Annotated in this window: 52 protein-coding genes, 2 tRNA genes and 1 riboswitch; of the genes, 34 read left to right on the top strand and 20 right to left on the bottom strand. The window is 32.7% G+C overall.

The window, feature by feature from the left end; genetic code table 11:
• The first annotated feature begins 323 nt into the window (after positions 1 to 323).
• The 27 genes from ACFRAE_RS15595 to ACFRAE_RS15465 all read left to right on the top strand — a co-directional run bounded on the left by ACFRAE_RS15595 (position 324) and on the right by ACFRAE_RS15465 (position 30,917).
• Entirely contained in the window at positions 324 to 1,484 is a 1,161-nt protein-coding gene (locus tag ACFRAE_RS15595; RefSeq protein ID WP_422798099.1) for an MraY family glycosyltransferase, read from the top strand.
• 4 nt (positions 1,485 to 1,488) lie between these two features.
• Positions 1,489 to 2,451, top strand: coding sequence for an NAD-dependent epimerase/dehydratase family protein (locus tag ACFRAE_RS15590; RefSeq protein ID WP_422798098.1), 963 nt, complete (start codon positions 1,489 to 1,491; stop codon positions 2,449 to 2,451).
• A gap of 7 nt (positions 2,452 to 2,458) precedes the next feature.
• Positions 2,459 to 4,246, top strand: a complete 1,788-nt coding sequence (locus tag ACFRAE_RS15585) for an ABC transporter ATP-binding protein (protein WP_422798097.1) — start codon at positions 2,459 to 2,461, stop codon at positions 4,244 to 4,246.
• A 70-nt stretch (positions 4,247 to 4,316) separates the two neighbouring features.
• A complete protein-coding gene (locus tag ACFRAE_RS15580) occupies positions 4,317 to 5,144 on the top strand; it encodes a glycosyltransferase family 2 protein (RefSeq protein WP_422798096.1) in 828 nt (275 codons plus the stop codon).
• Positions 5,145 to 5,151: 7 nt separating this feature from the next.
• The gene (locus ACFRAE_RS15575; protein WP_422798095.1) at positions 5,152 to 6,249 is read left to right on the top strand and encodes a glycoside hydrolase family 99-like domain-containing protein; all 1,098 of its coding nucleotides are present in this window, start codon (positions 5,152 to 5,154) and stop codon (positions 6,247 to 6,249) included.
• 15 nt (positions 6,250 to 6,264) lie between these two features.
• Positions 6,265 to 7,347, top strand: a complete 1,083-nt coding sequence (locus ACFRAE_RS15570) for a DegT/DnrJ/EryC1/StrS family aminotransferase (RefSeq protein WP_422798094.1) — start codon at positions 6,265 to 6,267, stop codon at positions 7,345 to 7,347.
• Between the two features lie 579 nt (positions 7,348 to 7,926).
• On the top strand, positions 7,927 to 8,856 hold the full coding sequence (locus ACFRAE_RS15565) for a glycosyltransferase family 2 protein (RefSeq protein WP_422798093.1): 930 nt from the start codon (positions 7,927 to 7,929) through the stop codon (positions 8,854 to 8,856).
• 17 nt (positions 8,857 to 8,873) lie between these two features.
• Positions 8,874 to 9,410 (top strand): serine O-acetyltransferase, encoded by a 537-nt coding sequence (locus ACFRAE_RS15560; RefSeq protein WP_422798092.1) that lies wholly within the window; start codon positions 8,874 to 8,876, stop codon positions 9,408 to 9,410.
• Positions 9,411 to 9,500: 90 nt separating this feature from the next.
• Entirely contained in the window at positions 9,501 to 10,424 is a 924-nt protein-coding gene (locus ACFRAE_RS15555) for a glycosyltransferase family 8 protein (RefSeq protein ID WP_422798091.1), read from the top strand.
• A gap of 42 nt (positions 10,425 to 10,466) precedes the next feature.
• Complete coding sequence (locus ACFRAE_RS15550) at positions 10,467 to 11,393, top strand: capsular polysaccharide synthesis protein (protein WP_422798090.1); 927 nt, start codon at positions 10,467 to 10,469, stop codon at positions 11,391 to 11,393.
• Positions 11,394 to 11,406: 13 nt separating this feature from the next.
• Positions 11,407 to 12,243 (top strand): beta-1,6-N-acetylglucosaminyltransferase, encoded by an 837-nt coding sequence (locus ACFRAE_RS15545; protein WP_422798089.1) that lies wholly within the window; start codon positions 11,407 to 11,409, stop codon positions 12,241 to 12,243.
• A complete protein-coding gene (locus tag ACFRAE_RS15540; RefSeq protein WP_422798088.1) occupies positions 12,240 to 13,115 on the top strand; it encodes a beta-1,6-N-acetylglucosaminyltransferase in 876 nt (291 codons plus the stop codon). Before ACFRAE_RS15545 ends, ACFRAE_RS15540 begins: the two co-directional genes overlap by 4 nt.
• A 22-nt stretch (positions 13,116 to 13,137) precedes the next feature.
• Entirely contained in the window at positions 13,138 to 14,139 is a 1,002-nt protein-coding gene (locus tag ACFRAE_RS15535) for a glycosyltransferase family 2 protein (protein ID WP_422798087.1), read from the top strand.
• Between the two features lie 5 nt (positions 14,140 to 14,144).
• Positions 14,145 to 15,437, top strand: coding sequence for a hypothetical protein (locus tag ACFRAE_RS15530; protein WP_422798086.1), 1,293 nt, complete (start codon positions 14,145 to 14,147; stop codon positions 15,435 to 15,437).
• The gene (locus ACFRAE_RS15525; RefSeq protein WP_422798085.1) at positions 15,403 to 16,539 is read left to right on the top strand and encodes a glycosyltransferase family 4 protein; all 1,137 of its coding nucleotides are present in this window, start codon (positions 15,403 to 15,405) and stop codon (positions 16,537 to 16,539) included. The genes ACFRAE_RS15530 and ACFRAE_RS15525 overlap by 35 nt, the downstream gene beginning before the upstream one ends.
• The gene (locus ACFRAE_RS15520) at positions 16,536 to 17,645 is read left to right on the top strand and encodes a glycosyltransferase (RefSeq protein ID WP_422798084.1); all 1,110 of its coding nucleotides are present in this window, start codon (positions 16,536 to 16,538) and stop codon (positions 17,643 to 17,645) included. The genes ACFRAE_RS15525 and ACFRAE_RS15520 overlap by 4 nt, the downstream gene beginning before the upstream one ends.
• Positions 17,646 to 17,702: 57 nt before the next feature.
• Positions 17,703 to 18,818, top strand: coding sequence for a glycosyltransferase (locus ACFRAE_RS15515; protein ID WP_422798083.1), 1,116 nt, complete (start codon positions 17,703 to 17,705; stop codon positions 18,816 to 18,818).
• A gap of 107 nt (positions 18,819 to 18,925) precedes the next feature.
• On the top strand, positions 18,926 to 19,399 hold the full coding sequence (locus tag ACFRAE_RS15510) for a S24/S26 family peptidase (RefSeq protein ID WP_422798082.1): 474 nt from the start codon (positions 18,926 to 18,928) through the stop codon (positions 19,397 to 19,399).
• A 5-nt stretch (positions 19,400 to 19,404) separates the two neighbouring features.
• Positions 19,405 to 19,686, top strand: coding sequence for a PqqD family protein (locus tag ACFRAE_RS15505; protein WP_422798081.1), 282 nt, complete (start codon positions 19,405 to 19,407; stop codon positions 19,684 to 19,686).
• 2 nt (positions 19,687 to 19,688) lie between these two features.
• The gene (locus ACFRAE_RS15500; protein ID WP_422798080.1) at positions 19,689 to 20,789 is read left to right on the top strand and encodes a nucleotidyltransferase family protein; all 1,101 of its coding nucleotides are present in this window, start codon (positions 19,689 to 19,691) and stop codon (positions 20,787 to 20,789) included.
• An 8-nt stretch (positions 20,790 to 20,797) separates the two neighbouring features.
• On the top strand, positions 20,798 to 22,423 hold the full coding sequence (locus tag ACFRAE_RS15495) for an ATP-binding cassette domain-containing protein (protein WP_422798079.1): 1,626 nt from the start codon (positions 20,798 to 20,800) through the stop codon (positions 22,421 to 22,423).
• Between the two features lie 9 nt (positions 22,424 to 22,432).
• On the top strand, positions 22,433 to 23,356 hold the full coding sequence (locus tag ACFRAE_RS15490) for a hypothetical protein (protein ID WP_422798078.1): 924 nt from the start codon (positions 22,433 to 22,435) through the stop codon (positions 23,354 to 23,356).
• Position 23,357: 1 nt separating this feature from the next.
• On the top strand, positions 23,358 to 24,158 hold the full coding sequence (locus tag ACFRAE_RS15485) for a polysaccharide biosynthesis/export family protein (protein ID WP_422798077.1): 801 nt from the start codon (positions 23,358 to 23,360) through the stop codon (positions 24,156 to 24,158).
• Between the two features lie 12 nt (positions 24,159 to 24,170).
• Positions 24,171 to 26,573: a GumC family protein gene (locus ACFRAE_RS15480; protein ID WP_422798076.1), complete on the top strand. Its 2,403-nt coding sequence runs from the start codon at positions 24,171 to 24,173 to the stop codon at positions 26,571 to 26,573.
• A 614-nt stretch (positions 26,574 to 27,187) separates the two neighbouring features.
• Entirely contained in the window at positions 27,188 to 28,339 is a 1,152-nt protein-coding gene (locus ACFRAE_RS15475) for an OmpA family protein (protein ID WP_422798075.1), read from the top strand.
• Positions 28,340 to 28,566: 227 nt separating this feature from the next.
• Complete coding sequence (locus tag ACFRAE_RS15470) at positions 28,567 to 29,493, top strand: DUF5106 domain-containing protein (protein ID WP_422798074.1); 927 nt, start codon at positions 28,567 to 28,569, stop codon at positions 29,491 to 29,493.
• 215 nt (positions 29,494 to 29,708) lie between these two features.
• Positions 29,709 to 30,917: an MFS transporter gene (locus tag ACFRAE_RS15465; RefSeq protein WP_422798073.1), complete on the top strand. Its 1,209-nt coding sequence runs from the start codon at positions 29,709 to 29,711 to the stop codon at positions 30,915 to 30,917.
• Here the strand turns inward: ACFRAE_RS15465 and ACFRAE_RS15460 are convergent.
• From ACFRAE_RS15460 to ACFRAE_RS15445, 4 genes are all read right to left on the bottom strand, one after another.
• Positions 30,914 to 31,519 (bottom strand): methyltransferase domain-containing protein, encoded by a 606-nt coding sequence (locus tag ACFRAE_RS15460; protein ID WP_422798072.1) that lies wholly within the window; start codon positions 31,517 to 31,519, stop codon positions 30,914 to 30,916. The genes ACFRAE_RS15465 and ACFRAE_RS15460 overlap by 4 nt on opposite strands.
• Positions 31,520 to 31,536: 17 nt before the next feature.
• Positions 31,537 to 32,097 carry a DUF4230 domain-containing protein gene (locus ACFRAE_RS15455; RefSeq protein ID WP_422798071.1) on the bottom strand — a complete coding sequence of 187 codons (561 nt, stop codon included), beginning with the start codon at positions 32,095 to 32,097 and terminating at the stop codon, positions 31,537 to 31,539.
• A 472-nt stretch (positions 32,098 to 32,569) separates the two neighbouring features.
• Positions 32,570 to 34,072 carry an acyl-CoA dehydrogenase family protein gene (locus ACFRAE_RS15450; protein WP_422798070.1) on the bottom strand — a complete coding sequence of 501 codons (1,503 nt, stop codon included), beginning with the start codon at positions 34,070 to 34,072 and terminating at the stop codon, positions 32,570 to 32,572.
• A gap of 200 nt (positions 34,073 to 34,272) precedes the next feature.
• The gene (locus ACFRAE_RS15445) at positions 34,273 to 35,148 is read right to left on the bottom strand and encodes a helix-turn-helix domain-containing protein (protein WP_422798069.1); all 876 of its coding nucleotides are present in this window, start codon (positions 35,146 to 35,148) and stop codon (positions 34,273 to 34,275) included.
• A gap of 331 nt (positions 35,149 to 35,479) precedes the next feature.
• Here ACFRAE_RS15445 and ACFRAE_RS15440 point away from each other — a divergent pair, with 331 nt between their 5' ends.
• On the top strand, positions 35,480 to 35,791 hold the full coding sequence (locus tag ACFRAE_RS15440; protein WP_422798068.1) for a helix-turn-helix domain-containing protein: 312 nt from the start codon (positions 35,480 to 35,482) through the stop codon (positions 35,789 to 35,791).
• 510 nt (positions 35,792 to 36,301) lie between these two features.
• On the opposite strand, the gene ACFRAE_RS15435 is transcribed toward ACFRAE_RS15440, so the two are convergent.
• The 5 genes from ACFRAE_RS15435 to xerD all read right to left on the bottom strand — a co-directional run bounded on the left by ACFRAE_RS15435 (position 36,302) and on the right by xerD (position 40,792).
• A tRNA-Arg gene (locus ACFRAE_RS15435) sits at positions 36,302 to 36,373 on the bottom strand.
• A gap of 96 nt (positions 36,374 to 36,469) precedes the next feature.
• Positions 36,470 to 37,093, bottom strand: coding sequence for a hypothetical protein (locus tag ACFRAE_RS15430; protein ID WP_422798067.1), 624 nt, complete (start codon positions 37,091 to 37,093; stop codon positions 36,470 to 36,472).
• 13 nt (positions 37,094 to 37,106) lie between these two features.
• Positions 37,107 to 39,416: a TonB-dependent receptor gene (locus ACFRAE_RS15425; protein WP_422798066.1), complete on the bottom strand. Its 2,310-nt coding sequence runs from the start codon at positions 39,414 to 39,416 to the stop codon at positions 37,107 to 37,109.
• Positions 39,417 to 39,455: 39 nt separating this feature from the next.
• On the bottom strand, positions 39,456 to 39,842 hold the full coding sequence (locus ACFRAE_RS15420) for a hypothetical protein (RefSeq protein ID WP_422798065.1): 387 nt from the start codon (positions 39,840 to 39,842) through the stop codon (positions 39,456 to 39,458).
• A 56-nt stretch (positions 39,843 to 39,898) separates the two neighbouring features.
• Positions 39,899 to 40,792, bottom strand: a complete 894-nt coding sequence (gene xerD, locus ACFRAE_RS15415) for a site-specific tyrosine recombinase XerD (protein ID WP_422798064.1) — start codon at positions 40,790 to 40,792, stop codon at positions 39,899 to 39,901.
• A 118-nt stretch (positions 40,793 to 40,910) separates the two neighbouring features.
• On the opposite strand from xerD, the gene ACFRAE_RS15410 reads away from it, so the two are divergent.
• Entirely contained in the window at positions 40,911 to 43,772 is a 2,862-nt protein-coding gene (locus tag ACFRAE_RS15410; protein ID WP_422798063.1) for a M16 family metallopeptidase, read from the top strand.
• A gap of 121 nt (positions 43,773 to 43,893) precedes the next feature.
• On the opposite strand, the gene ACFRAE_RS15405 is transcribed toward ACFRAE_RS15410, so the two are convergent.
• Positions 43,894 to 45,804: an ABC-F family ATP-binding cassette domain-containing protein gene (locus tag ACFRAE_RS15405; RefSeq protein WP_422798133.1), complete on the bottom strand. Its 1,911-nt coding sequence runs from the start codon at positions 45,802 to 45,804 to the stop codon at positions 43,894 to 43,896.
• A gap of 52 nt (positions 45,805 to 45,856) precedes the next feature.
• On the opposite strand from ACFRAE_RS15405, the gene ACFRAE_RS15400 reads away from it, so the two are divergent.
• Positions 45,857 to 46,894, top strand: a complete 1,038-nt coding sequence (locus ACFRAE_RS15400) for a quinone-dependent dihydroorotate dehydrogenase (protein ID WP_422798062.1) — start codon at positions 45,857 to 45,859, stop codon at positions 46,892 to 46,894.
• Positions 46,895 to 46,963: 69 nt separating this feature from the next.
• Here the strand turns inward: ACFRAE_RS15400 and ACFRAE_RS15395 are convergent, their stop codons facing one another.
• The 5 genes from ACFRAE_RS15395 to ACFRAE_RS15375 all read right to left on the bottom strand — a co-directional run bounded on the left by ACFRAE_RS15395 (position 46,964) and on the right by ACFRAE_RS15375 (position 51,004).
• The gene (locus tag ACFRAE_RS15395) at positions 46,964 to 47,422 is read right to left on the bottom strand and encodes a copper resistance protein NlpE (protein WP_422798061.1); all 459 of its coding nucleotides are present in this window, start codon (positions 47,420 to 47,422) and stop codon (positions 46,964 to 46,966) included.
• Between the two features lie 117 nt (positions 47,423 to 47,539).
• Positions 47,540 to 48,370, bottom strand: a complete 831-nt coding sequence (gene thiD / locus ACFRAE_RS15390) for a bifunctional hydroxymethylpyrimidine kinase/phosphomethylpyrimidine kinase (protein WP_422798060.1) — start codon at positions 48,368 to 48,370, stop codon at positions 47,540 to 47,542.
• A gap of 62 nt (positions 48,371 to 48,432) precedes the next feature.
• Positions 48,433 to 48,526, bottom strand: a riboswitch (TPP riboswitch).
• A 421-nt stretch (positions 48,527 to 48,947) separates the two neighbouring features.
• Complete coding sequence (locus ACFRAE_RS15385) at positions 48,948 to 49,595, bottom strand: hypothetical protein (RefSeq protein ID WP_422798059.1); 648 nt, start codon at positions 49,593 to 49,595, stop codon at positions 48,948 to 48,950.
• Between the two features lie 134 nt (positions 49,596 to 49,729).
• Positions 49,730 to 50,257 carry a hypothetical protein gene (locus ACFRAE_RS15380; RefSeq protein WP_422798058.1) on the bottom strand — a complete coding sequence of 176 codons (528 nt, stop codon included), beginning with the start codon at positions 50,255 to 50,257 and terminating at the stop codon, positions 49,730 to 49,732.
• Between the two features lie 222 nt (positions 50,258 to 50,479).
• Positions 50,480 to 51,004 carry a YceI family protein gene (locus ACFRAE_RS15375; RefSeq protein ID WP_422798057.1) on the bottom strand — a complete coding sequence of 175 codons (525 nt, stop codon included), beginning with the start codon at positions 51,002 to 51,004 and terminating at the stop codon, positions 50,480 to 50,482.
• Between the two features lie 359 nt (positions 51,005 to 51,363).
• Between ACFRAE_RS15375 and ACFRAE_RS15370 the strand changes: the two genes are divergently transcribed.
• Together ACFRAE_RS15370 and ACFRAE_RS15365 are read left to right on the top strand one after the other, a co-directional pair.
• Complete coding sequence (locus ACFRAE_RS15370; RefSeq protein ID WP_422798056.1) at positions 51,364 to 52,044, top strand: nucleoside-diphosphate sugar epimerase; 681 nt, start codon at positions 51,364 to 51,366, stop codon at positions 52,042 to 52,044.
• An 84-nt stretch (positions 52,045 to 52,128) separates the two neighbouring features.
• On the top strand, positions 52,129 to 53,115 hold the full coding sequence (locus tag ACFRAE_RS15365) for a glycoside hydrolase family 43 protein (RefSeq protein WP_422798055.1): 987 nt from the start codon (positions 52,129 to 52,131) through the stop codon (positions 53,113 to 53,115).
• 342 nt (positions 53,116 to 53,457) lie between these two features.
• On the opposite strand, the gene ACFRAE_RS15360 is transcribed toward ACFRAE_RS15365, so the two are convergent.
• The 4 genes from ACFRAE_RS15360 to ACFRAE_RS15345 all read right to left on the bottom strand — a co-directional run bounded on the left by ACFRAE_RS15360 (position 53,458) and on the right by ACFRAE_RS15345 (position 55,953).
• A complete protein-coding gene (locus ACFRAE_RS15360) occupies positions 53,458 to 54,012 on the bottom strand; it encodes an RNA polymerase sigma factor (protein WP_422798054.1) in 555 nt (184 codons plus the stop codon).
• The gene (locus ACFRAE_RS15355; protein ID WP_422798053.1) at positions 54,005 to 54,358 is read right to left on the bottom strand and encodes a hypothetical protein; all 354 of its coding nucleotides are present in this window, start codon (positions 54,356 to 54,358) and stop codon (positions 54,005 to 54,007) included. The genes ACFRAE_RS15360 and ACFRAE_RS15355 overlap by 8 nt, the downstream gene beginning before the upstream one ends.
• Positions 54,359 to 54,490: 132 nt before the next feature.
• The gene (locus ACFRAE_RS15350; RefSeq protein ID WP_422798052.1) at positions 54,491 to 54,709 is read right to left on the bottom strand and encodes a hypothetical protein; all 219 of its coding nucleotides are present in this window, start codon (positions 54,707 to 54,709) and stop codon (positions 54,491 to 54,493) included.
• Between the two features lie 116 nt (positions 54,710 to 54,825).
• Positions 54,826 to 55,953, bottom strand: coding sequence for a lipid II:glycine glycyltransferase FemX (locus ACFRAE_RS15345; RefSeq protein WP_422798051.1), 1,128 nt, complete (start codon positions 55,951 to 55,953; stop codon positions 54,826 to 54,828).
• Between the two features lie 448 nt (positions 55,954 to 56,401).
• Here ACFRAE_RS15345 and ACFRAE_RS15340 point away from each other — a divergent pair, with 448 nt between their 5' ends.
• On the top strand, positions 56,402 to 56,890 hold the full coding sequence (locus ACFRAE_RS15340) for an SRPBCC family protein (protein WP_422798050.1): 489 nt from the start codon (positions 56,402 to 56,404) through the stop codon (positions 56,888 to 56,890).
• Between the two features lie 59 nt (positions 56,891 to 56,949).
• Here the strand turns inward: ACFRAE_RS15340 and ACFRAE_RS15335 are convergent, their stop codons facing one another.
• Positions 56,950 to 57,249: a barstar family protein gene (locus ACFRAE_RS15335; RefSeq protein WP_422798049.1), complete on the bottom strand. Its 300-nt coding sequence runs from the start codon at positions 57,247 to 57,249 to the stop codon at positions 56,950 to 56,952.
• A 345-nt stretch (positions 57,250 to 57,594) separates the two neighbouring features.
• On the opposite strand from ACFRAE_RS15335, the gene ACFRAE_RS15330 reads away from it, so the two are divergent.
• A tRNA-Lys gene (locus tag ACFRAE_RS15330) sits at positions 57,595 to 57,667 on the top strand.
• Positions 57,668 to 57,671: the final 4 nt, after the last annotated feature.

The raw sequence follows: 57,671 nt of genomic DNA, 5'->3' as shown, positions 1-57,671 counted from the left end.
TAGTTTATAAATTTTTACAATATTTAATTATTGTCATTGATAGTTAGATTACTTGACACTAGGAATCTGATTATGTTTAAAATTAATTAAAAATTATAATTTATGGTTTTTAATAATTTTTAGGTAAAATATTATATTAGTGTAATCTATATTCTACAAATAAATTTAATGAAGGCCTATCTGTATGGTCTTCAGCCTCATTTAATTGATAATGTTTTAACTTTGTTCTCAATAAATCAATAAGGTTTTGATTTAGGTTGTAAGTATTTTTTAACTGTACAACAATTCACACTACTAATTTTTAATAAAGACTATAAATATCAATGGAAATAATAATATTAATAATACCTTTTTTATTAGCGATGATGTTAGGGAAATTTATTATTCCTTATATCATGTTAATTACCTATAAGAAAAGGTTATTCGATCCAATAGATGCTAGAAAAATTCACCAACATATTATTCCTCGTTTAGGGGGTGTTGCATTCGTTCCTATTCAATGCTGTTTACTAGCAATAACCATTATCATGGTTTATAAGTTAAATTTTGTAGACCTAAAAATAGCGACCTGGGAAGTATTTCCAATGTTTATTATGTTGATCTGCGGGATGGTTATATTGTACATTACTGGAATTGCAGATGATTTAATCGGAGTGAGCTATCGTTGGAAATTCATGGTTCAAATTATTGTAGCCCTACTTTTACCTTTATCAGGTCTTTGGATTAATAACTTATATGGTTTAGGCTTTGTTACGGAAATTCCGATATGGATTGGGGTTCCTTTAACCGTATTCTTAGTGGTATTAATTATTAATGCTATTAATTTGATGGATGGATTGGATGGATTATGTTCTGGATTAGTTGGAATTGGCTGTTTGGTATTAGGAATGTTATTCGTATATTACCAAGCATGGATTCATGCCTTATTAGCCTTTATAACAACTGGAATCTTAATATCGTTTTTCTACTATAATGTATTTGGAACTTCTAAGCGTAGAAGAAGAATATTTATGGGAGATACTGGTAGTATGACTTTAGGATATACTATGGCTTTTTTAACCATTAGTTTTTCAATGAATAACAACAATATTAAACCTTTTACTGAAGGTGCTGTAGTAATAGCATTTTCTACCCTTATCGTACCTGTTTTTGATGTGATCAGAGTGATTTATTTAAGATGGAAGAATAAGCAAGCCTTGTTTAAACCAGATCGTAATCATTTACATCATAAATTATTAAATTTGGGTTTGTCACATAAATCTGCAATGCTTGTAATTATCTCTATATCATTAGTGTTTTGTATAGTAAATGTATTACTTGTACAAGTAATGAGTAATAATCTAGTTTTAGTTATGGATGTATTTCTTTGGATATGTTTCAACTACGGTATAGAAGTTCTGTTTGCTTATAAAAGACAACCAAAATTTGATAAGCAAACAAGCCTAGAAAAATCTATGCCTTTAGTAAAAAAATACAACTTCTAAATTTATGATTAACATTTCACTCATTGGAGGATCTGGGTTTGTAGGCTCTCGTTTTATTCGAGCGTTTAAAGATAAGGGTACATATAATCTTAAAAACATTGATAAAGTTCCTAGCTTAGATTTTAATGAATTAACAGTTATTGCTAATGTACTGGATAAAAATGCGTTAAAAGAAAAATTAGCAGGAACTGATCTCGTAATCATGTTAGCCGCAGAACATAGGGATGATGTTACTCCTACAAGCTTATATTATGATGTAAATGTAACGGGAATGAAGAATGTGCTGGAGGTAATGAACGAGTTAGGCATAAAGAGAATCGTATTTACAAGTTCTGTTGCCATTTATGGAATGGATAAAGGAAATCCTACAGAAGAATTTGAAGCCTCTCCCTTTAATCATTATGGTATCAGTAAATGGAAAGCTGAACAAGTTTTGGCAGATTGGTATAAGGAGCATCCAGATTGGAACATCAATATTATTAGACCGACGGTTATCTTTGGTGAAGGTAATCGTGGGAATGTATATAATTTGTTAAAACAAATCTCCTCAGGTAGGTTTATGATGATCGGGAAGGGAACGAATGAAAAGTCAATGTCTTATGTTGGAAACATCGTAGCATTTATGAATTTCCTAATTGAGAAAAATTCAGAAGGTTATCATATCTATAATTATAGTGATACGCCAGATTTATCTACAAATGATCTTGTATTTTACACTGGGAAGATTTTAAATAAAGAAATTCCCAAAATTCATATTCCTTATTGGTTAGGGATGTTTGGTGGTTATGGATTTGATCTTTTAGCATTTGTTACAGGTAAAAAATTACCAATTAGTTCAATACGGGTAAGAAAATTTTGTGCAAACACCAAATATGATTCTCGAAAATCAAAAACAGCAGGCTTTAATCCTCCTTATACTTTGGAAGAAGGATTGAAAAATATGTTAGAAAATGAATTTAGTAAATAACATATAAATGAAAGAGTTTATTAAAAAAAGATTTCATAGCCTATATTTCTTTTATCAGTTCCTTGGCGTTAGAATGTTTATATTATTGGTATTCAGCCTTTTGATGGTTGTTTTAGATAGTATAGGTATTGCCATGTTTGTGCCTTTATTACAAATTGCAGATCATTCTCAGACGATAGATGCAAGTGATGATAAAGTTATCCAATACACATCAGCCATTTTTGATTTCCTGCATTTAGATTTGACAATGATTAATATGCTTTTATTATTAGTCGTTCTTTTTGGGTTGAAAGCGGTATTCTATTATTATGCTAATACCTATTTAGCTATAAATCAGCAATATTTTTCTAAAGAAATGAGAACCCGAATGATCTTAGGGCTTAAAAACATTTCGTATAAAAATTTCATCAAATTAGATATAGGTCGTTTACAAAACTCCTTGTTAGGTGAATCTTGGCAAGTCGTATTTGCTTGTAATCAATACCTGGAAACGATTAAAAACAGCATGTTTGTGATTATTTATCTCGGATTTGCATTTTTTCTAGATTGGAAATTTTCCATATTAGTTTGTTTTGGAGGACTGATATCAAACTTCATATATAGATATTATTACAAAAGAACGGAAAGGCTATCACGAGAAATAACAAAAAATAATCACAGGTATGGAGGGGTAGTGGTTGAAATCATTAACCATTATAAATATTTAAAAGCTACCGGAAGGAATGAAAATTTTTTCAAAAGATTACAGGATGAATTAAAAGATTTGATTTCGAGTGGTATTGAGGTTGCAAAATTGAGTTCAAAACTATCAGCGATCAGAGAGCCTATTACAATGGCTATTATCTGTGCTGTAATTGCAATTCACGTCTTATTTTTTAAATCTCCGCTTGCTGCGATTATCATAATCTTAATGTTTTTTTATAGAGCGCTTCAAAAAATTGTGGACTTACAATCCAATTGGAACAACTATTTGTCGCATGTAGGTTCTATTGAGAATATGAAAGAGTTTCAATTGATCATTGATCAAAACCAAGAATATTTTGTAGGAAATAAATCAATTGATAGAATTGATTCCATTCAATTGAAGGATGTTGATCTATTTATGGATTCACATCAAGTCTTACGAAAAGTAAATATTGAAATATTAAAGAACACGTCCATTGCCATTGTTGGAGAATCTGGATCCGGTAAAACAAGTTTAGTGAATTTATTGACCACACTTTTACCAATTAGTCAAGGTGAAGTCTTATTAAATGGAGTGAATATTCAAGAATACAATAATGGAGAGTTTAAAAGTAAAATTGGATATATCACCCAGGAACCTTCAATTTTCAATGCCGATATTTTTGATAATGTTACTTTTTGGGCGGAGAGAAATGATGAAAATTACAAGAAATTTGAAAATATTTCCAAATTAAGTGGTTTATCGGATTATTTAGAAAATCTGCCTGAGAAGGAAAATACACTTTTAGGTAATAATGGCGTAAATATTTCTGGCGGTCAGAAACAACGAATTTCTATTGCACGCGAATTATTTAGAGATATTGAAATTTTAATTATGGATGAAGCCACATCAGCCTTAGATTCTGATACGGAACAAACCATAAAAAATAGTATAGAAATGCTTCATGGTAAATTGACTATAATTTCGATTGCACATCGTTTATCTACTATTAAAAATGTAGACACCGTTTACATCATGGAAAACGGTAGAATTGTAGAAAATGGAGGATTTGTAGAACTTAAATCGAAATCAAATTATTTCAAAAGGTTAACTGAATTACAAGGCGTTTAAAAAATCAATTTTAAATTATTTGATAATTCAGATCTACCTTTTTTATTAGCCATAAACCAATATATAAATTATGATTTCTGTTGCATTGTGCACATTCAATGGTATTAAGTTTTTAGACCAACAACTAGAAAGTATTTTGTCACAAACGGTTTCAGTAGATGAAATAGTGATCTGTGATGATGGTTCTACAGATGGAAGTAAAGATTTACTTTCCGTATACAGGTCAAAATATCCAAATATCATTAAGTTATTTTTCAATGAAACTTCTTTAGGAACTTCGAAAAACTTTGAACTTGCAATTTCAAAAACCAATGGAGATTATATATTCTTATCAGATCAAGACGACCTATGGGTAGAAGATAAGGTCAAGAAAACGCTTGCCTATTTTGAAGAGAATATTTCCAAAAAAATGGTTTTTACAAATGGTTTATTGATCGATGATTATGGTAATGATTTAAACAATTCCTTATTTGAAAAGTTCAATTTTTCTGCGGATGTTCAAAAACAATGGCTTGATCATCAATTTGTGATTATTAATTTAATCAATAGAACGAATAAAATAACGGGAGCTACAGTTTGTTTCAAGAAGGAATTGAAAGAATCCTTTCTGCCAATTAATACCCCATGTAATTTTTGGCATGATGCATGGATTGGACTTCACGCTGCAAAATATAATGAACTTGGATTCTTAACTGATTGCTTAATCAAATATAGAATTCATGAGAATCAGCAGGTTGGTGTTAATATTAATAATAAAGACGATCATAAATCTACCGGTTGTAAATCAAAAGAAAGTGAATTTTTAGCCTATCTAAAAAGAGATTTTAAAGACTATATACCCTACTACGATAATGGTAGTAAACATTTAATTCGTAGAATATATAATAAAATATTTTAATTCATTCATGAATAAAATTAAAACAATTGCATTTTATCTTCCCCAATTTCATCCGATACCTGAAAATGATTCATGGTGGGGCAAAGGATTTACCGAATGGACTAACGTTGCTAAGGCTAAGCCTATGTTCAAAGGACATTATCAGCCACATGTGCCGGCAGATTTAGGCTTCTATGATCTACGATTACCAGAAGCTAGGGAAGCTCAAGCAGAATTAGCAAAAAAATATGATATCTCCGCTTTTTGTTATTGGCACTATTGGTTTGGTGATGGTAAAAGAATTTTAGAAAAACCCTTTAATGATGTGTTGAATTCTGGAAAGCCAGATTTACCATTTTGTTTAGCCTGGGCCAATGAATCTTGGAGTGGAATCTGGCATGGTAATCCAAAGACAGTATTGATGGAGCAAGTCTATCCTGGTGAACAGGATTACATTGATCATTTTAACTTTCTTATACCTGCTTTTAAAGATAAAAGATATTTTAAAGTTAACGAGAAGCCATTATTTATGGTTTATAAACCACAGGAAATTCCTGATTTAGCTTTGTTTGTAAATACATTTAGGAATTTAGCGAAAATGCATGGTCTTGCGGGTATACATTTAGTTGCAACAAATGTGGAGTTGGATTGGAAAGCCGAAGAATTCGGATTTGATGCGATAACCCCCGCAGTACATACGAAAGATAGTTATCTTAAATCAAAAAATAAGTGGGTAGATTTTACACGGAGAATCAAAACTAGTAGACTTTCTAAGTATTATGTGAAATTTTTCAAACGGCCTACAAGAATTTATGAATATGCAGATGCTATTCAAACATTTGATGAAGATTCCCATGGGAATTTGTATTATCCAACTGTCATTCCTAATTGGGATAATTCACCAAGAAGTGGATTAAACGGATTTGTACTTCACAATTCAACGCCAGCGCATTTCAAGAAAGCTTTATTGAACGCAAAAAAATGCGTTGAAAATTATGATGATGAAAATAAAATCATATTCATCAAATCTTGGAATGAATGGGCTGAAGGTAATCATTTGGAACCCGATTTGAAATTTGGACATCAATATCTTCAAGTGGTAAAAGACGTCGTAAACGAATCATAATAAACTTTTAATAATATGATACCTGTAACCAAACCATTTTTACCGCCTCGAGAAGAATACAATCAATTTTTAGATGGAATCTGGAATAGAGAGTGGTTAACCAATATGGGGCCTTTAGCGAGCAAATTGGAGATGCTTCTTAAGGATTACCTAGATGTAAACCATTTACTTTATGTAACCAATGGAACTGTAGCTCTTCAATTAGCTATAAAAGCTTTAGAATTAAAAGGAGAAATTATTACGACTTCTTTTTCTTTCGTGGCCACAACGTCTAGTATTGTATGGGAAGGGTGCACACCTGTTTTCGTAGATATTGATCAAAAAACACTAAATATCGATGCAGGAAAAATTGAAGCAGCAATTACAGAAAACACATCTGCTATTTTGGCAACGCATGTCTATGGAAATCCTTGCGATGTTTATCATATTCAGCAAATAGCTGATAAATATAATTTAAAAGTGATATATGATGCAGCACATGCATTTGCTGTAACTATCAATGGAAAATCTATTTTGGAATTTGGTGATATTTCTACATGTAGTTTACATGCGACGAAATTATACCATTCCATCGAAGGAGGACTTGTTGTTACTAAAAATCCTAATTTATTGAAAAAAATAGCTTATATGCGGAATTTCGGTATATCTGGATTCGATAGTTTTAGCGAATTAGGGATAAATGCTAAAAATTCAGAATTTCATGCTGCAATGGGTTTGGCTAATTTAAATTGGGTGGATAGGTTAATAGCAAGAAGGTTAGAAATAATAAATAGGTATTTAAGTAACTTGCAAGGATTTAAAGGTCAAATGCCGAAATGGAATTCCCTCGCAAATAATAATGGCGCGTATTTGCCTTTTGTCTTAGAATCTGAAGAATTATTATTAAGAATAAAAGCTTCATTAGATTCATTTGAAATCTTTACGAGAAGATATTTTTATCCTAGTTTAGCATCCAGTTTACCATACTTAGAACCTAATTTTTTACCGATCACAGAAGATATATCGAGAAGAATGCTTTGTTTGCCACTCTACTACGAGTTAACTGATGAAGAAATTGATTGGATTTGCAGACTAATATTAAGAACTCAAAACAACTAAACTAGTTAAGAGTAAAAGCGTGAAATTTTTCTAGATTATTTTTGATTTATAACTAAGGAGACAGCTTTTTAAGTAATTAGGACTGATTTTTAAATATATTATTTAGAAAATTTCATCGAATTTTACCATCCTTTACATCATTAAGAACATAGCTTATAAGCAGGTATTTCAGAGTTTAATGGACCTGTTATTTGAGATCCCAGTTTGTTGAATATATTGCCTATTTCATCAAATTGTTTAGCAGATTGTGTCTACTTTTGATCTTTAGCCACTCATTATCAGATTTATGCCTCAAATTATGTAGATATGTAGCTATTTTATAGTTTATTAATCTATAATAGTTAGCTTATTAGAGAAAAGCTTTCTAAATTTGATAAACTAACTATTAATTGATTTTTAGAGATTCATAAGTTTGGGAATGCATAATTTTTAAATCTAGCACTTTACAATTGGTAAAAAGGATTATTAACGAAGCAGTTAACCAAGTGAGATTTTAACAAATCTTAATTTCAAATTCTTGAAATTTATTAATTTTTACCCTGTTATTATTTATCCTATCCTTTTTAAAGGAGGAATTTAATGGAATTACTCAACGCTAAATCAAAAAAGATATTGAAAATGGATATTAAAGTTTCCGTAGTGATGTTAACGTATGGTCATGAAAATTTTATTATTGATGCCATAAAAGGTGTGTTACTACAAGAATTTGAAGGTACAATCGAATTACTTATTTCAAACGATCATTCACCAGACCAAACTGATCTTGTTATTAATAATTATTTAAAAAGTATTGAGATCCCTAAACATATAAAAATAAATTATGTATATCATCAAGTGAATCTTGGTATTTTACCGAATTTATTTTGGGCTTTAGATAATAGTAATGGTGATTTTATTGCTATATGTGAAGGTGATGATTACTGGACTGATCCATTAAAAATACAAAAACAAGTCAATTTTTTAAAGAACAACTTAGATTGTAATTTGGTTTATCACCGAGTAAAAGAGTTGCTTCCTGATGGGAGCTTAGTGATGGAGGACTTAAATAAATCTGAGGTTAGTAATAAAAAGAACCTAAAAGATCTTGCATTAAATGGGAATTGCATGCATACTCCTTCTGTGCTATTTAGAAATAATTTAGCTTTTCCAAAGCATGCTTTTAAAGATGTAGTTGGGGATTATCCACTTTGGTTTTTAAATGCAGAAAAGGGTGATATTGGTTACCTTCCTGATGTTATGGCGGTTTATAGAAAATGGGAAGGATCAATATGGTCACTTAAACAATCTCATTTTAATAAAATTGTATTGTGGATAGATGTTTTGGATGGTTTAAAGAATTATACAAATGATCTTGAAATCAAAAATTTACTTGAAACACAAGCAATGAATTGCATTAAAATCATTGGGTTTTCTGGGTTAAATTTTAAAAATAAAATTAGATTCTTTCGATTAATTATGAAAGTGGATAGAATGTACATTCTAGATGTGTTAAAAAGAAAATTAGCTTAATTCGCTTTATTATAGATATGAATATAAGAAATCGATACTTCTTCCAAGATCAGCGAATGGATTACTTTAAATCCTTCAGTAAAGCTTGGTGTTTAGATTATTTACTTTTATCTGAACAATATTTTCTTCGTCGATATTTGAGTGCGCTTAGGGCAGAAGAATACTATACTTTTGAAAGTCCAAATAAGCTTATGCGTTTGTTTTATTTAAGAAGAAAAAATTTACTAGGTAGGAAGTTAGGTTTTTTTATTTCAGCGGGTTGTTTTGAGGAAGATTTAAAAGTTTATCATTATGGATCCATCATAGTTCATCCTAAAGCTAAAATTGGTAAACACTGTACCATACATGGTAATTGCTGTATAGGGACTAAAGGTGGCAACAGTGAGGGTTATCCTGTGATTGGAGACCATGTTGATATTGGTCAAGGAGCACAAATACTCGGAGGAATAACTATTGCGAATAACGTAAGAATTGGTGCAGGTGCTATCGTGACAAAATCAATTTTAGAAGAAGGAGTAACTGTAGTAGGAATTCCAGCTAGGATTTTACAGTAAAGAGCTAAATGCAATTTTATAATTGTAGATCATGAAAATTCCTGTTGAAATGTTAATGAAAAAAAGTATGGTTAATTTTAAATAATAAGAATGAATAAGGTACCAGTAGTTCTATCATTCACACGCAATTATCTAGTTCCAGCGTCTACAACGATTTTATCTATTTTAAAACATAATACGTCATTAAATTCCTATGAATTTATTTGTTTAATTAATGAAGAACTTCCCGATGAGGATAAAAATAAAATTAAAACATTAATTAGTCCAGATCATACTGTCGTATTTATAAATCTCCAAAATCAGCTAAAAGATATTTTTGTAAATGCGCGATTTACTATCGCTGCCTCTTATCGATTGATTTTACCAGAAATATTGCCATCGTATAAAAAAGTAATATATATAGATTCTGATATTATAGTGAAAAATGATATAGGTGAATTATTTTTCAATACACAATTAGACAATTACTATTTAGCTGCTGTAGATGAGCCTGCATTAGATTTTCAAATAGATTATCTTAAGCAAATAAACTGTAGTCCAGGGGAGTATTTTAATTCCGGATTTTTGATTCTGAATTTAGAATTATTAAGAAATGATAATTTGGTTCCGAAGTTTATAGAAGGATTAAACAATGAATCATGGCAATTTCCAGATCAAGATATTTTAAATATTGAATGTAAAAATAAAGTGCTGAAAATCCATCCGAAGTACAATAGCATACGTACATTTTTTCTGCCGCAATATAAAGATGAATTTTTAAAGAGATATTCAATTAAAGACTGGGAAGAAGTTCAACAATTTGGTAATATACATTATACTGGCGCAAAACCTTGGAATAATATTACTGTTAAATTTGATGAATGGTGGAAATATTATCAGTTACTGCCTAATGACCTTAAAAAAGATTGGGATTTGAACTTTAATATGTATATCAAAAGTATAATTTGGCGAATTTATCCTCTTAAATTTCTAATAAATTTAGGTTTAAAGTTTTACAGAAAAATAAAGTATTAAGGTCCCTTATAAAAGTATCAAATAGAAAACTAATTGTGTTTTATGTTTAAAATAAAAGAGATATATCCAGTAAAATATCTTTGGAATGAATATCGAAAGTTTAAAATTTTTAAAAAGCATGCGCTAGTCGTAAAATATTGGGAGCCACGTATTGAACAGTATTTTTCAAACAATATTACTTCCTATAAAAATATGGCAGTGCAACAACTGCCAACAAAAAATGTGATTTGGCAATATTGGGCTCAAGGTTTTGACGAAGATAAACTTCCCGAAATTGTCAATATCTGCATAAAATCTGTTGACACATTTAAAGGAGATTACACCGTAATTCGATTGTGCGATGAAAATATTAATCAATATTTAGATTTACCTGATTTTATTGTAAAAAAGAAGCAACTTGGAATAATTAACCATACCTTCTTTTCCGATATTTTAAGAGTTGCATTATTATCCTCTTATGGAGGAGTTTGGTTAGATGCAACAATATTATTATCGGATAAACTATCTATCAATACCTTCAAAAATCCATATTTCGTATATCAAAGAGATCCTTCGGAGCAAAATAAATCATTTTGGGAAGGAAGTTATGCTTTCTATTGGGGCTGGAACCCTAAATTTAAAGTAAATATGCTAAACAGTATATTTTTTAGTATTCCTGGACATGTAGTAGTTCAAACCATTACGGATCTATTATTCGCTTATTGGAAAGAAGAAAACAAAGCTATCGATTACTTTATGTTTCAAATATTATATGATGTGCTCATGGAGAAAGATTTAAAAGATCATCGTTGTGCTATAGACAGTGATGTCAACCCACATTTACTGCAAACGAAATTTAATGGTTCCGCAGATTTTCTTTCTTACGAAACAATAGAATCAGCTACAAAAATTCATAAATTATCCTATTTTAATGAACAAGCTATGCACTTAGTCCGTAGTTTCGTAAGTCGAAGAAATGTTATACACTAACCAAAAGAGATTAATGAAACACGCATACCTTATTATTGCTCATAACGAATATGCAATTTTAGAGCATTTAGTAAGATTATTAGATGATTCAAGAAATGATATTTATATACATTTTGATAAAAAATCTAAACATTTACCTCTTTTAAAAACTGAAAAATCAAATTTGTATATAGTTGATAAAAGGTATGATGTGCGTTGGGGAGATTTTTCCCAAATTAAAACAGAAATGTTATTAATGGAGGAATCAAATAAACGTGGTCCATATAGTTATTATCATGTTATTTCTGGGCAACATTTTCCGCTGCAATCACAAGATCAGATTCATGAATTTTTCACACATAACAAAGGAACCGAGTTTTTTGTGTCTATGAATTTTTCTCCTTTAGAATTACAAAATAAAGGAAATAGATTTAATCTCTTCATGCGATATTTTACCTTGAATGTGTTTTTTCAATACTGTTGGAGAATTTGTCTTGAAATTCAAGTTAAGTGGAAAATATTCAGAAATAAAGATAGAAAATTTATAAAAGCTTCAAATTGGGTGAGTATCACTCAGCCTGCAGTAACTTATCTATTATCAAAAAAGAAAAATATTTTACAAAGATATCGATTCAGCATGTGTGCTGATGAACTATTTATACCTACAGAACTTCATTATTCTAAAAAACAATGGAATATTGTATTTTCAGATCAATTATTATATCATAAAATAGGAAATGCTAATTCGGAAATTCTAACTATTGATGATTTTGAAGACCTAAAGTTTTCGAAATGTTTGTTTGCTAGAAAATTTTCTGAAAAAAACATGGATTTAATTAATGAAGTGGAAAATAACTTAATATTGTCGTGAAAAAACATGCTTTTCTTATAATAGTTCATCATGAATTAGATGTTTTAGATCGCTTAATAAAATCACTTGATGATGAACGTAACGATTTATACATTCATTTTGATAAAAAAATATTAGCAGTTCCTACCATAAAAACAAATTATTCCAAGCTGATTGTATTGACAGATGAGCATCGTGTGGATGTTAGCTGGGGAGATGTCTCTATGATTCAAGCTGAACTTAATTTGTTTAAATTTTCTTCGCAACAAGATTCTTATGCATACTATCACCTTATTTCTGGTGTAGATATGCCTTTAAAAAAGATGGACCTTTTTCATAACTTTTTCCTTGAAAATCAGGGGAAGGAGTTTGTGGGATTTTATCAAGGAAATTTAGAAGAGCAATTTGATTTAAAAGTTAGGAAATATCACTTGTTTCCCACTTCTTTTAGACATTCATCAAATTTACTTTCTTTCACAAAAAGATTAATTCGATATTTATTCATTAAATTACAATACTTAGTCAAATTTAAGAGAAATAAGGCAATTGATTTTAAAAAAGGAACCCAATGGGTTAGTATTTCTGATGATTTGATTAAATTTATTATAAAACAAGAAAAACAACTATTATCAACTTATAAATACACGTTTTGTAGTGATGAAATATTTATCCAAACGATCGTTTGGAATTCTTCATTTCGTGAACGTATTTATAATCAATACGATGAAGGTAGGGGATCTTTAAGGGCTATACAATGGATAGATAATGTTATTCACGATTGGCAGTCCAAAGATATTCCTATGTTAATGAATTCAGAATATGTATTTGCTAGAAAATTTAATTCTAGGGATTTGGATATCGTAGATAATATATTAAACCAACTAAAAAATTAATCAACAGCAATTGATTCACACTATGAAATCTTCGGAATCATACGTCTCCATAATTATTCCTGTATACAATGCTGAGGATACATTGGAAATATGTTTTGATTCTTTAAAAAGTCAAACTTATCCTTTTTTACAACTAATATTTATCAACGACGCAAGTACTGATAATTCCGAACGTAAAATAAATGATTTTAAGTCTTCATTTGAATTAGACTCAAATGTGGAAATAATTATTTTGAATCATACTCAAAATAAAGGTGTAGCAAGTGCTAGAAACACAGGCTTAAAGGCATCAACTGGAAAATACATGTATTTTGTTGATGCGGATGATCAGATTGAAAGTAATACCATTCATTACCTAGTTCAGTTAGCCGAATCCAATCAAGCTGATATTATTGGTTTCGATTGGTTCTTAGCGTTTAAACAGAATGCTAGGCGAATGTACCAACCAACTTATGAAAATAGCTTACAAGCCTTAGAATTGATGCTAAGAGGAAGTATGAGGTGGAATTTGTGGATATTTTTTGTTCGTCGTGATTTATTCCTAAAACATGATATAGGATTTATTGATGGAAAGAATTTGGGTGAAGATTTATTAATTATGTTTAAGTTATTTCTAAATGCTCAAAAGGTAATTTCCATTGATCAAGCTTTTTACCATTATGGACAATCAAATAGCAATTCAGTCTCCAAAATATATTCTCAAAAACAACTTGATGAAATAAAATTTCATGTTGAAGAAGTTGATCATTTGATAATGAATAGTCCTTATGCCAGTAAATTAGCCCATTCTATAAATTTTTTGAAATTGAATGCTAAATTACCATTATTAATTTCTGACAAATTGGAGAATTATGAAAAATGGCAAAACATGTTTCCACATGCCAATAAGTATATTTGGGAGGATAACGGTTTTGATTTCAAATCTAAATTTTTGCAATGGATGGCTGCGAAAAAACAATATTGGTTTCTTAGGATGTATTATTATTTAGTAATAAAATTCGTGTATGGTGTTATTTTTAAATAAATACAATGGGTAAAGTTATATCATATATATTTTTAGGATGTGTGGTTAGTTCATATTTGTTTTCAGCCAATATTTCCTATTTGCCAGATAGTTTAAGCACTAAAGTTTTTACGGCAGTTTTAGGATTCGCATTCCTAATATTTGATTTCATAAACAAAAAATCCATTGTTATTTCGAAAGGATTTCTAATTTCCAATATTATAGCGATTATATTTTCAATCATCTGTTATATATCGACCGATTTAAATAATACCATCGATTATTCCTACGCATCTTATATTGTAAGTTTTATCATTTGGTATTTTGGTGCATATGCAGTATGTAAATTGTTGAATATCATTCATGGTGAGGCTAATTTGAGAATTCTAACCTATTATTGTGCTGCAGTATGTTTTTCTCAATGTATCATTGCCTTATTGATCGACAATATCCCTATCGTTAAGTTTGTCGTAGATATGGTGTTTTATAAAGGAAATGCCTATTATGATAGCATAGATAGACTTTATGGTATTGGTGCTGCATTAGATCCTGCAGGAGTAAGATTTGCCATTACTTTAGTACTTATTGCAGCTGTACTCAGTAAAGATGCTGTGGTTCGAAAAAATAAAAATGCCATTATCTTATTATTAATTTCATTTTTCACGATTGTTGTTGTAGGAAATATGATCTCTAGGACAACAATTGTCGGATTACTAGGTGCTTGTGCCTATTTTCTGCTTGATTCAGGATTATTTAATTTCTACCTTAAAAAGGATGCGAAAAAATTTAGGATATATTTTAGTGTCACCCTTTTGTTTGCAATTGGAATTTCAACCTTTTTGTATAATACCAACGAATCATTTTATGAACAAATGCGCTTTGCCTTTGAAGGATTTTTTAATTGGGTAGAGCATGGGGAATGGAGAACAGATTCTACAGACAAATTATCCAATGAGATGTGGATTTGGCCAGAAGATCAAAAAACTTGGTTAATTGGATCTGGTCTATTTGATAATTTTATTTACAGCACGGATATCGGTTATTGCCGGTTCATTCTTTATTGTGGCTTGATTGGATTTTCTTGTTTTGCCTTTCTATTTATATTTAATTCTTTACTTTTTACTCAGAGACATCCGTATTATTGGTTACTATTTATCATACTATTAGGGCTAACATTTATCATTTGGTTTAAGGTAGCGACAGACATCTTCTTTATATATGCCCTGTTCTTTTGTTTAGACTCTTTTAAAGGAAATACACAAGAATCAGAAAATTCAAATACCCATGAAAATCGTATTTTGCATACTAGGTACATTTAATTCTGGAGGGATGGAAAGAGTGCTTAGTAATAAAGCAAATTATCTTTCTAATCTAGGTTATGATGTAAATATTATTACTACAGATCAACAAAATAGGCCATCATATTTTGAATTTAATCAATCAATTCAACATTATGACCTAAACATTAATTATACCAGTAATCGTTTCAATAATATTCTGTTAAAAACGTTCACCCACCTAAAAAAAAATAACCTTCATAAAAAAAAGCTTAATCAACTGCTGATTAGCCTAAAAGCTGATATTGTTATTTCTATGTTTGATAATGATTATAATTTTTTATATCGTTTGAATGATGGAAGTAAGAAGATTTTAGAAATTCATTTTTCTAGATTTAAAAAGTTACAATATGGAAGGACAGGGATATGGAAATTCGTTAATCAATATAGGAATAAAGCAGAACTTAAGTATGTTAAAAAATATGATCGTTTTGTAGTTTTAACAGAAGAAGATAAAGGCTATTGGGGACCATTGAATAACATACAAGTGATACCAAATGCTAGTGAAAATAAAACTGGAGAGCAGGCCAAATTAATCAATCCTAACGCTATTGCCATCGGTCGATTGGATTATCAAAAAGGATTCGATAGACTTATTCACATCTGGTCAAAGGTAAACGAATTACACCCTGATTGGATACTCAATATCTATGGAAATGGACCCCTTAAAGAAGAATTTCAATCTTTAATCAATTCCCTTAATCTACAAAATGTTATTCATATTCATTTACCGGTTAAGCATATTAAAGAAATATATTTAAATAGTTCCATGTTATTACTCACTTCAAGGTACGAAGGACTACCTATGGTTTTACTCGAAGCCCAAAGTTATGGGCTGCCACTTGTATCCTTTGCTTGCCAATGCGGACCGCGTGATATTATTACCGATGGTAAAAACGGATTTCTTGTGGAGAGCGATCAGGAGTCTGTATTCATAAAAAAAGTCTCCCATTTAATCAATGATGAATCATTGCGAAAGGAGATGGGCGACGCTAGCTTTTATATGGCACGGACATTCAATGAAGAAGAAATTATGGGAAAATGGATTAAACTTTTTGATGAGCTAGTAATTAAACCTCGATGAAAAAAATTGTAATTTCTGCAGTAAATATTGTAGAAGCTGGCCCGCTCACTATTTTAAAAGACTGCCTAACCTATTTATCTCAATTCGCTGAAAACAATAATTTTGAAATAATTGCTATAATAAACAGGAAAGGTTTAATTGATCTACCTAATATAACCTATCAATATTACGATTGGCCGAAAAAAAACTGGTTTAAGCGAATATGGTTTGAATATGTTAGCTTAAAGAAAATTTCAAAAGATATCGGGCCTGTTTATTTATGGGTATCATTACATGATACGAGTCCAAGCGTCTATGCCGAAAAAAGAGCTGTTTATTGCCATAATGCATTTTTATTTTATAATTGGAGCATCAAAGAATTAAAGTTTGCGCCTAAAATCGCCTTATTTGCGATGTTAACTAGATTTATTTATTGGCCAAATATTAAGAAAAATAATTATTTGATAGTACAACAAGAATGGCTCCGAACTGGATTAAGTAAAGTATATAACCTTAATCCAAAGAGCATAATTGTTTCAAAACCTACGAATTTAAACTTAAACCTTGAATTAGCGACTCCAGTGGAACCTTTCCGAAAATTCACTTTTATTTATCCAGGAAGTCCAAATAGCCATAAAAACTTTGATATTTTATGTGAAGCCACCGCTATTTTATCTAAGGAAGGTTTAAATGAAGATTTTGAGGTAATAATAACCATTTCAGGCAATGAAAATCCCTATGCGGAATCATTAAAAAGTAAATGGGGAGAGGTTAAAGCGCTTAATTTTTATGGATTTGTCAAGAAAGTGGAGTTAGAGCAAATTTATCAAAAAGCGCATTGTTTAGTTTTTCCTTCAAAAATAGAGTCTTGGGGTCTGCCGATATCTGAATTTTCCATTTATGGAAAACCCATGCTGTTGGCTAATTTGCCTTACGCAAAAGAAACAGCTCAAGGTTCTCAACAAGTATCTTTTTTTGAGCCAAATGATGCAAATCAATTAGCAAATCAGATGAAAAAACTTATTCAAAGTGATTTCTCCATCTTAAATCCGGTGCAACATCAAGCTGTATTAGAACCTTATGTAGATGGTTGGAAGCAGCTGTTTAATAAGTTGTTAAATGATTAGCCTTTTACTTGAACTATATATTCACCTAACAATACAGAACATTTATAAATGCCAGCAATGAAAATTCTTCAATTAGGGAAATTTTATCCAATTCGAGGAGGAGTAGAGAAAGTAATGTATGACCTTATGATTGGTCTTTCGCAAAGGGATGCTGTTCAATGCGATATGCTTTGTGCGTCAACTGAGGATTATCCAGCATCAGAAATTACGTTAAATGAACAGGCTAAATTATTTATAATGCCGACTAGTTTAAAACTAGCGGCCACCATGATTTCTCCTGCTATGATAGTTAAATTGAAGAAAATCGCACACAATTACGATATCATTCATATTCACCATCCAGATCCTATGGCTACTCTTGCTTTATGGTTTTCAGGTTTTAAAGGAAAAGTCGTTTTACACTGGCATAGTGATATATTAAAACAAAAATTGTTGTTAAAATTTTATCAACCATTATTAAATTGGTTGATCAAACGTGCAGATAAAATAATTGGTACAACGCCAGTATATGTGCGTGAATCAGAGTTTTTGAAAAACGATCAGTTGAAAATTGATTATATTCCAATTGGCATATCTCCATTATCTATTGACTATGAATTAGCGAATAGATTAAAGGAAAAATACGGAAATAGAAAGGTTTTGTTAAGCATTGGAAGGTTAGTGGAATATAAGGGATACGAGTACTTACTAAATGCGGTTGCAAAATTACCAAAGGATATTTTGTTACTTATAGGTGGTAAAGGACCATTAGAAGAAGAGCTAAAGAAAAAAATTATTGATTTAGGGATTTCAAATCAAGTTGAGTTTCTAGGTTATATTCCTGATGAACATTTAGGTGCATATTATGAGCTATCTGATGTGTTTTGTTTAAGCTCTATACAGAAAACAGAGGCATTTGCTATCGTCCAAATTGAGGCTATGTCTAATAAAATACCAGTAGTATCTACTGATATACCTGGATCGGGTGTCAGCTGGGTCAATCAACATGGTGTTTCTGGCTTAGTAGTGCCGATTATGGACGCAGATGCATTAGCTGAAGCAATAAATAAACTGTTTTCAGATGATAAATTTTATAGTCAGTTGAGCGAATCTGCCTTTCAACATTTTCAAAATAATTTTACATTAAATAAGATGATTGAGAAAACTTTGAAAATATATTCAGAAATTAACTAATAATAGTGTTTTTATTCATTTTTTAGCTACAAATTTTATTATATGCGAGATATTCGTTATAACTTGAATATGGTTAAATAAATAAATATTTACTTTTACTTGAAATTATGGTTGCTTCAGAGTCAGCAATTAATATTAATGCTTTTCGAATTTCGAACGAATTATTTTTTGAGCAAATAATACCATACTTGGCTAAAGGGCAGTCAGTTAAAATTTCCGTTGCAGGAAACAGTATGAACCCTTTTTTAGTGCATGGAGATAAAATCACACTTATGCCAATTCAAGATCAAGATTTGAAGATTGGCAGAATTATTTTAGCGAAATCCTCTGGAATATATATTTTACATCGAATTGTTAAATTATCTGATAATGATATTTACTTGGCAGGAGATGGTAATTTAGCTCAAATTGAAAAGATAAAAAAAAATGAAATTATGGCCATAGCCTATTATGTTGAACGTAATGAAAAGCAAATCTATTTATATTCTAAAGGAAAATTATGCTTAGCAAAGCTTTGGTTCTTTGCAAGACCTTTTAGGATAATTTTAAATTCTTTGTTAAGAAAATCTGTTAAACGATAGTAAATATGAAGTTAAGGAAAGATTTAATATTAAGACAAGTAGGTGATGATTTCGTAATCGTAGAGCCAGATCAAGGGGTTATGGATTTTTCAAAAGTGTTTACCTTGAATAATTCTGCTGCTTGGCTCTGGGACAAACTTCAAGGAATAGAATTTGAATATCAAGATATATTTAAACTATTGTTGGAAGAATACGAAGTGAAATCTAATCAATATGATAGCATCGAAGAAGATGTCAAAAAGTTGATTGCAGATTTTGAACATTACAATTTAATTGAAAAAAACTAAAATTGGACAAAATACATCAAGTTTTTTTTACTCTCCTAAGATTAGGATTATGGAAAAATTCTACAGAATCTTTTTCAATATTTCCATTAAAAGAACTGGAATGGGAAAAACTTTTTGCCTTGTCCATACAACAAGCTGTTGAAGGAATTATTTTTAACAGTTTTTCTAAATTATCTCCAAACGATCTTCCTTCAAAAGCTTTGTTATTAAAATGGACTGTTCGTGTCGATAGTATTGAACGTTATAATCAAACCATTCAGAATAACACTAAGAAATTAGCCAAATTATACAATCAAAATCAAGTTTCATTTTTCCTTCTTAAAGGCTATAGTTTAGGCAGGTTGTATGATACTCCGAATTTAAGATCTAGTGGAGATATTGATTTGTATTTTCCAAAAATCAGTTGTTTTAAATCCGCAAATCAACTTATTCAAAGTAAGAACATCCTGGTGGAAAAGGGAAGTTTGAAAAGTTCATTTTTCACATTGAATAACACAGTTGTCGAGCATCATGTTAAATTGTTTGACATATTAAATCCATTCTGTAGTCAATATTTAGCCAATCTGATTAAAGAAGAAAGTAAAAATTCTATTCAATTGTCCATTGATGAGGTTACTGTTCCTACAATTTCCTATTTATTAGCCCATGTTCAAACCAATGCTCATATCCTTAAACATTATTTAGGGTACGGAATTGGGATTAGGCAATTTTGTGATTTAGCTAGGTTATATTACCATTCAAAAAATTCGATAGATTCTAATCAATTAATGGAGATTTATAAAAAATTAAAAATTTATAATTGGGTGGATGACGTAAATCAATTTTTGGTAAAATATATAGGATTAGAACCTCAATATTTGCCGTTTGAATATAATCAAAATACAAATACCAATATAGATTGGTTATTAAATGACATTCTTCAAGCCGGCAATTTTGGCTTATTAGATATGCATACTCAACAGGATAATTCGATTATTTTAAAAGATGGCCGAAACAATAAACTCTTTAAACAGGTTGTTCCCCATTTATTTAAAGCGAGTAAAAAGGCGCCAATAGAAGCAGCTTTATTTCCTTTCATTAAAATAAACGATTTATTATTTTAAGGGTTACAATGAATTATTCTTTAAAATATCAGTTGCATTGGGCATGGAAAATTAGTCATAATTATCATGTTCAGTTATTCCTGTATTTTATTTTAGAACTTCTATGTATTTTAAGTTCTTTACTATTTGTTTATTACTCTAAAAATGCAATTGATGTGGCAATCAAGTCCACAGATGGTCAACTACAGGAACAACTTATTTTTGTGGTTTTAAGTATGCTTTTCAGCTTACTATTTAAAACTTTAGCATCGGTAATTAGTCAACGGTCTCAATTGAAGTTTGTGGTATCCCTTCAAAATATGGTGTTAAGTAAGCAATTGCATGCCGTATGGACCTCGTTTTATCAGCGAGAAACTGGAGATTTAATGGTGAGAATGAATGCCGATGTCAATGAGGTTGTTCAAATGATTAGTCAAGTCAGCATATCAGCAGTACTTACGGTAATCAAGATATTGGCCTCTTTTGGAATGCTATGGTTTTTAGATCCCATTTTAGCTGTAATTATTTTGGCCATTTGTCCTTTAATTATACTATCTAAATACTATTACAAAAAACTTAGGATTATTACGAAAAAGGTAAGAACTTTTGAAGGACGAGTAGCAAATGGAATTCAAGAAAATTTTAGAGATCGTCTACTCATTAAATCCTTAGGTCTAATTGATAGTTATATCAATAAATTCGAGAAACTTCAACAGGAGATTCTAACTATAAAAACCAAACAACTTCGTTTGACTATTTATTCCCAGACATTAGTTAAGTTAACCTTAAGTATTGGATACCTTATTGCATTTGTTTGGGGGGTAATGCGGTTAAGTAATCAAGATATATCATTCGGAACACTTACAGCATTTATTCAATTAGTCAATCGAATTCAGAATCCTATGATGGGACTTTTGGGATTTTTACCCTCTTTTATTCGTTTTAGAACTTCTGCGGATCGATTGATTGAAGTTTTTGAATCAGAACAAGAAAATCAAAATGAATTGACCGTAATCAATCCTAATAGTATTCATTTTGATCATGTAGGTTTTAATTATAAAAATCAAATCGTACTTGAAAACATCAATATAGATATCCAAAAGGGAGACGTTTTAGCAATTGTTGGACCAAGTGGTAAGGGGAAAACTACCATGCTTAGATTGCTCTTACACCTCTTGAAACCAAGCTCCGGAAAAATTGTTATAAAAGACGAATCTAATAATGAAATAGCGATTGGTAATCAAACGAAAATGAATTTTGCTTATGTTCCTCAGGGCAATTCATTATTTGCTGGAACCATCAAAGAAAATCTGGTTAAGCCTGGTCAAATAGTCAGTGAAGATCAATTAAATGAAGCAATTCAATTAGCCTCTGCCGATTTTATTTATGGATTACCCAATGGTATTTATACAAAAGTAGGAGAGGGTGGTTTTGGTGTATCCGAGGGACAGGCACAGCGCATTGCTATTGCCAGAGCTATGCTTTTAGATTATGATTTATGGTTGTTTGATGAAGCAACCTCGGCATTAGATCGGGAAACCTCCAAGCAAATTTTTGAAAATTTGCTAAGTAAAGGTCAGGGGAAAATCTTAATATTTGTTACGCACGATTTAGAATTAGCGAACAAATGTCATTATATAGTGAATTTAAAATAATTGATACCTATGAAGGATAATATGGTTTTTGGTCAAAAGGAGTTATTTTATTCCATTGCAGAGCTTAATTTACATATCAAATTACCAGTTGATTTTGATAAAGAATTAGTACTATCTTCCTTCGATCCATTTGAAGTAAGTCCTGCGGAGGCTAACCATATTATTTCTGAAATTGAAGTAATCAATGAATCTAATGGATTTGATCTAGATCAAGGCAAACTGTTAAGTAATGAATCTATATTTTGGGGGGATCGATTTAGATTTTACGAATACGAAGATTCTTACAGTGCTGTTTTACAAACAGAAGATTATCAGCACGTTTGTACGATGGTTTGCAATAAAGACTTTAGTAAAGTAACTATAAAACACCCTGGCCATCAATATTACAAAGAAGATGTGCTTTCCTGGTTATTGATGGTCGTGTTTGCACAAGCTGGTTTACTACATTCTACCATATTATTACATGCCTCGGTGGTGGAAGATGGTACCTATGCTTACGCTTTCTTAGGCAAAAGTGGTACAGGAAAAAGTACACATAGTCGCTTGTGGTTAAATAATTTTGAAGATTTTCAATTGCTAAATGATGATAATCCTGCAATAAGGAAAAATAATGATCAACAAGTATATGTCTATGGTACTCCTTGGAGTGGTAAGACTTCTTGTTACCGAAATATAAAAAGAGAATTGAAGGGGATAGTTCGATTACAACAAGCAAAAACTAATGAGTATATCAATCAATCAAATAAAGATAAACTCATCGCTTTATTACCTAGTTGTTCAGCTATTCGATGGAACCCACATTTGTTTTCGGCTATGACAGCCGTTGTAGTGCATGTGGCAAATGAAGTTCCTGTTGGCTTATTAAATAATTTACCGAATAATGAAGCCGCTATGCTTTGTTATAACAATATTAATCACACTAAATTAGCTTAAAATGAAAATTAATTATTTGTGTTTTTTTGGGGTTCTAATGATGACCTTATTAAACTCATGTTTGGTTTCCAAGAAGGTTACTTATCTAGAAGATATGGCACTAGGAGAATCTTACAACATGACTCCAATTCCGGATATCAAAATTCAAAAATTTGATAGAATTAGCATTTTTGTCGGATCTAAAACACCGGAACTTGCAGCCCCTTTCAATGAAAGTAGCGGTTTATACAGTGTAAATGAAAAAGGAGACTTGTTAAGTGTAGGTTCAGGAAATACAACGAATAAAGGGTACCTGGTCGATAATCAAGGAAATATTGAGTTTCCAATTCTGGGATCTTTAAATGTAGAAAATTTGACGGTGGCTCAAATTAAAGAATTAATACAATCTCGCTTAAGAGATGAAAAATTAATTAATTCAGCGTCTGTTAAGGTTGAGTTAATCAATTTGAAAATTATGATGATGGGCGAAGTAGGAGGTGTAGGTATCATTGAAGTACCTGATGGAAATATCAACATATTAGAAGCGATAACCCGAAGTGGTGGTTTAACTAATAATGCTTTAGTAAACGAAATTGCTGTTATCCGAGAAGAAAATGGCGTTAGAAAAATCTATTATAATGATATTGAGAAAGTTGATTTATTTAATTCTCCAACTTTTCATCTAAAACAAAACGATATTGTTTATGTAAAACCAAAATCTGCAGTCAATACTCCGCGTGAGGATATGAGTTGGAGGTATATAGGCATGACCACCGGTCTAGTAACACTTGCTTTTACGATTTTCGCCTTGTTTCAAAAATAAAATACCTGATCTATGAATACAATGCAAAAAGCACCTGATTTACTAAGAAATAAGCAGGATAAATCTTTAAACGTTCTCGATTTAATAAAGTATTATTTAGCCAATTGGAAATGGTTTATACTATCAATATTAATATTTGGAGGCTATTATTTTTACGATTACAGTAAAACTCCATTTTTATATAGCCGTAGTCAAACGGTTATGATAAAAACATCTAGTAACACCATTTCTCCGTCTAGAATTACCAGACCAAACAACTTTTATAATGCCGTAAATGTGAATAGTGAAATTCTTCAATTACGCTCAAAGGAGCTTATGAGAAATACGATTCAACATTTAAATGCGAATATAAATTATACCATAAAATCTAGATTACGTGAAATTGAATTGTACAATACATCACCATATATTGTCACATTTATCAATAGTAATCCAAATAGTGCGGGCTCATTTCGAATCGCTAAAAAAAATGATCAAACCGTTATATTATCGACATTCAATGGTTTAGATAATGAAAAATCGATAGAAGTAAAATTAAATTCCGAGGTAAAAACACCAGTTGGTTCTTTATATATTTCTGCGAATCCAGACTTAAAATATAGAAAGTTTACAGAACCTTATTTAACCGTTACCAAAATTCCTCTAGAACAATCTGTGGGCGAATTTTTAGGGAAACTTCGTATAAGTCAAATGGAGGATGTAGAGATTTTACAATTGACTCTAGACGATAGTTCACCTGTTAGAGCAGGGGATATGATCACTAAAATTATCCAAGTGTATAATCAAATGACCATCGAAAATAAAAATGCGATTGCTCGAAATACCTCTGAATTTATTAAGGAACGGATTGCATTAATTGAAACCGAGTTAAGTAATGTAGAAACTGACTTGGAGCAAATGAAAACTCAAAATCAAGGTTTGGATGTAAAAGCTGCTGGTGAGCAGTATTGGTCGGAATCCAGAACATATGAAGCGTCGAGTAAGGAGATTGAAACGCAAATGAAATTGGTGGAAATTATGCGTAATCGCTTAAGTGACCCAAGTCGTGTGAATGATTTAATCCCTAGTAATACCGGTTTAGTGGATAACAACATTGAATCAATCATTTCGGAATATAATGTGGTATTGTTAAAAAGAAATAGATTACTTGCGGATAACAACTCCGGAAACCCGATTGTTCAAGATTTGGACAATGCACTCGTTGCGATGCGCGAGAATATTCAACGTGCTATTGAAAACGTGATTACTGGTTTTACTATAAAAATCCGTAACCTCAAACAAGACGAAGGAACCGCAATTTCTAAAGCTAGAAGAATCCCTGCCAAGCAGCGTATTATGTTGTCTGTAGAACGTCAGCAAAAAGTGAAGGAAGAACTCTATATTTTCTTGTTGAATAGAAGAGAGGAAAACGAAATCAACCAAGCGATGACAGACGATAACCTTAGGATTATCGATTCTGCAGCGGGAAGTGATTTCCCAATCTATCCGAATAAAATTAAAAAGTTAGCGATAGGTGTGGGAATCGGTGTATTAGTTCCAGCAGTTTTGCTAACCATAATGTTATTGCTTAATACAAAAGTTAGAAGCCGTAAAGATATTGAAAATGAATTGAGTGTACCATTCTTAGGCGAAATTCCTCATTCGGCGGATTTAAGATCGGCTGAATCTGATGTAGTTGTTAAAGAACAAGGAACCGATGAAGTGACAGAAGCATTTAGGATCTTTAGAACAAATATCGGGTTTATGGCAGCTGGATTAAAGGATAAAAAGGTCATCACTTTTACATCCTTTAATGTGGGGGCTGGGAAGACCTTTTCTGTAATCAATTTAGGGGTAAGTATGACCTTTTTAAATAAAAAGATTGTTGTGGTTGACTTGGATTTAAGAAAAGGTACGCTTAGTAATAAATCAAGAGAGCCAATGCCAATCGGAGTGACGCATTATTTGTCGGATCCATCTGTGGCATTGAATGATATTATTTATCCTAATGGAATTGATGGGCGCTTGGATATTATACCCATAGGTGTCATTGCTCCTAATCCTGTTGAACTATTATTAGGTAATCGCTTAGATCAATTATTTACTGAATTGAAGGAACGGTATGATCATATCTTAGTTGATAATGTTCCTCTTGGTATCGTGGCTGATGCATCCATCGCCAATCGTATAAGTGATACTACCTTATTTGTGATTCGTGCAGGTAAGATGGACAAACGTCAATTAGCAGACGTCCAAGATTTATATGACAGTAAGAATCTGACGAATATGGCGGTCTTGTTAAATGGTGTGAAATTCAATAGTACTATTTACGGATATGGAGGGAATAGTTATGGTTATGGTGGTTATGGATATGGCTACGGATATGGCTATGGTAACACCAAGAAACGTAATTTCTTTTCAAGATTATTTAAATAACAGCCTTAAAAATACCCTAAATCCAAAGGGATTTATAAAAACGCATCTTACCTAAAGTAAGGTGCGTTTTATCTTGTAGATTAAATTCTACAAGATTTTTTTTGAAAATTGACCTATTTTTCTTTATACTTCAAGTGACTGTGGTTGTAAGTTTACAAAATAGATTATTCAGTGCATTTCTCATAACTTAAAAATATTGTAAATTTAACAGTTTATTAATCTTTTGTAATAATAAACTAATTAAAAATAATATTATTCAATTTATAATAATTATTTTGGTGATTTTAGGTAGTCTAATTTTTTTAAAATTAATTATTAGGATAGGTGTCTATTAATTTAAGTTATAAAAAATACCAATTTCAAGAGTATATTTGTGAAGGATATGAAAAATGAATTAAAAAATTGTTATTCACACTAACTATTATTTTTCAGATTCGATTAGAAATTAGGCGAAACTAGGATTCAAATTATTAATCTAAATAGAATCCTAGTTTTTGTTAAACTTCCTAATGAATTATATAACTAAAGTGTAATATATATTTAATCAGATGATAAATAAATTTTTGGCGATAGCGTGTGTGCTTTTATGCTGTACAAAATCGTATGCTCAAACAATGGATTTAAAACGGGATACTGTAATTACTGTCTCGAGTGATAGATATGCAGTACAAACCAATAAATTTTGGGATAATTGGTATATCGGTGCTGGTGGCGGAGCGCTTATCTTTTTTGGAGATCACAACAAACAACAAAAGTTTGGCGAACGTCTATCTCCAAATTTTAATTTCTATTTGGGAAAATCTTTTAGCCCTGGCGTAGGTATTCGCGCAGGTATCAGTGGATTTAAAATAGTTGGTCTTACTCAAAACGGAAGTCATTCAACGGGTGAACAATACGGTGAAATTCCTTGGGAAGGTTTTTGGTTATACAAGCAAGAATTCAACTTCTACCATATTCATGCAGATGCCATGTTTAATGTGACTAATTTAGTTGCTGGATTTGATGAGGATCGTTTTTATCATGTAAGCCCATATTTAGGTTTAGGATGGATGGTTTCTAGAGATGAACCAATTGAGCGGGAAGTAAGTGCTAATATTGGTGTATTGAACTCATTTAAATTATCTAAAGGTTTAGATTTAACCCTGGACGTTCGTGGTTCTATGGTGAATGATCGATTTGATGGTGAATTAGGAGGAAGAAGAAATGAAGGCTTTATGGCTGCTAGTATTGGTCTCCAATATAAATTTAATAAGAGAAATTGGAGTAAACCAATTACAACGACCATTACTTATGATGATGCGGAATTCTTAAAGATTTTGGATCAAATCAAGAAATTGGCTGACGATAATGAATCACTTCGTGAGCAACTTGCAAAAGCTAGAGATACTACAATCACAAATATTGAAGTTAAAAAGAATATGTTAGCTGCGCCAATTTTAGTGACGTTCCCTATAAACAAAAGCACAGTTAGTAACGAAGCTCGTGTGAACTTAGGATTCTTTGCTAAATTAATTAAAGAAACAAGTCCAGATATTACTTATTCGATTACAGGATATGCCGATGAAGGAACTGGTACACCAACAATTAATGAGCGCTTAAGTAGAGAACGTGCTGATGCAATATATGATGTATTAGTGAAGGAATTTGATGTAAATCCTAAACAATTGAAAAAACACCATAAAGGTGGAGTCGCAAACATGTATTATAACGACCCTCGATTGAGTAGAGCAGTTATTACTATCGCCGATATTTTAATTAATGAATAGTTTATTTAATTCTTTTGAAAAAGGTGCTTCGGCACCTTTTTTTGTTTATATCCATTGGGTTTAACCGACTTAATTCCATGGCTTCTTTACTAATAGGATGTAAAAGATATGCTGTTTACTACCTCCCTAATCTAATCCGCTTGATTTTCTAAATTTTCTTAATCGGATTATTGATTTCAAATTAGGAAAAATTTTCATGATCTTTAACGGGAATAAATTTAGTTATTATGAGGTTTTTTCTTAGCCTAATGGTTTTGGCAATTTTGACCAATTGTCAAAATGTTCAAGATGAAAAGAACGTAATGGTAGATCGTAATTTAATAGGCCCATATCCAATGCCTTCGGTTCCAGTTGACCTAGTCGATGCTAACGAAAAAATCAATTATTTGCTTAATCAGTATTGGGTGAATTTTGATTTTAATAGGAATTACAATTCTGTGCATAAAGCCTATTTAGAACAAGCTTTAGTGGATTACATTCATCTATTTACAATGGCCACGGAACAACAAGTGGGTAAAAGTCTAGAAGAATTGCTCTTAAAAGTTAAAGTAAATAAAACGAACCTTTCTTTAGTTATAGCAATTCTAGAAGAATATCTTTATAACCCCAATTCACCTTATCAAAATGAAATGCATTATGCTAGTTTTATACAAGCATTAATAAAGCATACCGCTATGTCTTCCATAGCGCGTGAAAACTATAAGACCTTATTACCCATTTTGAATTTGAATAAACCTGGAACGTATGCCAATAATTTTACGTTTTACCTTAGTAATGCTAAATATTCCAAACTCTATGACTTAACGAAGGACTATATATTACTAATCTTTTATGAGCCAGGATGTACGAATTGTGCGGAAGCTATTCAATTGATGAAACAACATGTTGATTTGAACCAATGGATTGAACGAGGGGAATTGGAAATTCTAGCGGTGTACCCCGATGGAAATCAAGAAATTTGGGAATCTTACCAAGCGAATATTCCCTCCAATTGGTTAAATGCTGTAGATTTAAAACAAGAAGTTTTGAAGAAAGGTTTGTATCAGATTCGGGCAACTCCGAGCATCTACCTATTAGACCAATCTAAAAAGGTTATTTTAAAAGATGTTCCATTATATACTGCTGCTGATTTCTTGAAACAAAATATTCCATAGTTTACATACATGGTGAGTCAGGTATTTTTTTAAGCTTTGCTGTGTTGCTTTTACTATAATTTTACCAATGTGTAACATTCTTAAGTTTAATTAGTTAAAGTGTAAATACTTAAATAAAAAATAATTTAAATTTGTATTACATATTTAAAGATTTGTTATAGGACCTATAACATAGGCTCCTGTTAGATGCTGTAATTATTCATATATTTTCAACGATGAGACAAGCTACATTCCATTACGATCCCACCAAAACCTCTTTTCCAATTTTAATAGCGATTTGTTTAGCACATTTATCCAATGATTTAATTCAATCCATCATTCCAGCTTCCTATCCAATGTTAAAGGAGAATTTTCATTTGAATTTTACTCAAATTGGTATTATTACTTTTTGTTTTCAATTATCATCTTCGCTATTGCAACCAATTATTGGAGCATATACCGATAAGTATCCAAAACCCTATTCTCAAATTTTTGGAATGTTGTTTAGTTTACTAGGCGTAATTGTACTTGCCTTTGCAAAAAGTTATGCATCGGTATTAGTTGCCGTTACCTTGGTTGGTATAGGTTCTTCTATTTTTCATCCAGAATCTTCTAGAGTAGCATTTTTATCCTCTGGAGGTAAACGAAGTTTAGCGCAATCTATTTTTCAAATAGGAGGGAATACAGGTGCTGCCTTAGCTCCTCTGCTCTTGGCTTGGTTAGTATTGCCATATGGACAAAAACATTTATTATGGTTTGTGGTGGTGGTTTTGCTAGCACAGCTTATCTTATCCTATATTGCCAGTTGGTACAAGCAGGTGTTGAGTAGCCTTCAAAACCAGCGTAAGAAGATTATACAAATTCCAGATATTCCTGCCTTTCGAATCCATATTTCGATAGGTATATTGTTACTGTTAATTTTTTCTAAATATATCTATATCGCAAGTATTAGCAGCTTTCTGCAATTTTTCATGATGGAAAAATTTAATATCTCAGAATCTGCAGCGCAGCTTTATTTATTTTATTTTTTATTTGCTATAGCCATAGGCACCTTAGTAGGAGGAGCCATTGGAGATGTTATAGGTAGAAAATATGTTATTTGGTTGTCCGTTTTAGGCTGTTCACCTTTTACGATCTTATTGCCATTTGCAAATCTATTTTGGACCGGAATATTAATCACTATGATAGGTTTTATAATGGCTTCGGCATTTCCTTCCATTTTGGTTTATGCCCAAGAATTATTGCCTAAAAAATTAGGCATGGTATCAGGTTTATTTTATGGCTTTGCTTTTGGTATGGGTGGGTTAGGAGCCGCTCTTTTAGGGATTTGGGCAGATCATTCTTCCTTAACCTACATCTATTACTTCTGCTCATACCTTCCATTAATTGGAATATTTACGTATTTCTTACCCGATTTGAAGAAAATAAAATTTAAACTTACTTAAGCTTTATGCGCATCTTTCAGCGCTACCCAAATAGTCGCAAAACCACAATGAGGATCTTCGATACTATGCAATAGGATTCGAAATCCACAGGCAAGCAATATGGATCTATATTCACTAGGAGCAAAGGAAGCATGGAATAACTTTTCGCCATAATTATTTCCTAAGCGCTCTTCATTTGCATTTCCAGAAGTGAAAAGTAATATTCCACCGACTTTTAATTGGGTAGCGAGATTCTTAATGACCTTTTGCTGATCTTCTTTGGTTAAATGAAATAGGCTATGCCAAGCGATAATACCATCAAAATATTCTTTTTCAAAATTAATATTTCGCATATCCTGCAGGATAAATTCTTGATCTGGAAAGTGTTTTTTTGCTAGTTCAAGCATCTTTTCGCTCGCATCGCAGGCCGTAATTTGTAACCTGTAATTTCTTAAAAATTGAAGTATTGGCCTTCCTGTGCCGCAACCTAAATCTAAAACAGATCCATGATCGGGAATATATTGTAAAAAGAGTTCTAAATATGATTTTTCCATTAATGTCAGGCTTCTGCCTTCTTCAAAAGACTTTGCTATTTTATTATAAGCTTCAATATTCCGATCCATCTGTTTTATCAAATTTGCTATTGAAAGCTAATCCCTATCTTTTGATAACCTAATCCATTGATTAGTGGCCGCAAAACATGGGCAGCGTTAATTTTTGTTTGGTCTAATATATCGGATTTTTTCACCTGATTCTGAATTTCCTGCTCTGCATTTTTATAGGCCTCATCCACTAAACTTGCTTCTCTGAAAAAAGCCATTTTTGTGTCGTACACTTTGGAGTTTTTATGATCTATTTTTACATAACATATTTCAGGCTTAGGTAGCTGAATATGAACCGAGTCTTCAGATAGGCTCACATCAGTTGCTTTGAGTTTACTTAAATCAATACAACCTACGGCCTCGGCTTTGATAATTAACAACACGCTCGCTTCTGGTAAAAAGCTGGATAATTCTTTATGCTCCAACACATCGCTAAACCGGTACTTTACTAATTCCAATTTTCCCATGGACTCAATACTTTCCAAGAGCACCTGATGCTTTGTTTCGGTACTTGTGCCTGGTTGAATACGGTTCCATAGGAACCAAGTTCCTCCAATGAGTATAATCAAGGTAAGTAGGATCTTTATTAATTTATTCATAGCTATTTCTATGTCAAATTACAGACCAAAACTTTTTTGATTTGTCAGTTAAGCGCAAGACTATCAGACCTATGTATAACGATTGTGTTACAGTATTTTCAACTTTCTGGAGTCCTGTACAATAACAACTTTTCAGGATTTCCCCAAAATTATAAATCAACTGTTATTCACTAGATGTATAGATTTTAGAGCTTGAAATAGCTTGCAGTACATAAGATCTGCAGGATTTTTCCGAATTGACTAATTTAGGGGTGCAATTTAATCGACATAAGGAAATCAAGAGCTGGATATTTTGGCAAAGAGGATAATTGCTGAGGTCATTTTAGACATGCTTTTTTATCTAGGGAAGATGATTAAAAAAATAGGTAGTTGTATGATTTGTAGCTCGCACAATATACCGCAGTAGAATTCACAATAAAAAAAGCAGCAATAGGTTATATTGCTGCTTTTTTATTAGATGAAATCTATATGATTAATCTACAAATTTACTCCAATCTGCTTGGTCTTCATATTCCAAAACTGGATTTGCTTGATTATTACTATTCAATTGACCTGTAAACATAGCTAAATCCATCGCGATATGTTGGCGAGTAATTTCCACTAATTCAGGATTAAACCCATCCATTTGTAAAACAAATTGGAAACACAACGTACGAGCAATCATTCTACCAATCGTAACAAGGTCGCGCTGGCTAAAGGAATTTTCAATATTGATATCCAATTGCTTTTTAAAGTAATCCGCACTAAAATTGCTGTTTTTATAGGTTTTAAGGAAATTTAAAAGATTATTTTCTTTTGATTTCTTCATCAATTTAAAAATTCCTTCTGCAATTTGCGTATAGAGCATCTCATTAGAACCTTCAAAAATTTGGAAAGGTCTACTATCAACTACTGCACGTCCGGCATAGTGATCTAAGCGATACCCATTTGCGCCAGACAATTGCAAACTCATTTGTGCAGATTCTTGCATTAAATCGGTAACCAGGGCTTTTAAACTATTCGCTTCAACACTCATGGATGCTAAATCATTTTCGATACCACTCGTATTTACACTGAAAGCACACATACCAGAACAAATCGTAAATGCCATTTGAATACGTGCTAACTGATATTTAACGGCATCATTTTGACTTAATGGAACAGCAGCGATTAATCTATTTTGGCAATGTTTAATCGACTCATCCAATAGCCGTTTTAAAAATCCCATTCCCATTCCAGGGAATTGTAATCGACTACGGTGTAACGTATCTAGCATCAATTTAATACCAGTACTTTCTGGTGTTAACTTTTGATTTTCAGGAACAAGAATATCAATCTCATTTATACCATAAGGAATTGCATATAGTCCTAAATTTTGATAGCGATGATTCATCGGAATGGTTTGCTCAGGTTTTGCATTTTCGGTAACAAAAAAATCGATATCCCGAGACAAATCTCCGTTTGCAGCAAATTTACGAGCAGTCACTAGCCAAAAATCAGCAGCACCACTCAAACCTTGCCAGTGCTTTTCCCCTTTAATATGGTAAGATTCTGCGACCTGTTGGTATGCCGTCTTCATATTTAAGGCATCACTTCCATAAGCTTTCTCCGTAATCATTAAACCACCCATGGCATTTTTTTCTAGAAACTGTCTAAAAACATGCTCCTGGACTTGCGCATCTCCATACTTTGCTAAAGGTTCCAAAAATAACGCAATATTAATTCCAAACATTAATGACAATGCTAAGGATTCGTATGATGCAGCAGAAAGGACCGATAAACATTCTTTTACATTTACGCCTCGACCACCATATAATGTAGGTATAGCTACGGCTAGAGGCTGTTTATTCAAGATATCTTCCAGAAATTCAGCTGGTAAATCGCGCTGTAAACTTAATGCATTAAAATCGTACTTTTCCTGAAATAGGTGATGCAAATGTTTTCTAAATCCTCTAATGTAGGTGTCGAAATCTAATTGCTCTTTTAACTCAATCATAGGATATTATAAATTGCTGTAAATCAAATTTTTATTTGTTAAACATAGTTATACCATCTATTGTTTTTCAAAAAATCATTCCTTATTAATTGGAACAACTTGAAGGAGATGAATAAATTGTTTTAGTAAAATTAGGTAGTTAGCTAATGATAAACTGTGAATAATAGGATAAAAATTAGGACAAATCGTGCATGAGCCTGTTAAATACTATTTAACGATTGTCGATAATCTGTCGGAGAAATGCCTACTATTTTTTTAAATAATCGAGCAAAATAGGAGGGGTCTGTAAATTCTAATTCATAAGCTATATTAGCCACACTCTTCGTGGTTTCGCTTAAAAGTAATTGACTGTGAATAATGGCAACCTCTAAAATTAATTCTTTAGAAGACTTTTTAAATACAGATGAAACACATCGGTTTAAGTAATTCTCTGAAACGGCTAATTTATCCGCATAAAATTTCACTTTTTTTTGATCATAAAAGTGGGTATGTATTAATTGCTTAAAAGTAATGGCTATTTCTTGTTTTCTTGCCAAACTCTTGTTGCTGTTGGAGAGTTTGATGATCTTTAATAATACGGTTCGTAGGATACTTTCGTAGAGTTCTTTATAGGGTTGTTTGGTGTAAATTTCTCGATTTAATATTTCTAATAATTGGGTTAATTCCACATCATCCTCCGCCTGTAAATTTAAAAGTGGGGATATGGAAAAAATATTAAGAATTTCTTGTTCTCGAAACAAGGAAGTCATGGCTTGTTCCTTAATAAGTACACAGTGCCCTTGGGCATTTTTATCAACGGCATCGATAGCTGATGTATGTCCATAATTACTGATTAAGACAGCTGGTGCTTCAACTTGATATTCAGTGGAGGCTATTTGATGTTTAAAATGACCCTTGGTAATATGGATCAACAGATTATACCCAAAGAAAAATGTAGGGATTGGCGTTTTAAGATAAGGCGCAATATCACTTAATGGAAAAATCTTTATCGGCGTTTGAATATAGGTAAGATGCTTCAAATCCGCATCCATAAAACGCTCTACAAATTGATCTGCATTAATTTTATTTTTCTCCATGAAAATAAAATGATGAATATTTCTTTATCGACTACTTGGATAAAGATACAGATTGTGGTTTAAAATTAACATAAATGATTCTATAAATTCATTTGTTAAAGATTTGCGAACCTATTAAACTCTTATAAACCAATTCTGTGTTTCTTGAAAATTATCTTTAGTTTAATTATTTAAATATTGATTAAAATTAACTAATTTAATACTGTTGTTTGACAATATAGGTTAATCGGATAGGTGAAATACGTATTGAAATTTTGGGATAATATTCAATTCATTGATCAGGTCAATCCTTCGAAAGATTAAGAAACTTTTCTATTTAAAATACATCCGTATGGAAAAACGGTTAGATCGAATAATAAGTATTCTGGAAAATATATTCCAATTACTACTTGTCAAATTGACTAATGAACAGGCTCCTGATAAATCGATAAATATGATCAATATGATCGATGTTGGTTTTGATCTGAATGAGCAATTATTATCTGCCCAAGAGGTGATGACTCTCTTGAAAATAGGTCCTTCAACTTATTATCGATTTGTGAAAAAAGGTATCCTCCATCCAATTATTGTTAGTAAACGTCATTATTACCGTAAAAGTCACATTAAAGAGCTTTTAACCCAAGCTAAATTCAAGTATAAATAAAATTAATTTGTCGTATTAACCTTCTGAAGATGCTAATTCCAATTGCTTAGCTCTAGTTTTCATTGTGGTTTTCGATTTATACATCGACATAGCAAGGCTCTTCCTGTCTCAGCTATTAAAGTCAAAAATCGTTGACACGGTCAAGTGACCGTTTATTCTTATAATTCTTAAGCAAGTAATTTTTTATTTCACCTCTAAAATGAAGGAACTAAGTACGGATCTCCGTATATAATGGATCGGATCTCCGTTGGAAATTTGCTTACGAGATCCAAGGAATATCCGTTTAACTTCCGAAGGAGATCCGAAGGAGAACAAATTTTAAACCAATGAAATCCATGCTCTTAAAGTTATATTTTCCTGTATAAAGCGAAAGATTCCATGGATAAACTAGATAAATATAGTCTGATGAATGATTAGATAAGCTGCTTGAATTGCTTAAGATAATTAGCCTCCACACGATTAAAAACGAAAAAGCGTGTCTCATATTCTGAAAACACGCTCTTTATGAAGTGCCCGCGGCGAGATTCGAACCCACATCGTCAGAACCGGAATCTGATATTCTATCCATTGAACTACGCAGGCGGCAGGCCAAAAATACTATTATTTATGAATTAAATATAAAAATAGGTTACTAAAATTAGTAACCTATTGATTTTGTTGTCTTTGAATTGTTTGTAGTTAATGATCAGCATCAACAAAGTGCATTTCAAACTTTAAATCCAAATCAGTAGCCCCAGAGAATTTATTAAAATCAACGATTTGAATATCTGAATTTACATTGATACTGGCTTTAACTCCTGGATTTAAATGTTTCATTATATAACGTAAAACAAACAAATTCGTTGGTTTATCAACTGTTATGTACCCAATCGTACCTACTTTGACACTGGTTCCATCTGTTTTTTTGTCCTTATAAACGATTGTTGCACTGTTTACAGGTATTTGATTGAAAAAAGCAAAATGTTGATCATGTCGTTCTACGAATGTTTGTTGACTTGGTCGACCTTGAAAATCGGTCACTTTCAATTCAAAACGGTATGTTTTATTGTGCTCTAGATCTAAATGCGCTCCAACCGGGGCAATAAAATTTATTCCGGAAAAGGAAATGCTATCTTTCTCAGCATCCTTAATATCATTATAATGAAAATGATCGCCATGCGCTTCACGTTCAACTTCGGTGAATACTAATTTGGCAGCACTCAGTTCTTCTTGATCTACTTCTGGAATAGGTTCATCTTTACCACATGAACTAATGGAAGTAAGTAGGGCTAGTGCAAATATAATGGATAATGATTTTTTCATGATTGTCTATTTTTTAAAAATTGTATTGAAAGGATAATGTGAAGTTGCGACCTGGACGATGGGCATAATACCTAAATCGATCCATGTAATCTTTGTATGATTTGTTCAAAAGATTATCTACGGCAAGTGACACTTTTGCAGTTCTTTGATTTAATGGAATTGTACGCGTAATAAATAGATTGAATAAATGATAACTGGCTGGTGCTGCAGCATAATCCGAACCTTCCATAAATCGGTTTTGTTTACTTACGAATTGATGGCTTAATTTGACATAGTCTAATGCATTATTATGGAAATTCCATTGGATATGTTGGCCAAATCGATCGGAAGGAATGTAGGGCAGGTAACTGTTGTTTTCTCTGTTTTTAGCCCTCACCATACTTCCCGTTATTTGATAAGCGAATGATGTATTGATGGACCAGCTAGCAGAGAAATCAGCTCCATAAAATAGCGCATCATGCTGCTCATACTTAAAAAGTGGAAATGTGCCTCGAATGGTTTGCTTTACTTGTAAAGGATCAGGCATGCTGTAGATATAACCATTAATCCCTTGTGCATAAACATCCGCAGAAATATTCCATTGATCAGGAGCAAAGGTTAAGGAATGAATCCATTTAAGGCCTTTTTCTGTTTTCAAATCTAGATTTCCTAGTTCATAAATTGCAGCGGCATGATGTACCCCATCACTATACAATTCATTCGCAGTTGGTGCCCTCCAGGCTAATCCCAAATTGCTTTTGTAAGCCCATGCCTCATGGAAACTATATTGAACGCCCAAATTTCCTGAAATGTTCTGAAAACTTCGGTTGTCAGTTAATAAGTATTGCTCAGGTATTGCTGAATTTTCCTCATTATATCGAAAACGATATCCTGCAGCATCAAAAGATTTATAATCATATCGCCAACCTGCTTCTAAGGTTAGTTTATTCATTTGGTATTGATGTATACCAAATAGTGCGATTTGATAACTGTCAAAATTTGGAATTATAGGGGTTGTTCCTGTTCCTGCAATATTATTATTGACTTGAATCCCTGATTGTAAGCCAATGGTATGTTTGTTCAGTTTTAGATGCACATTCAAATCTTGGCTCGTTAAAACGAGGTCAGACATGGGGATATCATCACTTACACTTCTACGCATGTCGAATTCCTTTCTGTGATTCCGTTGAAAGCCATATTGGGCTTCCAATCGAACGTCATCGGATAGGATGTATTGATATTTTAATCGGGCAAGGTGATGATTTACCTCCTGTTTAGGCGCATTGATTTGGTAGGAGAACGCATATTTTTCAAGAGGTTCATCATGTGCTAATCGCGCATAAATATCCTCAATAGTTCCGATATGTGCGCCGTAAAATATCCCTTGCTCAGCAGAATACAAGCTGTAATAGGCATCTACCTGATGCGCATCAGTTTGATAATTCAAATTGGCTGAAGCGTTTTTTTCTTCTGTACCCGTATTGCCTAAGTTATAAGAAGCTGTACGACGATCACCTAACTTTTTACCCGATCCTTGAATCCTCCATCCTAAACCTGGATAGCCCATTAAACCGCCTTCTAACTGAAGGTTTCCAGTAAGTCCTTGACCATTCGTTTGTGCTAATAAATCAGCTTTTCCAGATATTCGATCGGTCTTTATGGGCTTTGATTTACTAATTAAAACTCCACCGAGTGCGTCTGCTCCATAACGGACCGATTGTGCTCCTTTTATCAATTCAAACTCGTCGGCACTAAATGGATCCAATTCTGGAGCGTGCTCCATGCCCCATTGCTGGCCTTCCAGTTTTACTCCTTGATTTAACAGGATTACTCGATTGCTATGTAATCCGTGAATGACTGGTTTTGCGACGCCATGACCAGAACTTAAGATGGAAACACCACTTAATTGACTAAATACCTCAGCCGCTAATTTACCCTTTGATTCCGCTATTTGATCATTAGATAATGCCTGTATTACCGCTGTATTTTGTTCAGGCTTATGGCCAGTTACACGGATACTTTCGATTTCTTGTACGGCCGTATGTAGGTGGATATTAATCGTAGAATCATGACTTAAATGGATAATGTCTTCATAATCTTCATACCCAATCAGCTGGATTTTTAATCGATAATTTCTATGATTAGGAATTTTATGAAAAACAAAAGTACCCTGTTCATTGGATTTTGTCTTCAGATTTAAGGAATATAAACGGATGCTTGCTCCAACAAGAACTTGTTGGTTATCATCCATTACTTTACCAATTAATGAGCTATAATTTGTGGATTGTGCCGATACCTTCCAAGAAGAAAGCATAAGAACAATTGCCAACATATATTTTGACATGTAAGATAGTAGAAAGAAGGTTAGTAATAATCGTATTTATTACGCGTTTTTTGAAAGCATGCCCTGAGGAGGAGCTCTTAAACCTTTGATGAAAAACTTGCGAATGATCGGTCCCGCTAGAGGTTTACCTAATCCGAAGTCTATTTCAAAGGTAGTGAAAGATGGGATTTGAAATTGATAAGTTGGAATTTGATCAACATGTTGATGAAAAAATACAAAGCAATAATGACAATCTATTGAATCAAATGGTTGCTGATTTTGATTGGAATGGTCATGATCCGCATGTTTATGTACGCCAATTGTATTGCAATCTGATTGATGTACATGCGCATGATCATGCAAAGAAAGCATGATCAAGGATATCAATATAATAGATATTCCAGATAATGCGATGTATTGCCTAAATTGAGCGATGTACTTGTTCACAATGCAAATGTACAACAAATGCAATTAAGTTGCAAATCAAAATATACTTTGTTGCATTAAGATCTAGGATGGTATTGCGTGATAATACTTTGTAGATATTCTTTATCTATATGGGTGTAGATTTCGGTTGTACTGATGCTTTCATGCCCCAACATATCTTGAACAGCTCTTAAATCAGCGCCACCTTCGACTAAATGAGAAGCAAAACTATGTCTAAATGTATGCGGACTAATTTCTTTTTGAAGATTTATTTTGGAGGCTAGATCTTTGATAATTAAGAAAATCATCACTCGAGAGAGGGGTTTTCCTCTACGATTTAAAAATACGTAATCTTCTTGCCCATTTTGTATGGGTTGATGTATTCGAACGTCTTTTATATAAAGGTTCAGGTATTTTATAGCCTGTTGTCCAATAGGAATTAAACGTTCTTTATTTCCTTTTCCTTCCACTTTAATAAATTCAACGTCTAAATGTAAGTTGGATATTTTTAGATTGGTTAGTTCAGAAACACGTAAACCACAGCCATATAATATTTCTAATATGGCTTTGTTTCGCATTCCCTCTAAAGTGGACAAATCAATTGCGGCAATTAATTGATCTATTTCCACAATGGATAGTACCGATGGAATTTTACGAGCGAGTCTTGGAGATTCAAGGAGTTCTGCAGGATTATTAGCCCATTGTTGTTCAATTTGTAAAAATTGAAAGAATGTTTTTAAACCTGAAAGAATTCTGGCTTGGGAAAAGGGTGAAATAGCGAATTGCTGAATCCATGATAAAAAATCTTGTAAACTTTTACTAGTTACTTGGTTTAAAGGTAAATTGACGTAAATTAAATAATCTTGCAATTTTTGAACGTCGTTTAAATAGGCTAAAATACTGTTTTGGCTCAAACCCCTTTCTAATAGGAGGTATCGTTTAAAATCAAGCTTGAGGGCATCCCATTCCATGTGTTAAATATATGTAAAAGTTATACTATGTAGGCTGCAATTTTTCTAGAATAAAGAATTAGTTGTAGATTCGACTTTGAATTAACAAAATTACCATCCAAGTAAAGAATTAAAGATTATGAATTTTCTAAAACCCTTGGCGCTTGCATTTTTATTACCATTCGGAACCGAATTAGCAAGTGCTTATGTACCATCCTCTTTAAGTTCAGAGGCCAAAGTTGTACTATTAACAGATACATCGAAATGGGATGCCCAATTGCCATTTGATAAAGAAGTGAAGGTAGGTAAATTGGCTAATGGATTTCAATATTATATTCGTAAAAATACGGAACCTGAGAAAAGGGTTACCATGTATTTAGCTATTAAAGTAGGTTCCATTTTAGAAACTGAAAAGGAATTAGGATTAGCCCATTTTTTAGAGCACATGAATTTTAATGGATTAAAACATTTTCCTAAAAATGAGTTAATCAATTATTTGCAAAAAGCAGGTGTTCGATTTGGTTCTGATTTAAATGCCTATACTTCTTTTGATGAAACTGTTTACCAATTGCCTATTCCTTCGGATGATCCAGAATTGTTAAAAAATGGTCTTCAAGTGATGCGGGATTGGTCACAAGATGCGATGTTGGAAACGGATGAAATTGATAAAGAGCGTGGTATTATCATGGAGGAAATGCGAGGAGGTAGAGGAGCTATGCAACGCATGCGTGATCAATATATGAAGGTGATGGTCAATGGGTCTAGGTATGCAGATCGTTCTCCAATAGGTACCGAAGAAGTCGTAATGAAGTTTGACCCAGAGGTCATTCGTACATTTCATAAAAATTGGTATCGCCCTGAATTGCAATCCCTAATTGTGGTGGGTGATGTAGATCCTGTTTATATTGAGAATGAAATCAAACGCTTGTTTTCAGACATGCGAGTAGAAAAAAATCCAATAGCAAGAACCAAATACACTGTAGATCTTCTTAATAAAAATCAGTTTATTAAAGTAACTGATCCAGAGATGACGTATACCGTAGGTCAGATCTTGATTAAACATCCAGAAGAAAAGGTTAAAACCGTAAAAGATTATCGTCGGGAGTTATTAAAAGGTGTTTATGGACAAATGATCAATTCTAGGTTAAGTGAATTGGGACAATCTGCTAATCCGCCATTTGTACAATCTGGAGTTGATATTTCTGATTTTATTGGTGGCCTAGATAATTTCGGTGCGTATTTTGTTTCTAAACCAGGACAATTTGAGGAAGGTTTCAAAGCGATCGTTCGGGAATTAGACCGTGCGGATAAATTTGGCTTTACGATTACAGAATTTAAACGTGCCATTTCTGCTTATGCTAAAGGGAATGAAACTTCTTACATCGAGCGAGATAAGCGTAAATCTGACAGTTATGTAGGCGCATATTTAGATCATTTTTTAAATGATGGCCTTGCTTTAAGTAATGAGGATCGTTATCAATTAACGAAACAATTATTACCGTCATTGACACTTAAAGAGGTAGAAGCTATAGGTAAACAATTCTATATTGATAATAACCGCGATGTATTAATCCTTGCTCCAGATTCGGAGAAAGACAAATTACCAGCAGAAGAAAACATCAATGCATGGTTTTCAGATATTGATAAAGAACAATTGACTGCTTATGTGGATCAAGTATCAGAATTGCCATTGCTTGCTAAGGAACCTGTAAAAGGAAGTATTAAATCGGAGAAAGCTTTAGCGAAGATTGGATCCAAAGAATTGATTTTAAGCAATGGGGTTAAAGTGGTTTTAAAGCCTACAAGCTTCAAAAATGACGAGATTTTAATTAGTGCATTTAGTCCTGGAGGTACTTCCATTTATGCTGATGCAGATTACATGTCTGCTAGCTTTGCAGCGAATCTAGTAAATAGTAGTGGTATTGGTCAGTTAAGTACCATTGAACTGCAAAAATACTTAACAGGTAAACAAGTAAATATCAGTCCATTTATTCAAGAACGTTCGGAAGGCTTATCTGGCTCATCGGATAAGGAAGGTTTAAAGACCGCTTTCGAAATGATTTACGGATATTTTACAGCCCCTAGAATTGAGGATGATATTTTCCAAAGTATCATGAGCAAACAGCTCAGCAATTTAGAAAATAGGGATAATGATCCAAATTTTGTGTTCTCCCAAGGCATGATTCAGACATTATATGGTACTAATATTCGAAGAAATCCATTCAATAAAGAAACGTTATCGAAAGTAGATAAGCAACGTGCTTTAGAAATTTATAAAGACCGTTTTGCTGATGCTTCAGATTTTACTTTCGTAATTGTTGGCTCATTCACCGAAGAAGAAATTAAACCCTATTTGACCGATTATTTAGCCGCGCTACCAGCTATTGGTCGTAAAGAGCAAGCAAAAGATTTGAAAATTGTGGAGCCTGCCAAAGGAATTGAAAAAATTGTCCAAAAAGGGAAAGAACCTAAAGCGAATGTTAGGTTATCCATCTACGGCGATTACACTTTTAATGATCAGGAAAACATAAACATGGCGGCATTGGAAAATGTACTTTCAAATCGTTTGTTAAAACGCCTGAGGGAAGAAGAAAGTGGGGTATATGGTACAGGAGCTCGCGCATCTTACGGTAAAAATCCGATACCACGGTACAGTATTAATGTAGGTTTCGGGACGAGCTTAGAAAAATATCCTTCTTTAATTAATTCCACGTTGGATGAATTTAAGAAAATTAAAGCTGCTGGTCCTGCTCAGCAAGATTTGGATAAATTTATAATCGAGGAGAAACGCCAACATGAATTGAATATTAAAGAGAATAGATATTGGTTAAATCAATTGTTGAGCAATTATCAATTAGGTAAAGATCCTGCTTCTAGCACCTTATACCTTGATAATTTAGAAAAAGTAACCGTTCAAACGGTTAAAACTGTGGCTAATAAATATTTAAAAGAAGATAAATTATTCAAATTTATATTATTACCAGACGCAGAAAAAAAATAAGCTAAAAAGCTCAGTAATGAATATACAAAGGGGTAAATTTTTGAATAAACCCCTTTGTTCTGGAATAAAAAAAGGGATGAAATATCAATATTTCATCCCTTTTGTATTTCTAATGGATAATTTATCCTTCTAAGTCCATTATCTCTTCAGCTAAATTCTCCCAATCTTTTTGCAATTGTTCATAGTTAGCTTTTTCTGAATTGTAATTTCTAGTACATTCTTGCAATTTAATTGCATCAGAATATATCTCCTCCAAAGCTAAATCATGTTCTAATTTATTAACAAGACTTTGTTTTTCCGAGATTTTTAGCTCCAAAGCAGCAAGCTCCTTATTTTTCTTTAGCAATAAACGCTTGGAATCTTCCGTAACAGGCGTTTTTTCTTTTTTAGGTTCTTCCTTAACTTTTTTAACTTCCTTCTCTACAGGTTTATACACACGCTTGGCATTCCAAATTTCATATTCCTCATACGTACCCGGGTATTCTTTAATCTGCTTGTCTTCAATAAACCATATTTTATTTGCAACATGATCTAAGAAATATCGATCATGGGATACGACTATCAATGTACCTTCATACTGCTGAAGTGCTTGGATTAAAATATTGACGGAAGCCATATCCAAGTGGTTGGTGGGCTCATCCAAAACTAAAAAGTTAGCATCTGCAGTCAACGCTTTGGCTAAAGCCACCCTAGATTTTTCTCCACCAGATAAAACCTTAATCTTTTTAAATACGTCATCCCCAGTAAATAGGAAACAGCCTAAAATAGACCTTATTTCAGTTTCCGTATGTTTAGGTGCAAAGGTCACCAATTCTTGCAATATGGAATTCTCTAAGTGTAAAGATTCTAATTGATGCTGTGCAAAGAAGGTTTGAGAAACATTATGACCTTTTATACTTTTACCTTTAAACTCGTTATCGGCATCAGCGACAATTCGTAATAGGGTGGATTTACCCTTACCATTGGCGCCAATAAGTGCTATTTTATCTCCCTTTTCAATAAGACCATCGGTATTTCTTAGAATTTCAAGATTTGGATACGATTTAGAGATATCTTCTATCGTTACAACATGTCTTCCCGAGGGTTTTGAAAATTTAAAACTAAAGTTAACTTCTGGATTATCATCATCCACATTATCCACTTTTTCCATGCGGTCAAGCGCTTTGATTCTAGATTGAACCATTTTAGCTTTACTTGCCTTGGCGCGGAAACGCTCAATTAACTTTTCTTCCTGTTTTATTTTGGCTTGTTGATTCTTAAACTGATTACTTTGAATTTCCTCACGTTGTGATTTCTCTTCTAAGTAAAAGCTGTAATTCCCAGCATATAAGTTAAGTTTCCCTTTTCGAGATTCAACGGTTTTATTTATAATTCTATCCAGAAAATACCGGTCATGGGATACAATAACGATTGCTCCGTCAAATGCTTGCAAATAATTTTCCAACCATTTGATGGATGGTAAATCCAAGTGATTGGTTGGCTCATCCAGCAATAAGATGTCTGGTGTTTGAAGTAATATTCTAGCCAACATCACGCGCATACGCCAACCTCCAGAGAAGGTCGCTAATGGCCTTTGTTGTTCATCTTCTGAAAACCCTAAACCTGCTAAAATTTCATGCGCTTTAAATTCGATATGATAACCATCAAGGGCTTCAAATTCCATTTGTTTATTGCTCAGTTTATTAAGGATTTCATCGGAATAATCCGTTTCCATTTTTTTAAGCAGTTCTTCAATTTCACCATGCAATTGATTTTGTCTTTCAAACGCTTCCATTGCAACATGAAGGATACTTTTGTCGGAATGATAGGAGAGTAGGTCTTGATTTAAATAGCCTAATTTCAAATCTTTGGCCATGGATATGGTTCCACTGGTAGGTTTATAATCGCCTACAATGAGTTTTAATAAGGTGGATTTTCCAGTACCATTAGCACCGATCAAGCCAGCTTTATCACCAGGTTTGATATGCCAGTTGGCTTCATCGTATAAGGCTCTAGAGCCAATTTCAAAGGTTAAGTTATTTATAGATATCATTTCGGTAGCAAAAGTAATGAATATTTCTCCATCTTTGGCTACATTTGCACTTATGTATAAGTTAGTCAAACCATTTTTCTTTTCCATGAATCCGGAAAAAGCACATTACAGTGTCACTTCTGGACTGAAGACATTTAATAAAATTTGGGGTTCAAAATCTATATTAAAGTCTTTATTTACGGTTGAGGATCCAATATTGGAAACCCAAGTTTTTGGATTAACCTTTAAAAACCCAGTGGGTCTAGCTGCTGGATTTGATAAAAATGCGGAGTATATTGAAGATATGAGTAGGCTAGGCTTTGGTTTCATTGAAATTGGGACCGTGACCCCTAAGCCGCAACCTGGGAATGATAAACCACGAATGTTTAGGTTAGTGTCTGATGCTGCCATAATTAATAGAATGGGTTTTAATAATCAAGGTGCTGATGTTGCAGCAGGTCGTTTAAAGCATTTGAAAGAGAAAAATGGAGTGATTATAGGTGGGAATATTGGCAAGAATAAATTGACAGCTAATGAGGATGCTGTAGCGGATTACAGCTACTGTTTTCAAGCCTTATTTGATTATGTGGATTATTTTGTTGTCAATGTGAGTTCTCCAAATACGCCAGGATTACGTGATTTGCAAGAGAAAGAACCTCTAAAAGCCTTATTACATACCCTGCAACAATCCAATGCTTTAAAAAGCAATCCTAAACCTATTTTATTAAAAATTGCTCCTGATTTGACGGATTCTCAATTGGATGATATTATAGAAATCGTGCAAGAAACAAAGATTGCTGGCGTAATTGCAACCAATACGACGATTTCCCGTGAAGGGTTGACAAGTGATCCAGCCTTAGTGCAAGAAATGGGTGGGGTAAGTGGTAAACCATTGACAAGCCGTTCTACACAAGTAATCGCCTACTTACATCAAAAGTCTAATCAAGCATTTCCTATTATAGGCGTAGGAGGGATACATTCAGCAGCAGATGCAATCGAAAAATTGAATGCAGGAGCTAGTTTGATTCAAGTGTATACAGGATTTATTTATGAGGGTCCCTCTTTAGTTGCGGATATTTGTAAAGCGATAATCAAACAAAGAAAATCATAATCGAACTATGAGCATATAACACAAAAAAAGCCAGTTCGTACTGGCTTTTTTTGTCGGCATTAGTGCTATTTAAGGCTGTTGAATTTTCTTAAGGATAAAAGATTCTTTTAATGGACCTTCTATAATTTTTCCATCTTGATCTAGGCTGAACAATTGGTTTTCACCTACTTTTAATTTCATGTTGACCTCTTTACCCATTAAATGAACTATGGATCCATTGTCATGCCACATGAATTTGCCATGATCTTCTAAATTAGTATCTCTTTCTTGATAAGCAGCCTTATAATGGAAGGTTTCGTTATCATTCAATGTAATGCTGGTTTCAATTCCTGGACAATCTGCACAGGGTAATACACCTGTATAAGTTCCAGCCCAATCTAAGGAAGTTTGAGAATTATCTCCTGTGGCAATGGATGTACTATCAGTAGGGCTATGTTGATGTTCTGCTCCAGGTTTATTACTGTTGGATACACAGGAAGTCATACTCCATGTCAGCAACATGGCCATTAAAATAATTGAATTTTTCATATTAATTTAATTTTAAGCAATTTAATCAATATGTTTTGATTATAGCTTATTTTTAATGGTTAATTGTGAAATAGTTTTGAAGAACTTGTAGCCTAATGCTGGTAAATACAGTTAACTCTAAAGAAAAGGATTTCCGACCAAATCTATGTGTTGGATCAAACCACCTTTACCTTGGCCTAACTTTACATCTTTTGCGCGTTTCAAAGCCTCTTGTACATACTGTATAGCTTTTTCTACCGCAACTGTTAAGGAGCAACCTTTGGCAATATAACTCGCAATGGCAGACGATAAGGTACAGCCTGTACCATGGGTATTCATGCTCTCGATTTTTTCATGTTGATAATATTGAATCTGTTGATTCTTTTCAACCAATATATCTGTCAATTGTGTGCTATTTAAATGCCCCCCCTTCACTAATATTGCTTCACATGCCCATTTGGAAATATTAGGAATTGCAGCCTTTACGTCATCTAATGTTTTAATTCTAGTCGAAAGGATAAAAGAAAGCTCATCTAAGTTTGGTGTAATTAGATTGATTAATGGCATTAAATCATAAATATGGGGTATGAGATCTTGTTGATTGATAAATTGATATCCAGATGAGGATACCAATACTGGGTCATACACTACAAAACCGTCGTACGCTTTTAAATAGCTGATTAATACGTTGAATTGCTCCTTGCTATGAAGCATGCCGATTTTGATGCAATGCGGATAACTATCTTCAAAAATACTGTCTAGTTGCATTTTAAAACTCTCCATTGGTAAATCTAAGATGCTTTTTACCCCTAAGGTATTTTGAATAGATAAGGCCGATAATACATTCAATCCATAACATCCTAGCGCTGCAAATGTTTTATTATCAGCTTGTAAACCTGCACCGCCGGAGCCATCAAAACCAGCAATAGCAAGTATGGTAGGTATCGTAAATTGATTTGAAATAGTCATTTCCATTTGTTTAAGCTAAAAATTAATAAACTGGGAAATGAATAAATAGTATACTTGAATGCGATACTATTTAAGCTTTTCCCTACGCTGCTGTTAACCAGATCAGGTTCTAAGGGTTTTTCTCAATTCGGATACCGAATACCCCTAAAGCTTAGACAAAGCTATGTAAAATATTACGTTTTCATAAGTTTACTCATTGTATGAATATTCGAAGCATTATTTACCAAAGGTTTAGCTACGCATTTTTAGACTAATTTTCCCAATACTACAAAGAGGAGGAACACTTATCGGAAGGAAGGTGCTTTTATATAATGATTCCATATCAAGAAATGAATTAGTACGTGTTATGCCTGTTTTCCTGTTAAATTTTAGGTATACATTCACCTGATGCCAATATGCTTGATGAAGGAACTGATTCCGAACAGGTATAGATCATTTTAATTATCCCATCTGGGATAATTAAAATGATTTATACCTGAGTGAATTCAATTGCTTCATTTTTGTTCATCTTGTCAGTTTTGCTGCTGATCAACATTTATAAAAGCTGTATGGAGTATTTCAGTACGGAGCGTATGAATTATCGCCTAAAAATAAAACCAAAATTGATGTGCTGTGAACCAAATTCCTGATTGACTTTTTTAGTGAAAAGACCGTATGGGGCATAATTGTATCGAGCAAATACGCCAAAATTTTTATAAAACAAACTTAATCCTTGTCCGAAATGTAATGTTCCGAAAGCAGATTCAAAAGATGGTTCTTCTTCTTCTTCTTTTCGCCATTCCGGCCAATCTTCATATTCATATTCTTTTTCTATGTCATGATACATGTAAAATCCAACCCCAAATAGGGTATTCAGAAGGATGCTCCAAGTATGTTGCGGACTTAATGAAAAACGATGATCCAATCTTAAGCCAAGCATACCTGCAAAAGGTTTAGTATAGGTTTCAAGATCTTGGTTTTGATACCAAAAATAGGTCTTTTTAGGAAAAAATAGGGAACCACCTAGTCCAATGGAACTTCGATTATTAATGTTATTTAAAATCCATATTCCGACAGCAGGACTGCTATTCATGATATTCTTTAGCTGGCCTTGTGGAATGGCAATGCCTCCTTCAAAAAGTAATTTGCCTTTGGACTCATCATTTATTTGATGATTAAAATCAGATTGAGCAAAACAATTGTAGATGAAAAAAAGGAGTAAACAGAGGGTATAGAATAGTCTCATAAATTTAGATTAACGGTTAAACATATTTGGGTTATTTAACTTGTTAGAAAGAATTTATGAGTAAAGGTTTAATGATATGACTATAAAAAAAAATGGCAAATCTACGCTAGATTTGCCGTTATCTTATGAAAGAGTTAAAATGAATATCCAAAACCTATGTATGGCCAATAGGGAATAAAGTTTCCTTGACCAAATACAGGGGAAAAACCCGCTCTAAAAGTAAAACCACCATCTACGGGTTGTCTTCTGTATCCAAAATTTAACGTACCTAATACGGTAGATTCGTTTCCGTTTTCTAAAAATAACACATCACTACCAGACTCAAAATCTGAAGATACATTCACAAAAGTAGCTCCTGCACCAAGTTCAAAATAATTACCTTTTTTACCCAATAAATAATTGAGCACTACAGGCACAGTAAATACTTTAATATCATCAGCCCCTCCTAAATAACTTACGCCGATTCTACCACCTAATCCATTGTTGGTTTTTTGAAATCTAGTGTCGTAATTAAAGGAGTAGGTTACTCCTGGGCCCAATACTTCAAAAAATAAAGATTGCTTTCGTGTTAAAGAAATATCCGGATTTGCATTCTGCTGTGCGAAACTAATAGTCGCACTTAAACATAGGATGGCGGTTGTGATGAATAATTTAATTGACATAATTGATTTATTTGATTGTATGGTAAAAATATGAATAATATTTTTAAGTATTACTAGATACTTTAATATGATTAACTTAAGGTTATAATTTAGTCATAATTTACAATTGATACATAAGTCATTGTTGCAATTAAAATACTTCTATATCCGTGTGTAATTGTCTTTGCAAAAAAAAACACAGATCTAGTGATCTGTGTTTTTATCGTCGTTTTACTATAGGTATTACGAAAGGACAAACTGAATTTCAGCCTGAAATTTCACATCAGTACTTACCATTAGACCACCAGTTTCCAAAGCAGCATTCCAGCTTAGATCAAAGTCTGTACGATTAATTTTTCCAGTAACGGTATATCCTGCTTTTTGATTTCCCCAAGGATCTTTACTTAAACCTCCAAATTCTACCTCTAAAGTAATTGGCTTTGTAATATTACGAATCGTAAGGTTGCCAGTTACTTTATATTCATCATCATCGGATTTAGTAATTTCTGTAGAAATGAAATTAATTGTAGGATGATTTGCTACATCAAAGAAGTCAGCACTTTTTAAATGTTGATCTCTTTGTTCATTGTTCGTGTTAATAGATTCAGTTTGAATTTCAACTTCAATTTTTGCATTTTCAAATTGATCTGTATCATTTTGTACATTCACATTAAAGGTGTTGAATTGACCTTTAACGGTAGAGATCATCATGTGTTTTACTTTAAATTCAATCTCGCTATGTGCGGTATCTAAGCTCCAGTTTGCCATAATATTTTTATTTTATAATGTTTTTTATTTGATGAACAAAAGTAGGATGAATAAGTTCTTAAACTCTTGATGTATGTTAAGAAATGAAATTCCCAGCACATTGTTTACGGGGAATTATTACTAATAATTTTTTTACCCATATGGTTTGACCATTAGTAAATCCAATTGCGCCATTTTCCCATCAAGGAAAATGCTTTTATCTAAATAGCTATACTCGCTGATAGGCTACAGATTAATAAATAATACCTGAATTTAAGCCATTTAATCTTTTAAATCAAACGTTTGAGAAGTTTTGGAATAGTTTGTGTACGTTTTTAGCTATACATGCCAAGAAATCGATCTGCCAAAATTAGGATTATATGCTATCAAACGTAATTATTGTAGGTGCTGAGAAAAAGTTAGGGAAAGGAATTTTAAATGAATGTTTAAGTAATCCCGAAGTAGACCGTGTTTTACTAATTTCTAGGGATAAGAATCTACAGTTAAAGCATCCGAAAATAAAACTACTGCATTTATCGGATTCAGAAAATTTAGACCAGTTAACGGAATTGATTGAATCCTATGATTCCTGTTTTTATTGTGATCGGGTTTCTATTAAGGAAGTTAGTAAAGAGCTGTATTTTGATAATAACTATACAAGAACATTGAAATTCGCATGGAATTTACTTCAAGCTAATTCTTCGATTATATTTTGTTATGTCTCTGCAGCGGGCACTGATAATTTGGAGCAGGCAAACCAATACAGTGCAAGGATAAACGGAAAAACTGAAAATGCATTAAATAAACTTAACTTCAAAAGAGTATATCATTTTCGTCCAGCCATTGTCCAGCCTTTGAATACGAAAAGTCTAGTACAACGCGGAGATCAAATTGTACGTTTCTTTTACCCCATATTAAGGACCTTTAGTAAGTCTTATTTTCTTACGTTTTCGGAGTTAGCCAAAGCGATGATCTATGTATCTATTTATGGATATAATAAACAAATATTGGAAATTCACGATATTTCGTTTTTAGCCAATGAAGGTGATCCTTTGGTATAGGTTAAACACAGGTGGTGGCAGGACAGTTTAACCATTCTTAAAGTCTACATTTGTAATGAATAGTTTATCGACCTTCATCTACCCATGAAAAGAATAATGTTCATCGTTTTATTTATGATGTTGAACATCATAAGTTTTGCTCAACAAAAAGTAAATGTTACGAATCCGTTATTATGTAATGGAAAACCCATTATTCTAGGAGATCCCTTTATGTATTTTCATAAAGGGATCTACTATTTAACAGGCACTCATGAAAATGCAGATAAGGGCTTTCCATGTTATACTTCTAAAAATGCCAAAGATTGGGAGTTTAAAGGCTTTATTTGGAAAAAGAATAGCTCCACTTGGGTGCAATCAGCTTTTTGGGCTCCTGAAGTTAAAGCCTATCAAGGCAAATTCTACTTAACCTACAGCGGTTTGTCGACCAAAATAAATGGATTGCGAATAGGACTTGCTGTGAGCGATCATCCTGAAGGACCTTTTCAAGACCTCAAAACTCCTTATTTTGATTATGGTTTTGGAGCAATTGACGGGCATCTTTTTGTAGATGGGGATAAACCATATCTATACTTTAGTATGAACGGACATCAAGATGGCTATAGTTTTGGAAAGATATATGCAGTTAAACTCAGTACCGACTTAAAGGAAGTACTTGGTGATACCATAAAGGTCATGGAAGCTTCACAGCCTTGGGAAAAAGTAAATTGGTCTCATAATCGATGCAATGAAGGTCCATTTGTCTTTAAAGTGAAGGATACGTACTACATGACTTATTCTGGAAATCATACGTTCGAAGCAAACTATGGTATTGGTTATGCTACAGCGAAAAGTCCCTTTGGCCCTTGGGTTAAAGCGGAAGAAAATCCAATTGCAGATAAAATACCGGAATTGGGAATAAGTGGAATAGGGCATAATTCCATCCTGCCAACGAAAAATAAGAATGAATTTTTAATTATTTATCATACACATGCGGATTCCAAGAAACCGGAAAATGGGTTGAGAATGGTCCATGTGGGTTTACTTACAGTCGGGAGACAGGGGGAATTGATTTTTCAAAAAGACATTTATTAATTTCGTTTATGTTATTCCCATTGCCTTGGCCTGTGAAGTTTATATAATTCAATCAATTTTAAACAGAATAATACAATTAAAGGAACATAAATTATTAATGATAATGTTTGTATGAATTCTAAATTCGAAGGGTTTCCTGTTAAATTAACTAGATATTTCGAAAAAATATAATTGGACCCCATTCCAAATAGGGTGCCCAAAGCAAAGAAAATCAATGCGTTGCTATGTGATTTTTTAATAATCGATTGGCTTTTTTCGGCCATTTCAATCTTAAACATTAAATTTTCCTCAAAGTCATTAAAAGGAAGCTCCACTTTGGATAACTTCATTAAGTCTTTAAATTTATCTTCGCGCATTTTCTTGTCCTATTAAATGTTTCTGTACTTCGATAGACATTCTTTTTCTTGCTCTATGAAGGATGACTTTAGTATTGGCTAATGTCCATCCCGTAATTTGGGTAATTTCTTCTAAATGCAATTCTTCTAAATAAAATAATCGTAGTGCCAATGCTTCCTGACCAGGTAATTGAAGCAAAGCGTCTTGTATCAATTGTTTTTGTTCTTCCTCAATCAACTTGGAAATGATGCTTTCGTCCATTTCCATAACCTCCTCTAAAGGTTCGATAGGGACAGTATCCCAGGAGCGCTTCTTTAAAGAGCTGTAGGAACAGTGAACGACAATACGATAAAACCAGGTGCTGAATTTAGCTTGTTTTTTAAATTGCGCTAAGGAGAGATAGGCTTGTAAAAAGGCATCTTGTACTACTTCCTCCGCCAAAAGTTCGTTTTTCACGATTGATATTGCAAGGGAAAAAGCCATGTCTTTATATGTTTTTACAAAATACCTAAAGGCATGACTATCTCCAGATAATACTTTATCAATGTAAAGATTATCCATCTATCTCATTTTTCTGTTCATCAGTATTAGGCTCTTTAAATCGTGCCGCTATCACCATGGATACCCCTACACAAAGTGTTATTATTCCAATAACGGCAAATCCTTCCGTCATATTATTGGAAATGATCTGATGTTGCATATTGTAACCTGCAAGGATTATTCCTAATGCAAATCCAATAGTTACTATGCCCACCTTTTGCCAAGGAAAAGCCACTCTAGGTAGTTTAGGGATTGGTCCACCTAATTTGGTAATGGTTTCTGCGCGATATTTACTAATAAAAAACACACACAAAGTAATGCAAATAAATAATGCAATTGGGATAAAAATAGCTAATACTTTTTCCATAATAATATTTTTATCCATTAGTGGTTCATCGGGGAAAAAAGGTTACAGATGTGGCTAATTATTTTTAATAGGATAAAAAAATTAGGTGCTCATTCGAACACCTAATGTAATTATACCTTTTTCTTAGCCCTATTAAGTCGATTTTTTTCCGCCTCTTAATAATGCGACTAAGATTAAAATGAACACGGCCCCTCCAACTACCCACATCCATGGCTGAACAGCAGAATCATTGCCTTTATCAATATCTACATCAATATCTAAACCCTTGTCTTGTGCAAAAGAGTAAATAGTCATCGCCAGTAACATGCATGTGGCCATGATGCTCTTTTTCATCATAAAGTACTTTTCCATAGTAATTGATTTTTAAGTTTATAAGATCTTTGATTAACAATAATCTGTAAATAATGTTTTATTGTTAAGTATTCTTGTCGGAGGTACTTATGCAATTAATTATTCGCTATAAACCCTTAACTTAAGTGGTAACTTTGATTTTTAAATTCCATGGAAGCATAATAAGCATATTTTTTAGGAGAAAGGGGGTAATCCCAACAGCCCATTCGATGAACAACTTGCCCACCAAAACCAGATTTAAATCGGTACAATCCGTAGAGTGGATGCGCTGGATCTGCTTGTGGAGATATCCCAAAGAAATCATATTCTGTACAACCTTTTTCTTTCGCTAGTTGCATTGCTTTCCATTGTAAGGCATACGTCGCCATATAATTCCTGTTTTCGGAAGCGGATGCTCCATATAAATAAGTGCCTCGATTGCCTGTGACTACTAGAAACATGGCTGCTAAAGGTTTATCTTCCACCTCTGCAATGAGTAAATAGACATCTGCCGGCGATTGTGTATCATTGGCACGGGCTGTTAACACAATTTTGAAATAATTCATATCGTGTAAGAAGAAATTATTCCGTAGTGCTGTCTGCCTATATAGTTCATACCATATTGAGAGACTTTCTAAACCTAAAGACTTTATTTTTACGCCTTTCTTGGTCGATAAATTGATATTGTATCGAGTTTTTGGTTTCATGTTTCCTAGTAAATTGTCGGTATCCTTTTTCAAATCCATTAATATGGTATTTGATGGTAGGATGTCTGTATTAGCCTTCCGAAGATTCCAATTTTCGGTACTATAATTTACCCGTATTTCTTGAATCCGCTTTTCTGGTGCACCCAACCAATTCCCATATAAATCGTAACAATCTTCTTCCTTTGCCCATAAAGACTGCCAGGATAAATCATACCGAATCATAAAGCAGGAGGAAGGTAGGCTCGTTCGTAGCGCTTCGGATAGCTGTTCTAGGAAATATCCCTGACAATCTTCTGCAGGTTCGATCTCCGGTCCATAAGGTACGTAGGCAATGCAATGGTCTTGATCCAACTTTTGAAGAATAATTAATAAATCACCTATAAAAAAGCTTTCGTCTTCCAAGTGATTTAAACCTAAGTCCGGAAGATTAACCTTAAAATTATAGGCAGATGTTTCTACGCCCTGTAATAGTTTAACCTTAGACCAATAAGCGGTCTGCTGAATGATGGAAGTTCTATAGATATCTTTAATACTCTTTTCTTGTAAATCTGCAATCATGATCATTGAAATTTTAAACCTTTGACTTTAAGTACTATAGTACAGGCCAAAAATGGCAAACATAGCCATAAAAGAGGTATTTGGCTAATAGATTTGTCAAAACCTTGTTAAAATGCTGCTGATTTTAAAAAATAGACCTGCTTTGGTAGTTTTTTTACACTTTACTAGGTATTGAAGTGGTATAATGCTTATGATTTACAGGCAATGCGATCGGTTTTTATGGGTAGAATAATTTGTCCCCACTACTTAAAACATTTCAGAAAATCCGATAGATGAATATGGATTATCTTATATATTTGATAACTAATTCTATTTGTTTATGGAATTATAGGTTGTGATGTCTATGAAATAGGGTAGAGGCCTATTGTATCCCTATCCTTTATTCGTAAAGTAGGAATAGCTCTAAGCGTAGTTTTTCAATGAATCAATTAGTGAAATAATTAGTAATATGGATTCCTTTACTATCAAATTTGAATTTAATGCACACATCAGTCAGGTATTTAATGCTTGGCTTGATCCTGCTAAATTTTCTATATGGTTAGGTCCTAGTGGGTCTCAAATGACTTTTCTACAAGCTGATGTTAGGGAGGGTGGGCAATCTTTCTGGGAAATGATCATGCTGGATGGTTCTAAGAAATATGGTGTTATCCATTTTATGAACATTGTACGGGATGAACGTTTGATTTATAAACAACATTTTTGTGATGCAACAGGTGGATTTATTCAAGCTCCATTTTCTGATTCATATCCAGCATATTTGATGACAATAGTCCATTTTACGCGTATGGAAGATTTTAGCACGCAAATTCAATTGACTTGGGAAGTTCTTCCTGATGCTACTGCAATGGAACTAGATACTTTTCAAGAAATGAAACCTTTGATGAGGACAGGCTGGACTGAATCTTTTTTTAAATTGAAAGGTTTATTGGAATCTTAATAGCTAATCCTGATTATTGGTTGATTATTGATTAATTAATAACGTTCGTTTCTAAACTATTAATCGACTAATGCTAAACTTATATGTTTTTGTTCTTTTATGATGCTTAATAGCTTTTCAATATAGGCTGTTCCTAAAACCTCTTCACTACGTTTGTAATTTATCCATATGATCTTAATTGGCTCATGAATAGCAAACTTTCCAAATCCTCCTTGTAAGATGTCGTGAAATGCATCTAAATTAGGGCCAATGTTCCAATCTAGATCATTAGTGAATAGTGCTTGTATGTGATTATAAAATTCCGTCTTGTCCTCAAATTTTGCGCCATCGATAATAATAATGAACTTATGGTCTTCCATTTTTAATTCAATTATTTAACGTTGATTATTAAGTTATTTCTTTTCTAATTAAACGGAAATAAACCTAATCTTATTTTTCAAGTTATCTATTTTGTTTAAAGCTACAGATTAACTCTATTTAAATATAGGTTCTTTGCTTTTACTTCAGGTATCTTCAGCATATTGTCTAAATTGAAATACTCGCCAATGAACGTTTTTTATACATACCGAAAATTAACACTTTATAAATGAGTAAGTTTTCTAAATATTAAAAAATAATTAACGATTATATTTGTATTTTAAAGAGAAAAACCTACCTTTGCATCACTCCAAACAAGGAGGGGTTCTTCAAAAAAGAATTTATACGATTCCGTAGCTCAGCTGGTAGAGCAATACACTTTTAATGTATGGGTCCTGGGTTCGAATCCCAGCGGGATCACAAA

This window comes from Sphingobacterium sp. HJSM2_6, assembly GCF_049316305.1.
Classification (GTDB): Bacteria; Bacteroidota; Bacteroidia; order Sphingobacteriales; family Sphingobacteriaceae; genus Sphingobacterium.
The sequence above is the reverse complement of the archived record's forward strand: the minus strand, read 5'-3'. Positions and strand labels throughout refer to the sequence as shown.

Excerpts from the sequence above, each read along its gene's own strand:
- ACFRAE_RS15595 (WP_422798099.1), top strand. The coding sequence starts at position 324 with ATGGAAATAATAATATTAATAATACCTTTTTTATTAGCGATGATGTTA.
- ACFRAE_RS15590 (WP_422798098.1), top strand. The coding sequence starts at position 1,489 with ATGATTAACATTTCACTCATTGGAGGATCTGGGTTTGTAGGCTCTCGT.
- ACFRAE_RS15585 (WP_422798097.1), top strand. The coding sequence starts at position 2,459 with ATGAAAGAGTTTATTAAAAAAAGATTTCATAGCCTATATTTCTTTTAT.
- ACFRAE_RS15580 (WP_422798096.1), top strand. The coding sequence starts at position 4,317 with ATGATTTCTGTTGCATTGTGCACATTCAATGGTATTAAGTTTTTAGAC.
- ACFRAE_RS15575 (WP_422798095.1), top strand. The coding sequence starts at position 5,152 with ATGAATAAAATTAAAACAATTGCATTTTATCTTCCCCAATTTCATCCG.
- ACFRAE_RS15570 (WP_422798094.1), top strand. The coding sequence starts at position 6,265 with ATGATACCTGTAACCAAACCATTTTTACCGCCTCGAGAAGAATACAAT.
- ACFRAE_RS15565 (WP_422798093.1), top strand. The coding sequence starts at position 7,927 with ATGGAATTACTCAACGCTAAATCAAAAAAGATATTGAAAATGGATATT.
- ACFRAE_RS15560 (WP_422798092.1), top strand. The coding sequence starts at position 8,874 with ATGAATATAAGAAATCGATACTTCTTCCAAGATCAGCGAATGGATTAC.
- ACFRAE_RS15555 (WP_422798091.1), top strand. The coding sequence starts at position 9,501 with ATGAATAAGGTACCAGTAGTTCTATCATTCACACGCAATTATCTAGTT.
- ACFRAE_RS15550 (WP_422798090.1), top strand. The coding sequence starts at position 10,467 with ATGTTTAAAATAAAAGAGATATATCCAGTAAAATATCTTTGGAATGAA.
- ACFRAE_RS15545 (WP_422798089.1), top strand. The coding sequence starts at position 11,407 with ATGAAACACGCATACCTTATTATTGCTCATAACGAATATGCAATTTTA.
- ACFRAE_RS15535 (WP_422798087.1), top strand. The coding sequence starts at position 13,138 with ATGAAATCTTCGGAATCATACGTCTCCATAATTATTCCTGTATACAAT.
- ACFRAE_RS15530 (WP_422798086.1), top strand. The coding sequence starts at position 14,145 with ATGGGTAAAGTTATATCATATATATTTTTAGGATGTGTGGTTAGTTCA.
- ACFRAE_RS15525 (WP_422798085.1), top strand. The coding sequence starts at position 15,403 with ATGAAAATCGTATTTTGCATACTAGGTACATTTAATTCTGGAGGGATG.
- ACFRAE_RS15520 (WP_422798084.1), top strand. The coding sequence starts at position 16,536 with ATGAAAAAAATTGTAATTTCTGCAGTAAATATTGTAGAAGCTGGCCCG.
- ACFRAE_RS15515 (WP_422798083.1), top strand. The coding sequence starts at position 17,703 with ATGAAAATTCTTCAATTAGGGAAATTTTATCCAATTCGAGGAGGAGTA.
- ACFRAE_RS15510 (WP_422798082.1), top strand. The coding sequence starts at position 18,926 with ATGGTTGCTTCAGAGTCAGCAATTAATATTAATGCTTTTCGAATTTCG.
- ACFRAE_RS15505 (WP_422798081.1), top strand. The coding sequence starts at position 19,405 with ATGAAGTTAAGGAAAGATTTAATATTAAGACAAGTAGGTGATGATTTC.
- ACFRAE_RS15495 (WP_422798079.1), top strand. The coding sequence starts at position 20,798 with ATGAATTATTCTTTAAAATATCAGTTGCATTGGGCATGGAAAATTAGT.
- ACFRAE_RS15490 (WP_422798078.1), top strand. The coding sequence starts at position 22,433 with ATGAAGGATAATATGGTTTTTGGTCAAAAGGAGTTATTTTATTCCATT.
- ACFRAE_RS15485 (WP_422798077.1), top strand. The coding sequence starts at position 23,358 with ATGAAAATTAATTATTTGTGTTTTTTTGGGGTTCTAATGATGACCTTA.
- ACFRAE_RS15480 (WP_422798076.1), top strand. The coding sequence starts at position 24,171 with ATGAATACAATGCAAAAAGCACCTGATTTACTAAGAAATAAGCAGGAT.
- ACFRAE_RS15475 (WP_422798075.1), top strand. The coding sequence starts at position 27,188 with ATGGATTTAAAACGGGATACTGTAATTACTGTCTCGAGTGATAGATAT.
- ACFRAE_RS15470 (WP_422798074.1), top strand. The coding sequence starts at position 28,567 with ATGAGGTTTTTTCTTAGCCTAATGGTTTTGGCAATTTTGACCAATTGT.
- ACFRAE_RS15465 (WP_422798073.1), top strand. The coding sequence starts at position 29,709 with ATGAGACAAGCTACATTCCATTACGATCCCACCAAAACCTCTTTTCCA.
- ACFRAE_RS15460 (WP_422798072.1), bottom strand. The coding sequence starts at position 31,519 with ATGGATCGGAATATTGAAGCTTATAATAAAATAGCAAAGTCTTTTGAA.
- ACFRAE_RS15455 (WP_422798071.1), bottom strand. The coding sequence starts at position 32,097 with ATGAATAAATTAATAAAGATCCTACTTACCTTGATTATACTCATTGGA.
- ACFRAE_RS15450 (WP_422798070.1), bottom strand. The coding sequence starts at position 34,072 with ATGATTGAGTTAAAAGAGCAATTAGATTTCGACACCTACATTAGAGGA.
- ACFRAE_RS15445 (WP_422798069.1), bottom strand. The coding sequence starts at position 35,148 with ATGGAGAAAAATAAAATTAATGCAGATCAATTTGTAGAGCGTTTTATG.
- ACFRAE_RS15440 (WP_422798068.1), top strand. The coding sequence starts at position 35,480 with ATGGAAAAACGGTTAGATCGAATAATAAGTATTCTGGAAAATATATTC.
- ACFRAE_RS15430 (WP_422798067.1), bottom strand. The coding sequence starts at position 37,093 with ATGAAAAAATCATTATCCATTATATTTGCACTAGCCCTACTTACTTCC.
- ACFRAE_RS15425 (WP_422798066.1), bottom strand. The coding sequence starts at position 39,416 with ATGTCAAAATATATGTTGGCAATTGTTCTTATGCTTTCTTCTTGGAAG.
- xerD (WP_422798064.1), bottom strand. The coding sequence starts at position 40,792 with ATGGAATGGGATGCCCTCAAGCTTGATTTTAAACGATACCTCCTATTA.
- ACFRAE_RS15410 (WP_422798063.1), top strand. The coding sequence starts at position 40,911 with ATGAATTTTCTAAAACCCTTGGCGCTTGCATTTTTATTACCATTCGGA.
- ACFRAE_RS15405 (WP_422798133.1), bottom strand. The coding sequence starts at position 45,804 with ATGATATCTATAAATAACTTAACCTTTGAAATTGGCTCTAGAGCCTTA.
- ACFRAE_RS15400 (WP_422798062.1), top strand. The coding sequence starts at position 45,857 with ATGTATAAGTTAGTCAAACCATTTTTCTTTTCCATGAATCCGGAAAAA.
- ACFRAE_RS15395 (WP_422798061.1), bottom strand. The coding sequence starts at position 47,422 with ATGAAAAATTCAATTATTTTAATGGCCATGTTGCTGACATGGAGTATG.
- thiD (WP_422798060.1), bottom strand. The coding sequence starts at position 48,370 with ATGACTATTTCAAATCAATTTACGATACCTACCATACTTGCTATTGCT.
- ACFRAE_RS15385 (WP_422798059.1), bottom strand. The coding sequence starts at position 49,595 with ATGAGACTATTCTATACCCTCTGTTTACTCCTTTTTTTCATCTACAAT.
- ACFRAE_RS15380 (WP_422798058.1), bottom strand. The coding sequence starts at position 50,257 with ATGTCAATTAAATTATTCATCACAACCGCCATCCTATGTTTAAGTGCG.
- ACFRAE_RS15375 (WP_422798057.1), bottom strand. The coding sequence starts at position 51,004 with ATGGCAAACTGGAGCTTAGATACCGCACATAGCGAGATTGAATTTAAA.
- ACFRAE_RS15370 (WP_422798056.1), top strand. The coding sequence starts at position 51,364 with ATGCTATCAAACGTAATTATTGTAGGTGCTGAGAAAAAGTTAGGGAAA.
- ACFRAE_RS15365 (WP_422798055.1), top strand. The coding sequence starts at position 52,129 with ATGAAAAGAATAATGTTCATCGTTTTATTTATGATGTTGAACATCATA.
- ACFRAE_RS15360 (WP_422798054.1), bottom strand. The coding sequence starts at position 54,012 with ATGGATAATCTTTACATTGATAAAGTATTATCTGGAGATAGTCATGCC.
- ACFRAE_RS15355 (WP_422798053.1), bottom strand. The coding sequence starts at position 54,358 with ATGGAAAAAGTATTAGCTATTTTTATCCCAATTGCATTATTTATTTGC.
- ACFRAE_RS15350 (WP_422798052.1), bottom strand. The coding sequence starts at position 54,709 with ATGGAAAAGTACTTTATGATGAAAAAGAGCATCATGGCCACATGCATG.
- ACFRAE_RS15345 (WP_422798051.1), bottom strand. The coding sequence starts at position 55,953 with ATGATTGCAGATTTACAAGAAAAGAGTATTAAAGATATCTATAGAACT.
- ACFRAE_RS15340 (WP_422798050.1), top strand. The coding sequence starts at position 56,402 with ATGGATTCCTTTACTATCAAATTTGAATTTAATGCACACATCAGTCAG.
- ACFRAE_RS15335 (WP_422798049.1), bottom strand. The coding sequence starts at position 57,249 with ATGGAAGACCATAAGTTCATTATTATTATCGATGGCGCAAAATTTGAG.